At 59.9% G+C, this 57,671-nt stretch carries 51 protein-coding genes and 3 tRNA genes; 39 read left to right on the top strand and 15 right to left on the bottom strand.

What is annotated here, in order from left to right; all coding sequences use genetic code 11:
* Positions 1-124 precede the first annotated feature (124 nt).
* Positions 125-769, top strand: coding sequence for a TetR/AcrR family transcriptional regulator (locus QP995_RS09585; protein WP_069359324.1), 645 nt, complete (start codon positions 125-127; stop codon positions 767-769).
* 146 nt (positions 770-915) lie between these two features.
* Here QP995_RS09585 and QP995_RS09580 read toward each other — a convergent pair whose 3' ends face one another.
* From QP995_RS09580 to QP995_RS09560, 5 genes are all read right to left on the bottom strand, one after another.
* Positions 916-1,503: a site-specific integrase gene (locus tag QP995_RS09580; RefSeq protein WP_284853153.1), complete on the bottom strand. Its 588-nt coding sequence runs from the start codon at positions 1,501-1,503 to the stop codon at positions 916-918.
* Complete coding sequence (locus QP995_RS09575) at positions 1,494-1,724, bottom strand: site-specific integrase (RefSeq protein ID WP_284807255.1); 231 nt, start codon at positions 1,722-1,724, stop codon at positions 1,494-1,496. Before QP995_RS09575 ends, QP995_RS09580 begins: the two co-directional genes overlap by 10 nt.
* A gap of 74 nt (positions 1,725-1,798) precedes the next feature.
* Positions 1,799-2,887 carry a type I restriction enzyme HsdR N-terminal domain-containing protein gene (locus QP995_RS09570; protein WP_069359323.1) on the bottom strand — a complete coding sequence of 363 codons (1,089 nt, stop codon included), beginning with the start codon at positions 2,885-2,887 and terminating at the stop codon, positions 1,799-1,801.
* A 78-nt stretch (positions 2,888-2,965) separates the two neighbouring features.
* A complete protein-coding gene (locus QP995_RS09565; RefSeq protein ID WP_049189877.1) occupies positions 2,966-3,583 on the bottom strand; it encodes a DUF4352 domain-containing protein in 618 nt (205 codons plus the stop codon).
* Between the two features lie 14 nt (positions 3,584-3,597).
* Entirely contained in the window at positions 3,598-3,894 is a 297-nt protein-coding gene (locus tag QP995_RS09560) for a hypothetical protein (RefSeq protein WP_240593300.1), read from the bottom strand.
* Positions 3,895-3,985: 91 nt separating this feature from the next.
* Between QP995_RS09560 and QP995_RS09555 the strand changes: the two genes are divergently transcribed.
* Entirely contained in the window at positions 3,986-4,225 is a 240-nt protein-coding gene (locus tag QP995_RS09555) for a hypothetical protein (RefSeq protein ID WP_070653404.1), read from the top strand.
* A gap of 651 nt (positions 4,226-4,876) precedes the next feature.
* Here the strand turns inward: QP995_RS09555 and QP995_RS09550 are convergent.
* A tRNA-Arg gene (locus QP995_RS09550) sits at positions 4,877-4,949 on the bottom strand.
* Between the two features lie 86 nt (positions 4,950-5,035).
* Between QP995_RS09550 and QP995_RS09545 the strand changes: the two genes are divergently transcribed.
* From QP995_RS09545 to QP995_RS09525, 5 genes are all read left to right on the top strand, one after another.
* A complete protein-coding gene (locus QP995_RS09545) occupies positions 5,036-7,183 on the top strand; it encodes a bifunctional copper resistance protein CopD/cytochrome c oxidase assembly protein (protein WP_069359320.1) in 2,148 nt (715 codons plus the stop codon).
* Between the two features lie 232 nt (positions 7,184-7,415).
* Positions 7,416-7,976, top strand: a complete 561-nt coding sequence (locus QP995_RS09540; RefSeq protein ID WP_049170979.1) for a single-stranded DNA-binding protein — start codon at positions 7,416-7,418, stop codon at positions 7,974-7,976.
* Positions 7,977-8,261: 285 nt separating this feature from the next.
* The gene (ettA, locus tag QP995_RS09535; protein WP_016422285.1) at positions 8,262-9,932 is read left to right on the top strand and encodes an energy-dependent translational throttle protein EttA; all 1,671 of its coding nucleotides are present in this window, start codon (positions 8,262-8,264) and stop codon (positions 9,930-9,932) included.
* A gap of 135 nt (positions 9,933-10,067) precedes the next feature.
* Positions 10,068-10,511, top strand: a complete 444-nt coding sequence (locus QP995_RS09530; RefSeq protein ID WP_016422286.1) for an acyl-CoA thioesterase — start codon at positions 10,068-10,070, stop codon at positions 10,509-10,511.
* Positions 10,512-10,517: 6 nt separating this feature from the next.
* Entirely contained in the window at positions 10,518-11,321 is an 804-nt protein-coding gene (locus tag QP995_RS09525; RefSeq protein ID WP_070607783.1) for a DUF8185 domain-containing protein, read from the top strand.
* Positions 11,322-11,339: 18 nt separating this feature from the next.
* Here QP995_RS09525 and QP995_RS09520 read toward each other — a convergent pair whose 3' ends face one another.
* Both QP995_RS09520 and pepN read right to left on the bottom strand, forming a co-directional pair.
* Entirely contained in the window at positions 11,340-11,738 is a 399-nt protein-coding gene (locus QP995_RS09520) for a globin (protein ID WP_016422288.1), read from the bottom strand.
* Positions 11,739-11,805: 67 nt separating this feature from the next.
* Positions 11,806-14,508, bottom strand: coding sequence for an aminopeptidase N (pepN, locus tag QP995_RS09515; protein ID WP_284807261.1), 2,703 nt, complete (start codon positions 14,506-14,508; stop codon positions 11,806-11,808).
* Positions 14,509-14,695: 187 nt separating this feature from the next.
* On the opposite strand from pepN, the gene QP995_RS09510 reads away from it, so the two are divergent.
* Together QP995_RS09510 and QP995_RS09505 are read left to right on the top strand one after the other, a co-directional pair.
* Positions 14,696-15,226, top strand: coding sequence for an SMI1/KNR4 family protein (locus QP995_RS09510; RefSeq protein ID WP_284807263.1), 531 nt, complete (start codon positions 14,696-14,698; stop codon positions 15,224-15,226).
* A gap of 148 nt (positions 15,227-15,374) precedes the next feature.
* Positions 15,375-16,019, top strand: coding sequence for a mycothiol-dependent nitroreductase Rv2466c family protein (locus tag QP995_RS09505; RefSeq protein ID WP_284807265.1), 645 nt, complete (start codon positions 15,375-15,377; stop codon positions 16,017-16,019).
* 7 nt (positions 16,020-16,026) lie between these two features.
* Here the strand turns inward: QP995_RS09505 and QP995_RS09500 are convergent, their stop codons facing one another.
* Positions 16,027-16,908 carry an excalibur calcium-binding domain-containing protein gene (locus tag QP995_RS09500; protein WP_284807267.1) on the bottom strand — a complete coding sequence of 294 codons (882 nt, stop codon included), beginning with the start codon at positions 16,906-16,908 and terminating at the stop codon, positions 16,027-16,029.
* A gap of 27 nt (positions 16,909-16,935) precedes the next feature.
* The gene (locus tag QP995_RS09495; protein ID WP_284807333.1) at positions 16,936-18,150 is read right to left on the bottom strand and encodes a TIGR04053 family radical SAM/SPASM domain-containing protein; all 1,215 of its coding nucleotides are present in this window, start codon (positions 18,148-18,150) and stop codon (positions 16,936-16,938) included.
* A gap of 228 nt (positions 18,151-18,378) precedes the next feature.
* Between QP995_RS09495 and QP995_RS09490 the strand changes: the two genes are divergently transcribed.
* Together QP995_RS09490 and QP995_RS09485 are read left to right on the top strand one after the other, a co-directional pair.
* Positions 18,379-18,852 (top strand): ribose-5-phosphate isomerase, encoded by a 474-nt coding sequence (locus tag QP995_RS09490; protein ID WP_005511109.1) that lies wholly within the window; start codon positions 18,379-18,381, stop codon positions 18,850-18,852.
* A gap of 107 nt (positions 18,853-18,959) precedes the next feature.
* Positions 18,960-19,577 carry a DJ-1/PfpI family protein gene (locus QP995_RS09485; protein ID WP_016422294.1) on the top strand — a complete coding sequence of 206 codons (618 nt, stop codon included), beginning with the start codon at positions 18,960-18,962 and terminating at the stop codon, positions 19,575-19,577.
* A gap of 16 nt (positions 19,578-19,593) precedes the next feature.
* On the opposite strand, the gene QP995_RS09480 is transcribed toward QP995_RS09485, so the two are convergent.
* Positions 19,594-20,475, bottom strand: a complete 882-nt coding sequence (locus QP995_RS09480; protein WP_016422295.1) for a hypothetical protein — start codon at positions 20,473-20,475, stop codon at positions 19,594-19,596.
* A 146-nt stretch (positions 20,476-20,621) separates the two neighbouring features.
* Positions 20,622-20,855, bottom strand: coding sequence for a hypothetical protein (locus QP995_RS09475; RefSeq protein WP_048734899.1), 234 nt, complete (start codon positions 20,853-20,855; stop codon positions 20,622-20,624).
* A 375-nt stretch (positions 20,856-21,230) separates the two neighbouring features.
* On the opposite strand from QP995_RS09475, the gene QP995_RS09470 reads away from it, so the two are divergent.
* From QP995_RS09470 to QP995_RS09460, 3 genes are all read left to right on the top strand, one after another.
* Complete coding sequence (locus tag QP995_RS09470) at positions 21,231-22,754, top strand: glycoside hydrolase family 1 protein (RefSeq protein WP_049170990.1); 1,524 nt, start codon at positions 21,231-21,233, stop codon at positions 22,752-22,754.
* Positions 22,751-24,058 (top strand): MFS transporter, encoded by a 1,308-nt coding sequence (locus QP995_RS09465; protein ID WP_016422298.1) that lies wholly within the window; start codon positions 22,751-22,753, stop codon positions 24,056-24,058. Before QP995_RS09470 ends, QP995_RS09465 begins: the two co-directional genes overlap by 4 nt.
* A gap of 260 nt (positions 24,059-24,318) precedes the next feature.
* Positions 24,319-25,839, top strand: a complete 1,521-nt coding sequence (locus QP995_RS09460; protein WP_126107929.1) for an alpha/beta fold hydrolase — start codon at positions 24,319-24,321, stop codon at positions 25,837-25,839.
* 38 nt (positions 25,840-25,877) lie between these two features.
* Here QP995_RS09460 and QP995_RS09455 read toward each other — a convergent pair whose 3' ends face one another.
* Together QP995_RS09455 and QP995_RS09450 are read right to left on the bottom strand one after the other, a co-directional pair.
* A complete protein-coding gene (locus QP995_RS09455) occupies positions 25,878-26,090 on the bottom strand; it encodes a hypothetical protein (protein ID WP_048735147.1) in 213 nt (70 codons plus the stop codon).
* Between the two features lie 186 nt (positions 26,091-26,276).
* Positions 26,277-26,351, bottom strand: a tRNA-Gly gene (locus QP995_RS09450).
* A 563-nt stretch (positions 26,352-26,914) separates the two neighbouring features.
* Here QP995_RS09450 and QP995_RS09445 point away from each other — a divergent pair.
* From QP995_RS09445 to clpX, 5 genes are all read left to right on the top strand, one after another.
* A tRNA-Pro gene (locus QP995_RS09445) sits at positions 26,915-26,991 on the top strand.
* Entirely contained in the window at positions 26,964-28,427 is a 1,464-nt protein-coding gene (tig, locus tag QP995_RS09440; protein WP_141762827.1) for a trigger factor, read from the top strand. The genes QP995_RS09445 and tig overlap by 28 nt, the downstream gene beginning before the upstream one ends.
* Before the next feature lie 141 nt (positions 28,428-28,568).
* Entirely contained in the window at positions 28,569-29,141 is a 573-nt protein-coding gene (locus QP995_RS09435; RefSeq protein WP_016422302.1) for an ATP-dependent Clp protease proteolytic subunit, read from the top strand.
* 46 nt (positions 29,142-29,187) lie between these two features.
* Complete coding sequence (locus QP995_RS09430) at positions 29,188-29,811, top strand: ATP-dependent Clp protease proteolytic subunit (protein WP_369707172.1); 624 nt, start codon at positions 29,188-29,190, stop codon at positions 29,809-29,811.
* Positions 29,812-29,983: 172 nt separating this feature from the next.
* Positions 29,984-31,246, top strand: a complete 1,263-nt coding sequence (clpX, locus tag QP995_RS09425; protein ID WP_042388518.1) for an ATP-dependent Clp protease ATP-binding subunit ClpX — start codon at positions 29,984-29,986, stop codon at positions 31,244-31,246.
* 63 nt (positions 31,247-31,309) lie between these two features.
* On the opposite strand, the gene QP995_RS09420 is transcribed toward clpX, so the two are convergent.
* Positions 31,310-32,095 carry a TetR/AcrR family transcriptional regulator gene (locus QP995_RS09420; protein ID WP_016422305.1) on the bottom strand — a complete coding sequence of 262 codons (786 nt, stop codon included), beginning with the start codon at positions 32,093-32,095 and terminating at the stop codon, positions 31,310-31,312.
* 231 nt (positions 32,096-32,326) lie between these two features.
* On the opposite strand from QP995_RS09420, the gene QP995_RS09415 reads away from it, so the two are divergent.
* The 20 genes from QP995_RS09415 (at position 32,327) to holA (ending at position 57,532) form a co-directional block, all read left to right on the top strand.
* Positions 32,327-33,310 (top strand): malate dehydrogenase, encoded by a 984-nt coding sequence (locus QP995_RS09415; protein WP_016422306.1) that lies wholly within the window; start codon positions 32,327-32,329, stop codon positions 33,308-33,310.
* 213 nt (positions 33,311-33,523) lie between these two features.
* On the top strand, positions 33,524-36,259 hold the full coding sequence (locus tag QP995_RS09410; protein ID WP_049170997.1) for a valine--tRNA ligase: 2,736 nt from the start codon (positions 33,524-33,526) through the stop codon (positions 36,257-36,259).
* 224 nt (positions 36,260-36,483) lie between these two features.
* On the top strand, positions 36,484-37,989 hold the full coding sequence (gene folC, locus QP995_RS09405) for a bifunctional tetrahydrofolate synthase/dihydrofolate synthase (RefSeq protein ID WP_224784299.1): 1,506 nt from the start codon (positions 36,484-36,486) through the stop codon (positions 37,987-37,989).
* On the top strand, positions 37,986-38,501 hold the full coding sequence (locus QP995_RS09400; protein WP_049190860.1) for a DUF4233 domain-containing protein: 516 nt from the start codon (positions 37,986-37,988) through the stop codon (positions 38,499-38,501). The genes folC and QP995_RS09400 overlap by 4 nt, the downstream gene beginning before the upstream one ends.
* 84 nt (positions 38,502-38,585) lie before the next feature.
* A complete protein-coding gene (gene ndk, locus QP995_RS09395; protein ID WP_038629458.1) occupies positions 38,586-38,996 on the top strand; it encodes a nucleoside-diphosphate kinase in 411 nt (136 codons plus the stop codon).
* Positions 38,997-39,567: 571 nt separating this feature from the next.
* Positions 39,568-43,632, top strand: coding sequence for a translation initiation factor IF-2 N-terminal domain-containing protein (locus tag QP995_RS09390; RefSeq protein WP_284853152.1), 4,065 nt, complete (start codon positions 39,568-39,570; stop codon positions 43,630-43,632).
* 383 nt (positions 43,633-44,015) lie between these two features.
* The gene (gene rplU, locus QP995_RS09385) at positions 44,016-44,324 is read left to right on the top strand and encodes a 50S ribosomal protein L21 (protein ID WP_005511541.1); all 309 of its coding nucleotides are present in this window, start codon (positions 44,016-44,018) and stop codon (positions 44,322-44,324) included.
* A 40-nt stretch (positions 44,325-44,364) separates the two neighbouring features.
* Complete coding sequence (gene rpmA / locus QP995_RS09380) at positions 44,365-44,622, top strand: 50S ribosomal protein L27 (RefSeq protein ID WP_016422312.1); 258 nt, start codon at positions 44,365-44,367, stop codon at positions 44,620-44,622.
* A 256-nt stretch (positions 44,623-44,878) separates the two neighbouring features.
* Positions 44,879-46,393, top strand: coding sequence for a GTPase ObgE (gene obgE / locus QP995_RS09375; RefSeq protein ID WP_284853151.1), 1,515 nt, complete (start codon positions 44,879-44,881; stop codon positions 46,391-46,393).
* Between the two features lie 98 nt (positions 46,394-46,491).
* Complete coding sequence (gene proB / locus QP995_RS09370) at positions 46,492-47,838, top strand: glutamate 5-kinase (protein ID WP_049171008.1); 1,347 nt, start codon at positions 46,492-46,494, stop codon at positions 47,836-47,838.
* Positions 47,839-48,013: 175 nt separating this feature from the next.
* Positions 48,014-48,727, top strand: a complete 714-nt coding sequence (locus QP995_RS09365; protein ID WP_049171011.1) for a class E sortase — start codon at positions 48,014-48,016, stop codon at positions 48,725-48,727.
* On the top strand, positions 48,728-48,880 hold the full coding sequence (locus QP995_RS09360) for a hypothetical protein (protein WP_016422316.1): 153 nt from the start codon (positions 48,728-48,730) through the stop codon (positions 48,878-48,880).
* A gap of 14 nt (positions 48,881-48,894) precedes the next feature.
* On the top strand, positions 48,895-50,238 hold the full coding sequence (locus tag QP995_RS09355; RefSeq protein WP_256884888.1) for a glutamate-5-semialdehyde dehydrogenase: 1,344 nt from the start codon (positions 48,895-48,897) through the stop codon (positions 50,236-50,238).
* A gap of 21 nt (positions 50,239-50,259) precedes the next feature.
* Complete coding sequence (gene nadD, locus QP995_RS09350) at positions 50,260-51,030, top strand: nicotinate-nucleotide adenylyltransferase (RefSeq protein ID WP_284853150.1); 771 nt, start codon at positions 50,260-50,262, stop codon at positions 51,028-51,030.
* A gap of 88 nt (positions 51,031-51,118) precedes the next feature.
* Positions 51,119-51,577 carry a ribosome silencing factor gene (gene rsfS / locus QP995_RS09345; protein WP_005511538.1) on the top strand — a complete coding sequence of 153 codons (459 nt, stop codon included), beginning with the start codon at positions 51,119-51,121 and terminating at the stop codon, positions 51,575-51,577.
* Between the two features lie 2 nt (positions 51,578-51,579).
* Entirely contained in the window at positions 51,580-52,287 is a 708-nt protein-coding gene (locus QP995_RS09340) for a histidine phosphatase family protein (protein ID WP_070603359.1), read from the top strand.
* Positions 52,277-53,620, top strand: coding sequence for a DegV family protein (locus QP995_RS09335; protein ID WP_284853149.1), 1,344 nt, complete (start codon positions 52,277-52,279; stop codon positions 53,618-53,620). Before QP995_RS09340 ends, QP995_RS09335 begins: the two co-directional genes overlap by 11 nt.
* A gap of 126 nt (positions 53,621-53,746) precedes the next feature.
* The gene (locus QP995_RS09330) at positions 53,747-54,517 is read left to right on the top strand and encodes a ComEA family DNA-binding protein (protein WP_284853148.1); all 771 of its coding nucleotides are present in this window, start codon (positions 53,747-53,749) and stop codon (positions 54,515-54,517) included.
* Positions 54,501-56,477, top strand: coding sequence for a ComEC/Rec2 family competence protein (locus QP995_RS09325; RefSeq protein ID WP_070546423.1), 1,977 nt, complete (start codon positions 54,501-54,503; stop codon positions 56,475-56,477). Before QP995_RS09330 ends, QP995_RS09325 begins: the two co-directional genes overlap by 17 nt.
* Positions 56,474-57,532: a DNA polymerase III subunit delta gene (gene holA / locus QP995_RS09320; RefSeq protein WP_005511539.1), complete on the top strand. Its 1,059-nt coding sequence runs from the start codon at positions 56,474-56,476 to the stop codon at positions 57,530-57,532. Before QP995_RS09325 ends, holA begins: the two co-directional genes overlap by 4 nt.
* The last annotated feature ends 139 nt before the right edge of the window (positions 57,533-57,671 follow it).

Raw genomic sequence — 57,671 nt, 5'->3', positions numbered from 1 at the left:
TGGGGGAAACGAAATTAACTGGAACGAAAGATCTTAGAATTGGGCAACGGGGCATGAACTAAATCGACCTATTTGCCTGATAAAATTACTTCTGAGTTCGGATTCCAACGGGAGAAATAGTTACATGGATGAGACGAGGCGTGTTGGCGACGCTGCTCAAAGCACCACCGCGGCACAGAAACCATCCGTCGATGATGTCATCATTGCCGCTGCGCGCGAAAGCGTAATGACTGTGGGCTTGCGTAGGACTTCGATTGCAGAAATTGCTCGTAAGGCAGGGGTTTCGCGTCCGACCGTATATCGTCGATACGCCGATATCGGTGAGCTTCTCGCGGAAGTGACCAACCGCGAAATCCTGCACCTGCTTGAGGGCCTCCGTTATGTCCCTGGCGATTCGCGCGCTCGTATGTTGCTGCGTATTCGAATCGTCGTCCAACGCATCATCGAAGGTGACTTTTTCCCTGGCCTAGTCAAGACAGACCCTGACCGCGTATTAGAAGTGCTCACTGGAGAGATGAGCGAAACGCAGATGGAAATTGTGGAGAGGTTCATTCTCCCCGGTGTCCGTCACGGGCAGGAAGACGGCACTATTCGCGAGCACGATCCATATCTGCTTGCGCGCAACATTTACCGTCTGATTCAGACGATGGTGCTGGTGTGGCGCCCGGATGGCAAAGACGCGGCGCTAGACAAGAAATCTGTCGAAGAGGTCGTCGACATGGTCGACCGTTACTTGCGCCCGGATCCTGCGGATAACAAGAAGAACTAAGAAGTAAAAACCCGCCTGATGCTGGTATAAAACCAGTTCAGGCGGGTTATTTTTGCGCCCCCAGAAGGATTCGAACCCACCCATGAAGACGCTATGAACAGCAGAAACGCATGCAAAAACCGGGAAACCGCTGCATTTCCGCTGCATTAAATCACGCCACGCAGCTGCTCATCCATCACGTCCGCCACCGCATCCAAATCGCCGTCAAACAGATCTGCATACGTGTCTAGCGTCATAGCCGCGCTCGCGTGCCCCAGCTGAGACTGCACTACTTTCACTGACGCGCCAGACCCCACCATTAGTCCAGCGGCCACATGCCGCAGGCCATGCGGAGTCACATACGGGAACTTCTTGTCAGCCTTCATGACCCGCTCTAGGTTCCCGTAGTACCAATCCGGCTTACTCGGTGTCGGCAGCGGCCCGCCATTGCCTGCCGGCCGCAGCAGCGCGTCCGGCAGTTTGTCTTTCAGCAGTGGCTTCAGCATGGCCATGACCTTTTTCGGCACTGCCACCGTGCGCTGCTCGTGTGTCTTCGGCGTGCCGATAATAACTTTGCTACCAACGGTGACGGCATTGCGCTCTACGTGTATACGGCCGCGTAGAACATTGACGTCACGGACTCGTAGCGCTGCGGCCTCGCCCCACCGCAGCCCGGTAGTAGCCAAAAGCCAGATGAGCTCAGGACGCTTAGAACCCTTGGCTAGGGTCTTGACCTGCTCGGCGGTCAGGTACACCTTTTCGCCTTCGGTTTGCGCGGCAGACGCACACCACGGGCTGGATTAGAGGCCAGCACCCCGTCACCAACAGCGACATCGAGAACCTGCGCGAGACAAGCGTGCGCCTTCCTTACTGTCGACGCGCCAGCGCTAAACTCGGCCAGCCAGGTTTGCACGTCAGAGCGTTTAATCCGGCCAATCTGCCACCCACCCCAGTACGGATCCACATGCAGCGGCATCCTGGGGCGTTCCCTGAATTGGTGTCGGGTCGAGCGCCCCTATCATTATTTTTATGTCTGCTGCGCCATTGGCGTTACTGATCGCGAAGCGCTATACAGCGCTCGCGAAGAAGCTGCGCATGCTCGTAAATCTCATCAACCGCACCGAGGTCAAATACTTGTTCAGTGCGCGACGCATCGAAGATACCGATACGTGGAACGCGCCGGTCGAAGTACAAACGAGCAATCGGATTCCGGTTGTTATCGCGGTACAAAATTGCGCAATATGATTTCGCGTCACGCATGGTCACATCAGAAACAGAGACTTCGCTGCAGCAAATTGCGCGGATAATTCCAAATGCCTGCAACTCTTCTTCCGTTGTCACGATTCCGGAATCATCAGTTTCCTCCGGTTCGGCAGGGGAGGCGGTAGCAGCCGACGGTGCCGGTGTCGCACCTGGGACTTCATCAAAATCCTGGGCCGAACGCAACCGACGATTCGCCTCATCTTTAAGAAACTGAGATTGAGCTGTCGAGACAAGTTTGGTGAAAATCTCAAGGTTTTGCGCTGTCATGCGGCGCGATGTCACTCGAGATGCGATGAGCCTAACCCAATCAGCATCTGGTTCCTTGAACTGTGATGCCAGAACCTTGCGAATTTCAGAAATGTATTTGAGTTGCTCAGCGCTTGCCGCAATCGTTTCAGAATCGAAGCGAGTCTTTGTGCACATCTCGAGGTGCGGGAAGACACGCGCATCGATGTTAGCGAGGTCGATTGTCATGAATGGCTTTTCGTCCATTCGATTCGCTGCGTCTAGCTGTGCATAGAATTCGTACACTTCACCGTTGGTAAGAATCGCAAACTCGGTATCTGTGACATTGAAGTATCGGACAAGCTGATTCGCGTGATCTAGTCGGAGCGGTTCTCCGATTTTCTTGCATTCGATAAGGAATCGGAAGTCATCACCTGATTTGATGGCGAAGTCTACTTTTTCTCCCTTTTTTACGCCCACGTCCGCGGTATATTCCGGGATAACCTCACGGGGGTCTGTGACGTCGTAGCCGAGGACGGTGCTTATGAAGGGGATGATAAAGGCCGTTTTTGTGGCTTCTTCCGTTTCGATAATTGGCTTTAGTTCTCGAACCTTGGCGGCGAGACTCTGGACTGCTTGGTCAATGCTCATGGTTATTGCCTTTCTTTGGTGGCTCGGCAGACGGTGAAGAAAATGAGTCGGCGTGAATGCCCTATTTTCCGAGTTCGCTTACTCCGATTCTCGAATATCGACGAACTCGAGATCGTCATAGCTAACATCTGGGTTTGTGAATCCAAATACTCCAAGCTCGGTGTCCGATGGAATCTGGTACACCCAAGTCATTTGTGTCTCGAACCCCGGGTTTAGGCTGTCATTGCATTCCGGGTTATCGATAATGCGGTAGAGACTGTCGATGGGGTCGTAAACCTGATTTTCGGTGTTGATTAGTAGTGCTCGAACGGCAAATCCGCATGTGAGATCCATTGGGGACTGTCCGGTGTTCTTCACGTCAGTTTTGACGATGGCGTATTCACCTTTGTCAGCGTTGAGAGTTTCATTTGGCATGTAGCCGCGTTTGTATCCGTCAGCGTAGAGCTCGATACTGTCTGAACGTGTGACTGATTCGACAGTGAGGGTGACTCCAGGTGCTTCGATTGGTTCTCCAATTGGGTGCAGGGTGATCTCTTCAGCAACGTCACCTGAGTCTGTCGGAGCACTTTCTTGAGCTGGGGTGAAGATTAGTAATGCTAAGAAGAGTACAAGCAGAAAAGACGCGGCGATGAACCACCAGCGCTTATAGAACGGCTTCCTTGCGGCGGCTTGCGTAGTGCGGTCTTCGAAAGTCATTGCGTTTCCTTTGTTTATTGAGAGCGCCAGCGGGCTTGGCCGTCCGGGCCGGCGGAGCAGGTCATAGGTGTGCCGTTCTTACTGACTCCTGTTCCTCCTCCTGAACAGTAAGCGCCTGGGGTTACGTAGGATTCCTGCTGTTCAGGGGCCGGCGCGGCGGGAGCTGGAGCTGGTTCTGGTGTCGCCGCCGGCTGCTGCGCCATCATCCGGGAGGCGCACTGCTGCGTCCAGCCGCTTGAACCGTCGGTGAAGAATGTTGTCCCGGTCTCATGCAAAGCGGGGTCGCCGCAGGATGCCACGGTTTTGTTCATTTCAGATGGTTCTGCCTGGCCTGGGGCTTCGGTATACCCTGTTGTGCGTGCGGACGTGGACTCACCTCCACGGGGTGAAGAGGTAGGTTCGGTGGTGTGCTCTAGGGTGGGGTTGGGGCTGTTCTTTGGGCTTGATGATTCAGACGGAGAATCAGTGGTGGATTCAGTGGACGTGGTGCTTGACGGCGAGGACGTTGATGTCGAGCTGGTCGACATGTTGCTGCTTGATAGGGAGGGGGCGTTGTTTGATCCGCAGGCAGCGGCGAACGGAATTGCAACACAGGCTGCGATGATGAGGACTCGTTTGGCGGTGTGGGCGGCCATCGCATGATTCCTTTCTTGGCATTCTTTATGACTGCCCTTATTCTGCGTTAAGGTGAATGGTTTTCAATCTTTGACCACTCGACGGGGGTAAATTTGACCTCAAAACCTACTGTAAAACACCCCCGATACATCGCCCGCCGCATGTCCGTGTCCTCTCGAGCAATTCCCGCCACACTGGCAGTAGCTGAGTGGCGAAATCAAATTCCCGGGCTATGGCCCCAGTGGCTGGTTCGTAGATTGCTTCCGCTGCAGCGTACTTGGTATGAGAGATGAGTAGCCCGGCAGTTGTCTGGGCTGCGGAATGTTCTGCTCTGGTGTCGAAATGCGGATTACCAGAGTGGGGTGCGTGAGCCAGTTCACGGGCTCGGCTGTAGAGCCGGTTTGCGGCGCCAAGTGTGGGGGATTTTGCATGCGTTGCCGAATGCCTGGAATCCACCGACCGAGAACTAACCAAGAGCCGTTGCTTCGTTGGTTTGAGTTGTTCGGGATTTCCGAACAGCTGACCGGCGGGGCGTTTTTTCATGCCCAAAATCCGCTGCATTTCCGCTGCATTTAAACCAACAAGAGCCAATCTGAGCCTACATTAGCGGGGTAGTCAGATAGGGTAAACCCCCGCCTGAACTCGAAAAACACCAGTTCATGACGGGGATAGAAAACGCGCCCCCAGAAGGATTCGAACCCTCGACCAATCGGGTAGAAGCCGACTGCTCTGTCCACTGAGCTATGGAGGCTAGCTAAGAAAAGCATTGTAGCGTCTCTAATGTAGCCAATCACAACCGGTTCTGTTCTAGGGACTTTGGTCGCTAAGCTTAGGGCTATGACTGCCACGACCAAGGCCGAGACCTCTCCGCCTGTTAGCAAGGATAAGAAAGTCCGTAAATCTGCTGGTTGGTACGTTGTTTTTGTGCTTATCGGCGGCGTTCTAGCTGGTTTGCTCTCGATGGCGTTCAACATGGATTCGCGCGCCACGTTGGGTATTCCCGATCCCGGCACAATCACCACCTTCGGGTTCCCGTTCGCGAAGGCGGCCGGTGAGCTGCTCGCCTGCCTCGGCGTAGGTTCGTTTATGCTCGCCGCTTTCGGTACGAAGCAGCGTGCCGACGGCACTTTAGGCCTTGATGGCTACACGGCATCCCGCACGGGTATGTGGGCCATGCTCGGCTGGGGCCTCATGGCCTTGATGGAGATTCCGCTGGTGCTCTCCGATGTGTCGGGCCAGCCGCTATCGACGACGATTCAGCTGAGTAACTGGGCTGTGTCGTTGGAGCAGACCAAGGAGGGCTTGGCGTGGCTGTGGGTAGCTATTTTTGCGGGCATTGTGGCGCTTGGTTCATCGCTGACTCGTAAGTGGATTTGGCAGCCGGTGTTCTTCGCCATCAGCTTGGTGTCGATGATGCCGCTGGCGGTTGTAAGCCACAACGCCTCCGGTGGTGCCCATGACTACGGCACTAACTCCTACATCTGGCACTTGACCTTCACTGTGTTTTGGGTTGGCGGTTTGATGGCGCTGGTTGGCCACGCGCGTCGTCGTGGTGAATGGATGCCAGAAGTAGTGAAGCGCTATTCTTTCGTGGCGTTGGTGGCTTTCATCGCCATGTCTGCCTCCGGCTTCATTAACGCAGCCATCAACATTGACTGGTCTGACCTGGTCAGCAACAATTACGGCATCATGGTGCTGGTCAAGGCTGTGCTCACCATCTTCCTGGGTCTATGTGGCTATGTGCACCGCAAGATCACCATTCCGGAGATCGAGCGCGCTCAGTCGAATCGCCCATTCTGGCGCCTGGCCATTGTCGAGGTCATCATCATGGCGCTGACAATCGGCGTTGCCGTAGCTCTGGGCCGTACTCCGCCGCCACCGAATTTCTCTGAGCAGGCCGGTGGTGAAGGCCTGCCGTCGATTACGCAGATGCAGGTCAAGCTCGGTTACAACCTGGAAATCCCATTCGGTTGGGAAGCCATGTTCACGCAGTGGCGCTTTGACATCTTCTTCGGCTCTGCCGCCATCATTGCCGCGTGGATTTACCTGTACTGGCTCTACCTGCTGAAGAAGCGCGGCGGTACCTGGCCACTGTCCAACACCCTGTGGTGGCTCGCTGGTTGTGCCACGTTGCTGTTTACTTCGTGCAGTGCGCTGGGCGTGTACATGCCGGCTCTGTTCTCGGTTCACATGATCGCCCACATGCTTTACTCCATGGGTATTCCGGTCATGCTGGTGCTGGGTGGTCCGGTTACGCTTGCGCTGCGTGCGCTGAAGCCGGCCGGCCGCGATGGTCTGCCGGGTATTCGTGAGTGGCTGGTGGTCTTCATCAACAACCCGGTGTCGCGTTTCCTCACGCACCCGGTCGTGGCAACGGTGCAGTTCGTTGCGGGCTTTTACCTGCTTTACATGACACCGATTTATGACTTCTTGGCTGATGAGCACGCGGGCCACGTGTTCATGAACATCCACTTCTTGATCTCCGGTTACATCTTCTACTGGGTCATTATTGGTGTCGATGCTGCACCACAGCAGATTGAGCCGTCGGTCAAGCTGGTCACGCTGATGGGTTCGTTGCCGTTCCACGCTTGGTTCGGTATTTCGCTGATGCAGTCGCAGAAGGTGCTTGCCGAGACCTACTACGCCAGCCTGGATCTCCCTTGGGCAGTGAATCTCCTGGAAGATCAGAACGTTGGTGGTGCCGTCGCGTGGGCTGCCGGTGAGGTTCCGCTCTACATCGTTACCGTTGCGCTGTTTGTACAGTGGCGGCGTTCCGATGAGAGGGATGCAGCCCGCTACGACCGCGTCGCAGACCGCAACAATGATGAGGAGTTGGCCGCTTACAACGAAATGCTCGCTCGCATGAGCCAGCAGGTCGGTGTTGGTGGCGAGGACGAGCGCGACTACTACACCTCGGAGGTTGACGCGCAGCATCCGGTGCACATGGATAATCCGATTGATGCCTCGAAGAGGCGCGGAAGGTAGCGTCGTTAAGCTGATTTTGCATGCTTGACGACGAGGATTGCCGCGACTTCGCCCCTCAACTTCATACGTAGCCTGTGGATAGTTGTCTTTTCGACAAACTTATCCACAGGCTTTTTATGTACCTCTTTCATTTGTTTCTCGAAGCCGGAAAAGTAATTGGCACGGCACGAATGAGACACCTTCGAATTATTCGGCCGACGTAGGTAAACGCTTTCTTTGGGGGAGGAGCCCGATGTCTGAGGCAGTTATTACCGTGGTGGGCAATGTGGTCCATCATGTGGAAAATCGAAATACCAATTCTGGGGCAAAGGTCTGCAAGTTTTCTGTGGCATCCAGCAAGTCATGGAAGGGGGAGAATGGTTGGGAGCAGTCGGAGACGTCATATTTTGATGTTGAATGTTGGGGCAAGCTCGCCGAGAACGTGAATAACACGGTGTGGAAGGGCCAAGCCGTCATTGTCCACGGTCACGTTCGTACGGATCGCTGGGAGGGCGATGATGGTACGAAGCATCAGCGCCAGAAGATCATTGCTAAGGCGGTAGGTCCGAATCTGCGCCGTCACCTGGCAACGGTGAAGACTATGACTGAGAAGCCGCATGAGTCGCCGACTGGTCTTGGTGAGTCATCGACTGGGGATTCGGAAGCTTCGGTTACTGAGACAGTTGCGTCTCAGGCCGGGGCCGTGCGCACCTTCACTGCTAGTACGGGCGGCGCTGGTGAGGCGGGGAACACAGGTGCAGCTAGTTCGGAGCAGCGAGAAATGGCTGATGCAGGAGTCAGTGCGCCGTTCTAACCCAGGAGCCAGTACATCGTTGTAGAGCGGAATGAGGGGGAGCCGCTGAAAGAGCGGAAAGAGGGGAGGGGTAATTACTGCACGTGAGGTGACGCTGCTGAGAAAGGGGAGGGATCGCATACGATTCGGCAGCGTTATCTCGCAGCTAGTTTTGCTAGGAGCCTGGCAGAGATTTTGGTGGGAAAGGATTGCGGGTACGCCCATGTAGATTGTGCCTTTTGGTTCCTATGCGTAACCTCTACAGGGATTGCTTATTTCCTTTCTACGAGGGGACGAAATTCCACCATGGGTGAGTTCATCTACCAGATGAAAAACGTGCGCAAGGCGCACGGCGATAAGGTTATTCTCGACAACGTCACCATGGCGTTTTACCCGGGCGCAAAGATCGGCGTGGTCGGTCCGAACGGCGCAGGTAAGTCGTCGATTCTGAAGATTATGGCTGGCCTTGATCAGCCGAGTAACGGTGAAGCTTTCCTGGAGCCGGGCGCCACTGTCGGCATCCTGCTGCAGGAGCCTCCGCTGAATGAGGAGAAGACCGTTCGCGGCAACGTCGAGGAGGGCCTCGGCGACATCTTCGAGAAGAAGGCTCGTTTTGAAGCCATCGCCGAGGAGATGGCCACCAATTACACCGACGAGCTCATGGAAGAAATGGGCAAGCTCCAGGAGGAGCTCGACGCCGCTGATGCTTGGGAGCTGGATTCCAAGATTGAGCAGGCAATGGATGCGCTTCGCTGCCCGCCGGCGGACGAGCCGGTTACTCACCTCTCCGGTGGTGAGCGTCGTCGTGTAGCACTGGCAAAGCTGCTGCTCTCCGAGCCGGACCTGCTGCTTCTCGACGAGCCGACTAACCACCTGGACGCCGAGTCTGTGCTGTGGCTCGAGCAGCACCTGGCTAAGTACCCGGGTGCCGTCCTGGCCGTGACCCACGACCGTTACTTCCTGGATCACGTCGCTGGCTGGATCTGTGAGGTCGACCGCGGCAAGCTCTACCCGTACGAGGGCAATTACTCGACTTACCTGGAGAAGAAGGCTGAGCGCCTCGAGGTTGCAGGTAAGAAGGACGCCAAGCTGCAGAAGCGCCTGAAGGACGAGCTGGCGTGGGTCCGCTCGGGTCAGAAGGCTCGCCAGGCCAAGAACAAGGCCCGTCTGGAGCGCTACGAGCAGATGGTGGAGGAAGCCGAGCAGTACAAGAAGCTCGACTTCGAAGAGATCCAGATTCCGACCCCGCCGCGCCTGGGTAACCAGGTTGTTGAGGTCAAGGACCTGGAGAAGGGCTTCGATGGCCGCGTCCTGATTAAGGACCTGTCGTTCACCCTGCCGCGTAACGGCATCGTCGGTGTGATTGGCCCGAACGGTGTGGGTAAGTCCACCCTGTTCAAGACCATCGTGGGTCTGGAGCAGCCGGATTCCGGTGAGGTCAAGGTCGGTCAGACTGTTCAGCTCAGCTACGTTGACCAGGGTCGTGAAAACATCGATCCGGAAAAGACCGTCTGGGAGGTTGTCTCTGATGGTCTCGACTACATCGTGGTCGGCCAGAACGAGATGCCGTCTCGTGCGTACCTGTCTGCATTCGGTTTCAAGGGTGCGGACCAGCAGAAGCCGTCGAAGGTTCTCTCCGGTGGTGAGCGCAACCGTCTGAACCTCGCGCTGACCCTGAAGCAGGGCGGTAACCTGATCCTCCTGGATGAGCCGACTAACGACCTTGACGTCGAAACCCTGTCTTCGCTGGAAAACGCACTGCAGAACTTCCCGGGCTGTGCCGTGGTCATTTCCCACGACCGTTGGTTCCTGGACCGCACCTGTACCCACATCCTCGCATGGGAAGGCAACTTCGAAGAGGGCAAGTGGTTCTGGTTCGAGGGCAACTTCGAGGGCTACGAGAAGAACAAGATTGAGCGTTACGGCGAGGAGGCTGCACGCCCGTCGCGCGTCACGCACCGTCGCCTGACCCGATAATCTGTTTCGCGCGAATCTGATTTTTGCCAACGGCAAAGTCCGGAACCTTGTGGACTGGCTCGCACCAGTGCACAGGTCCCGGGCTTTCGCGTATTCGCAGGCTCGTAGCTCCAGAAAACGCCTATAGTTCTGGGTATGACTGAATCAGCACCATTTCGTACCAACGTCGCTATCCGCTGGTCTGATTTCGATCAGTATGGCCACGCCAACAACACCGCTTTCCTGGAATACGCCCAGCAGGCTCGTCTGGACTTTGTGATGCGCGGTCTCGGCGGCGGGGCAGGGATGCCTGCGGCAGTGGTGCGTCGCCTGGAGATTGACTACGTCCGCGCTATTTTGCCGGACACCCAGGAAGTTGTGGTTGAGACCGAGATCATCAACTTCGGTCGCACCTCTTTCACACTTCGCCAGACAATCTCCGACCAGCATGATCACATCGTTGCTGTGCTCGAAACCGTGATGGTGATGTTTGATCTCAAGACTGCGAAGGCAGTCGAGCTCTCCCCGTCTGCCCGCCGTGAACTGGAGCGTTTTGCAGCTCCCGCAATCGAAGACAACAAGGAAGACCAGGACAAGTAATTCGCCGTGACCACTTCTCATCCCGCTGCCGAGCTGACCTTTGGCACTCCCGATGCCCTGAAGAATCTGGGTGTCCTGGCCCATAAGGCCTACGCCCTCGACGAGAGCACGTTGCTACGCATCCGAGCACGTAAGACCGCCGCCGCTGGTATCAGTTCCTCGTCGGCACCTAACGCTGCGCCCGCAATGTCGCAGGTATGGGTGAAGACCCCAATCGGCCCGCTCGCCATGCGCACGATTGCGCTGCACGCGCTTCCCGACGACATCATCGTCACCGCCGCGGAGATTAAAGACATCGCAGTGCGTGCCTTTGCGCAGGCAAAAACTGCTGAGGACGAAGAGGAGAAAGAAGCTTCGCTCACCGCGATGCCATACCGCGTGCATGCGCAGTCGGCGTCCTCCTGGCCGGGATTCCTGCCAGTGCCGGAAGGATGGCAGGTTGTCGACTATGTTCCAGCGACTGCTTTCCGGACTCTCGAGAAGCAGGGGCGCGCGGTCGCCGTCGAATCTTCCGGCCCGATGGGCATGCCACCGTCTCTGCTGGACCAAAAGGTTCTCACTGTCAGCGGCGGTACCGGTGAAGCCACTGTTGATACAGGGGAGGGGCAGTCGCAGGCGACGTCGAAAAGCGTCGTGGACGTGACCATGCGGGACGTGTTTGCGCTGTGCACGATGGGCTTCATCCCGGAGCAACCGGATGAAAAAGAGCCGGTGCGCGTGTCCGCAAAGGGACGGTGGCACCGGCTGGATGGGCGGTTTGGCTCGATCTTTACGCTCGAGTCCTTTGGCGTACTGCCGCTGCTGAACTAGCGGCGCAGGGCCTAATTCCTACTGCGCGTCGAAGCGGTTGATGAGCATGTCAGCAACCTGCACCATGTGGTTCCACATGGCTTCGCGCTGGGGGCGGGGGAGCTCGTCATCGGAAATGTCTGCGAGTGAGGCGCTCATGATTTCCAGCCAGCGGTCGCGTTCGGCCTCGCCGATGGAAAACGGCATGTGGCGCATGCGCAGGCGCGGATGACCACGCTGTTCGCTGTAGGTGTGCGGCCCGCCCCAGTACTGGACGAGAAACATACGTAGTCGATCCTCGGCGCCCTCCCAGTCATCGCTGGGGTACATCGGGCCGATGAGGTCATCGGAACGCATGCGCGTGTAAAAACCATGGACGATGCGATTGAAGACATCCTCGCCGCCGACGGAGTCAAAGAGCGTCTGAGAAGTTGTCATGGCACCAAGTCTATCGACTTGATGCCACGAAAACGATAACGGCCAAAGTGCCGGCCGAAATCACTTGTTACTTCGCGTCGAACTCGCGGGCGCGGAGAGCGAGCTTCACCAGGAACTGCTGCTCAGAAATGATGCGCTTGACCGGCGACGCAGTCTCCTCGCTGTCGAGCAGGCGCTGAGCGGCCGCGATTGCCGACTCGCTGATCTCCCAAGTGGGGTAGAAGCCCTCGAGGAGAGTCTGGGCCGTCTCGGAGGAGAACTGCTTCCACCAGCTGTTGGCAACAGCGAAGAAGTGCTCCGACAGCGAGGTTGCCGACTGCTCCGCGCTGATGGTGGCACGGGAGTCGTCGTCAAGCGCCTGCGCGAGCACTGCACCCGAGCCCGGCGCGTTGAAGCCGGCCAGCAGGTGGCGAATGACAAGGTTCGATGGGGCGTCGTCGCCGGAGACAGTCGCCTCAGCCCAGACGCGGGACTTGTTGGCGAGCGTCGGCACGGAGGCGCGGCAGGCGATGGCGGCCTGTGCGCCGAGTGCTGAATTGTCGGTCTTTTCAAGCTCTGCGATGGCCTCCTCGCCTTCGAGACCAGCGGAAACCAGAGCCTTCAAGGCGCGCCACTGCATGTCGGTGTCGACAGTGACAGCGGGGAAGCCAGCCTTGTCGGCGTCGCCGGCGTAGATGGCGCGCAGTGCGTCGGCGACGTCGCTATTCGACGAGCCCACGGTAGCCAGAGCGTTAACGAAAACCAGGGCGCGGTCGGCGTCGGTTTCCTTCTTCGCGTAGTCCAACAGACCCTGAGCCAGCAGATCGCGGCCGGTGGACTCGGCCCACTGAGGATCGGCGTAGACGTTGACGGCGCTGACCGCCTGAGCGATGACGCGCTCCAAGACGGAGAGCTTATCCTCGCCCGGGATGCCGCGAAGCACCAGGTTGACGAAGTCGCGAGCGCGCATCTGGCCTGCGCGAACCATCTGCCAGGTGGCGGACCAGCACAGTGTGCGCGCCATCGAATCGGTGAAAGCGCCGATGTTGTCGATGACGGTGGCAAGCGAGCCTTCGTCCATGCGAATCATGCTGTAGGTGAGGTCGTCGTCGTTAACCAGCACGACGTCGCCAACTGGTGTGTCGACCAGATCTGGGACATCGGTGCGGGCACCGCGGACGTCGATTTCCACGCGCTTGGTGCGCTCAAGTACAGCGTCCGCGCCGGTGCCGCGCAGGTTGTAGATGCCCACTGCGATTCGGTGATCACGGAGTTCACCGGCACCCGGCTCGGCGCCTTCCTGCGTGACTGCGAAGGAGGTGTACTTGCCGTCCTCTTGATGGAACTCTGGCGCCAGGGTGGTGATGCCGGTGGTGGTCAGCCACTGATCGGCCCAGCCAGACAGATCGCGACCGGAGGCCTCGGAGAGCGCCTCCAACAGATCCGCGAAGGTGGCGTTGCCAAAGCGGTGGCGGGAAAAGTGAAGACGAGCACCGGCGAGGAAGGCGTCCTGACCAACGTAGGCGGCCAGCTGCTTGAGGGTGGACGCGCCCTTGGCGTAGGTGATGCCGTCGAAGTTCTGCTCGACGGTGTCAATGTCGCTGGCATCGGCGGCAATCGGGTGCGTCGACGGCAGCTGATCCTGCTTGTAGGCCCAGGCCTTCTCTACGTTGGCGAAGGTGGTCCAGGCGTGGCTGTAATCGGAAACCTCAACCTGTGCGGCGGCAGCCGACCAGGTAGCGAAGGACTCGTTGAGCCAGAGATCATCCCACCACTGCATGGTGACCAAATCGCCGAACCACATGTGAGCCATCTCGTGCAGGATGGTGTCGTTGCGGCGCTCGTAGAGGTAATGGGTGGGCTTGGAACGAAAGACGTACTCGTCGCGGATGGTCACGCAGCCGGCGTTTTCCATCGCACCCATGTTGTATTCCGGGCAGAAGATCTGGTCGTACTTGCCGAACGGGTAGGGCTCGCCGAAGTGCTTGGCGTAGAAGTCGAAGCCTTCCTTGGTCTCCTTGAACAGAGTGTCGGCATCGAGGTACTCGGCGATGGACTGGCGGCAGTAGATTCCTAGCGGAATGGTCAGCTCGCCGTCCGGCTGGTGCTCGGCAGGGGTTTCCGGGTGCGGTGCGACAGTGCCGGTCCACGAGTCAGTGACCTCGTGCCACGGGCCCGCACAGACTGCGACGAGGTACGTCGACAGCGGAACATCCACTGAGAAGTCGAAGGTGTCGGCCTCATTGCCGTGGACATCGGTGGTGGTGCCGGTCTTGGCTACCGAGTTGGAAATAACCTTCCAGCCCTTCGGCGCCACGACGTGGATGGAGTACGTCGCCTTCAAATCCGGCTGGTCAAAGCAGGCGAACACGCGCTTGGCATCGGCAGTTTCAAACTGCGAGTACAGGTAGGTTTCGCCATCGGCGGGATCCTGGAAGCGGTGAATGCCCTGGCCGTTATTGGTGTAACGACAGTCCGCATCGATAACGACGGTGTGGTCACCTTCGGTCAGGTCTACGTTAATGCCGGTCTCGCTGTCATAGCGAGCGGCCTCCGTGGCATCGACGCCGTCGATGGTCACACTCTTGACAACCGCATCACGCAGGTCAATAAAGGTGGAACCAGCGCGCTTCGCTTTCAGAGAAATTGTGGTCTTGGAAGCGAATGTTGGTGCGCTGTGCTGCCCACCGACCGGTGCGGTCGTAAGGTCGAGGGAGATGTCGTAGTGGGACACCTCGAGCATGGCCGCACGGTCGGCGGCCTCGGTCCTGGTTAGGTTCGTGGAAGTCATGCGACAAGTGTAACCACGACCCCGGATTGGGAATCGGGCAGTAGCGTGGTGGGCGGGGTGACCTCGACTTCCTCGCTCATTGCGTGTCGATTCGGGCGGTCGATTGGCGGTCGATTGGCGGTCGATTGAGCGAGATTTTGGCTTCTTTGGCATGCGAGCAAAGCCGAACGTGAATACACTTCGTTTCATGTACGAACTCAGTGATGATGCAAGCAAGGTTGAACGGGTCAACGCGGCGTGGGATCGCATTGAAGCAAAGCTTGGCGACGATGCTTTGGGGGCCCCGGCGACAGAAGCGGAACTGGATCAGCTTGAGGCTGACCTCGGAGTAAAGCTGCCAGACTACGTGCGAGCTTCGTGGCTGCGGCACGCGTCTGTGGACGGTGAGCCGTGGGACGGTGGCTGGATTGCACCGCCTAAGTCGATTCTGAATGACTACAAGCTGTGGACTCAGCTGCAGGCCGACGGCGAGTTCGATGACTTTGAAGCCGAAAGCATGGACAGCGCCGACTCGGATGGCAAGTGGTATCACGAGGCATGGATTCCACTGGTCATGGACTTCGGCGGAAACAACTACTGTCTGGACATGCGCTCGGGGAAGATGGTCTCCATGGACCACGAGGTGGGCTCGGAGTTCCTGGACTACGCCGATTGGCCTGCCTACCTGGAGGCTGCCGCTGATTCCCTGGAGGCTACGGGCTTGCCCTGGAACGGTTAGGTAGGCGATTTAGACGGCGCCCGATGGGGGAGCCAGTTAACACCAGGTCCGGTAGAACTTCGGACCCATCCGAATTCATGAATGCGAGCCGAAAAAATCCGCCCTATAGTCGTTGATAAGTCAATCAATGCTTTAGGAGGACTTTCACATGAGCAATCGAGAAAAGGTCACTTTCTACTTCGACGTTTCCTGCCCGTTTTGCTGGGTGACGTCGCGCTGGATTAAGGAAGTCGAAAAGGTCCGCGATATCGAGGTCGAGTGGAGGCCGATGAGCCTGTCGGTACTCAACGAAGGTCGCGATGAGCTGCCGGAAGACTACAAGTTCATGATGCAGTGCAACTGGACCCCGGCACGCCTGTTCAACGCAGTGTTCTCCCAGGATGGTCAGGAGGCCGTCGACAAACTCTACACCGCGCTGGGCACGAAGATTCACAACGAAAGCCGCATCGATCGCCACGCGCATGTCGACGAGCCGGAGCACGCATTCGACGAACTGATTAAGGAATCCCTCGCAGAGGTTGGCCTGCCGGAAGAGCGTCTGGCCCAGGCCCTGACTACAGAGTTTGATGAGCTCATGCGTGAAAACCACGCGGAGGCCATGAAGGAGGTCGGCAACGACGTCGGCACTCCGGTGGTCAAGCTCAACGACGTTGCCTTCTTTGGCCCGGTGCTTACCCGTATCCCACGCGGCGAAGAAGCGGGCAAGATCTTCGACGGCTCGGTCGCCCTTGCCAGCTACCCGTACTTCTTCGAGATAAAGCGCTCCCGCACTGAGAGCCCGCGCTTCGACTAGGGGGAAACTACTCGCAGGCAATACCGTCGCCGTCGCGGTCAAGGCCAGAACGGTATCCGGCTTCGCCCACGTAAAGTGGAGCGGCACCTGCAGCTCGAGCTTCCGAACAATTGGCGTAATAAGAAGTTCCACCAGAACTAGGTGCTGATGCCGGCTCTTGAACAGGCGCCGGTACAACAGCTGGTGCCGGTGCTGGTTCAAATGTTGTCTCCTCGAAGGTCGAGGATGGAACTGGCGATTCGTACGCTGGCATCCGCTCTGTTACGTATGTTTCTTCTTGTGGGGCGTACAACGAACTGATTCCAGCCTCATTCGAGGGATGGTCTACTGGCACGTTGGCTTGTGAGCTAGTGCTTTCAGAACTGGCCGTTGTCGTCTTGTGGATTGTCTTTGTGACCGTTGTTGCTTCAGAGTTGCCGGTGGGCTTGCTGTCTGCATTCGCAGCAGGATGTTCGTTGTTCGTTTCCTCATCGGGAAGAAGAGTTCCACCAAATGAAAAAGTCAACAACGCCAAAAATGCGACTATTCCCCATCGGCGTTTGACGAGTTTTGGTTTAGTGCTTGGGTCTACCCCAAGGAGGGCTCGGTCTTCAGGGGTGAGGAATTGATAAGTACGAGCATTTTCGGCAGCCTCTTCGTAGGCTTTCGCGTCGAGTTTTTCGTAACGGAACCAGAGAAGTGCAGGAACAATCAGAGCCGCTGCACCAAGGCAAGTTCCAATTACTTCTTTTGTGCTCTGTGCCTCAGTAACAACATTTGTTAGAGCTATAATTCCAAAAGCAATGCCTGCCCAGGCGAGGAATTTCCATAGTCCTGATTTCCTAGGCTTCTCAACTACTGGTTCGGATGTGTCTGTTGGGTCTAATGAATCCCAAGGGGAGTCGTTCATGCTCTGGCTCCATCGAAGAATGCGAAACTAGTCTGTTGCACCATTCCTCTGTGGCAGTTTCGTGCCAGTATTCCCGGTAGAGGCCTGCCGTTCTTCTTCGCTCATGGCAGCCCACCGTGGCGGGATGTAGATGCATGTCGGATCGGATGCCGTGTAATCCCCGGTCAACGCGTACGCAGTCGAGCGGGACCCACCGCATACGCTGTGGTATTCACAGACGCTGCACTTGCCGTGCCAATTATCAGGATCGCGGAGAGCCTTAAAAGCCGGCGAGTTGGAATAAATCTCTTGGAAGGGTGTTGCCTTTACATTACCGCAGTGAAGCGGCAGGAAACCATTGGGGTAGACGTCGCCGATGTGGTCAATGAAGGCAAAACCTGACCCAGAATTGACGGCCATGGGGGAGCGCGGCCGGCGTGGTTTTTCCGGCACAGCGCCGAGAAGCTTTGTCGTTTCCTCGGTCAAGTAGCGGTAGAGCTCGCCGCCCTCATAGGGTGGCAGCCCCTTTTCCTTCGCTTCCTCCTGCTGCATGACGACGCGCCGATACTGCGGCGCCTCCGTCGTTTTAATGGCAATTCGGTTGGACACATCCGATAGCCAGTGCAGAACGTCCTCGCGTTCCTCCGGCGACAAAGCGCCCAAATCCGCACCACGACCAGTGGGAACGAGGAAAAAGACGTACCACATCTTGGCCTGCATCTCCATGACGGTCTTCAGCAGCGCTGGCGCCTCATGAATATTTCCCTTGGTCAGGGTCGAGTTAATCTGCAGCCGGTAACCGGCCTCGTTGATGTGCGGAGCCATTTCGAGCGTCTTTTCAAAAGTGCCCGAAAATCCACGGAACTTGTCATGGGTCTGGGCAGTCGCGCCATCGAGCGACATCGACATCGCCTTGCCACCGGCCTCACGCAGTGACTGAATCCGCTCTGGCGTGAGCCGCGGCGTCACCGATGGAGATAGCGACATATTCAGGCCCTGCTCCGTGCCGAATCGCACCAATTCTTCCAGGTCATCACGCTCAAAAGGGTCGCCGCCGGTGAGCACCACAAGTGGCTTCGGCTTGCTATACGACGCCAAGGTCTCCAGCAGCATCTTGCCCTCGGTGGTCGAAAGCTGGTGAGGATGCGGCTCGTGCTGTGCATCTGCACGGCAGTGCTTGCAGACTAAGCCACAAGCCCGAGTGACCTCCCAAATGACAATAAATGGTTTCTTATTGATGTCATGCCGAACCGTTCGCACCACCGGTGCGTGATGATTCCCATGGGAGCCATGGGAATCCGGATCGACTTGGAAGTGAGCTTGCGGCGCAGGAGACACGGTAAAAGCACCCAATTTCCGGTTTCGAAGACGTGCTGAAACGCAAATACAGTCACTTTTCACCCTATTCGGCTGCGCAGGAGACGTCGTCAAGCAATACCTAAAACGGGTGCAGGCGCCGTGGAATCCGTGGGAACCGCTAAACTTGCTGCCATGCGTATTTACCTTGGTGCAGACCACGCCGGTTTTGAGATGAAGAACCTGATTAAGGCCCACCTGGAGAAGGCTGGCCACGACGTCGTTGATTGCGGCGCTCACACCTACGACCCTGCAGATGATTACCCAGCATTCTGCATTGAGGCGGCTTCCCGTACCGTCGCTGATCCGGGCAGCCTGGGCATCGTGCTCGGCGGTTCCGGCAACGGCGAGCAGATTGCTGCTAACAAGGTCAAGGGCGCTCGTTGTGCGCTGGCTTGGTCGGTGGAGACCGCAAAGCTCGCCCGCGAGCACAACAATGCTCAGCTGATCGGCCTCGGCGGTCGTATGCACTCTGAGGAAGAGGCCCTGGCTATCGTCGATGCTTTCGTCTCCCAGCCGTGGAGCGAGGAGGAGCGTCACCAGCGCCGCATCGACATTCTGGCAGAGTACGAAAAGACTGGCGTTGCCCCGGAGCTGCCAGAAGCTTAAAGGGATTGCTGTTCGCTATCTGTTGATAGGAATAAAAAAGGGGTCTGGTTCCAGAAAACTCTGGGACCAGACCTTTTTTCATGTGTAGACGGAGTAGGAATTGTCGTATGACAAATCAAGAAGCGCATCGCCGAGTAACTGTTGTGCTATTCCCCGGGTTCGAGCTCTTGGACGTATTTGGACCGGTTGGCCTTTTTGGCCATGTCCCAGAGATTGAGGTCGAATATGTCGCCAACATTGCTGGTCCGATAACCAGCGCTCAGGGGGCGCAGGTTATCGCCACACGTTGTGCCACTGACCTCGAAACGGTCGATATTCTTCTAGTTCCTGGTGGAGCCGGGAGTAGAACACTAGTTGACGATGCAGAGTTTTTGGACTGGCTCAACAACCTCGGATCCCGGGCGCGGTTAGTGGCATCGGTTTGCACAGGTTCCGCACTGCTTGCTGCGGCTGGGCTTCTTGAAGGAAAGCGGGCAACTAGTAATAAGTTGGCTTTTGATTGGGCTACCTCGTTCGGAAACGAAGTGACGTGGGTGAAAGCGGCTCGATGGGTTGAAGACGGAGATCGCTGGAGCTCATCAGGAGTCGCAGCAGGTATGGATATGGCTGTTGCTTTAATTAGCAGCATCCTTGGCAAGGAAGCTGGTCGATTCGCCGCCAGAAAAATTGAGTATCGGCCTCAGACAGACGGCACTGTCGATCCTTTTGCGGATTTAGCGAAATAGCGGCGCCGGGCTTTTTCTAAATATCGAAACCGTCGAATCCGCCGTCGAAAAATCCGCCGCCGTCGCCGCCGCCGTCGCCGCCACCGAAGAGGCCGTCGAAGAAGCCTCCGCCGTCGCCTGCGTCACCGGCATCTGCACCGCCGCCACCGAAGTCGCCGCCAAGGTCATCTCCACCGAAATCGTCGCCACCGAAGTCTTCGGCTCCAAAGTCCTCGGTGCCGCCGAAGTCGTCAGCGCCGGTGCCCATGCCGCTGGCGAACTCATCAGCGCCGTAGGCAACACCGGCCATACCGTGGAAGAGGGTAGAGAACAGCAGCATCGAGCCTGCGGTCCAGACACCGGTGCGGAGCGCGGACTTCCACCATGGCTCGGAGTACCAACCGGCCGGAACCGGACGGCCAGCGACACGACCACCGGGGTAGTAGTTCGGAGTTTCCGGGGTGGCGTATGGAGAGGCGGTAACCGAGTGGCCTTCGTGCTCAATGGTGCGAGTTTCGGTCACAGAACCAGCGGCCTTCTGCCCCTCCAGCGGTGGCAGTGTCGGCCCCGCCGGCAGGCCCATAATTTCGCGAGCCGCATTGATGTAGTGCAGGCCCTCCAGCGCCGATTCGCGGGCCATTCGCGCCTGTGCCGGGGTGCGCGCAGTAGAAATCTGCGAGGAAGCGGCATTGTAGCGCTCGGATGCGTCAGCAAGAGCCTGCGTGGAAGCCGAATCGGTGCCAGCCAGGTTCAATACCTGTGAGCCCAGTCGCTCAATCCATCGGCGGGCGTCTGCGACGGCGTCTTCCAATTGATTGTTCTGGCGAGCATCAAAGGCCCTGTTAGAGCGGTTTTGAGCCATCGACGCGATGATAATTGCGCCGCCGACGGTGATCGCGATCAGGATTAAAGCCCCCATGGGCTAGGCCTCCAAAAAGGAAATTGCGGGTACTGCTTGTAATTACTTGAGATAACGCATGTAGAGCGAAAAAAGTTCCCGAGCTTACATATCTGTCCGACAGATGTAGCTCGGGAACCAGGAAATGATTGGGTATGGGTAGGTATCTATGATTCGGCGGAGTCGGTGCTCTTGGTGCGGCTCTTCCGATTGGCGTGCCATGCGCGAACTTCTTCGGAATCCCACAGGGTCAACCCATGAAGCTTCGCGACGGGTTCAGGAGCCTTCTTGCGGCCAGCGTAGCTGGTGAAAGTGCCACGTGCGGTGCCGGAAAAAGCAGCGCATTCGACCGCGGTCCATAGTTCGTGTCCAGTATCGGCATCGATAATGGTGGGCTTCATGGTGCCCAGAGTACCCGTAGCACTGGATCCTGAACAGAGGTCAGAAGAATTTCTGGTCCCCGGACGTCGGCTCAGAAAGTAAAAACCGGGAGCAATGCGCCCGGTTGCGTGGAGGGGATGACGGGAATCGAACCCGCGTCTTCAGCTTAGAAGGCTGACAAGTGGGGTTCCTAACGTGATTTTTGATTTTTTTTGGGGGGGGACATCGTCAACAACGGGCCGGGGCTCCGATTCGTTCCAGGGGGAGCGGATTTTTCGCGAACGATCCGGTTGCTCTACTCGGTTGCTTTACGACGACCCCGTCGACGCGCGAAACCCATAATATTTTGTTTGAAAACCAAAAACTAGGCGTGATGTGTGACATAGGATGTCGGCATGTCAACCAATGTGCCTGCCAATGACCGAACTCTCCATCCTCAGCCGCGCACGTCGCCGCTCGCGAAGCCGTTGCATCACGACGTCGATCTGCGGGGTCTGCTGATCGGCACGGCGTCGGCCGCCGGGCAGATCGAGGGCGGTGACGAGAACAACGACTGGTTCGATTGGGCCCGCGAGCCCGGCAACATCGCCGATGGTTCGACCCCGCTGCGCGCCACCGACCACTGGAACCGGTGGCGGGAGGACAACGAGCTCATGGCGTCGCTGGGTCTGCCCATCGCTCGCATCGGCGTGGAGTGGGCGCGTATCGAACCGCGGCCGGGGGAGTTCGACCATGCGGTGCTGGATCGCTACCGTGAGGAGATTGCCGACCTGCGGGACAAGGGGATTCGTCCGCTGGTGACGCTCCATCACTTCGTCAATCCGCTCTGGTTCGCTCGGCGCGGCGGCTTCACCTCCGATGAATCGCCGGCGGCTTTCCTGCGCTATGCGGAGACGACCGTGCGGGCGCTCGACGACCTCGTCGACGAGTGGATCACCGTCAACGAGCCGAACGTGTACGCCACCCAGGCGCACATGTTCCGCTCGGGCCCGCCGGGCAACCGCTCGTGGGGCGACACGATGGCCGTGCTGCGCAACATGGCGGTGTCCCACATCCGCGGTTACGAGGTCATCCACGGCATCCAGGGGGATCGGGCGAAGGTCGGCATCGCCCACCACGCACGGGCGTTCGCGCCGCGCAATCCGCGCAACCCCATCCACCGCGGCCTGGCGCGGATCAATCGGCATCTGTTCCAGGACATCGTCGCCGACGCGCATCTGGCGGGGAAGTTCCATCCGCTGCTGGGCGGGGCGAAGGTCGGCCGCGGGTTGCCGTCGGGCCGCCACCACGACTTCCTGGGCCTGAACTACTACTCGCGCACGGCCGTCGACAAGTTCGACGACGGCACCTTCGTCGGGGCTCCGGTCAACGACCTCGGGTGGGAAATCCACCCCGAGGGCCTGGTCGAATGCGCCCGCGACCTGAACGAGCGTTTCGGCGGACCGGTCTGGATCACCGAAAACGGCACCTGCGATCTCGGCGATCTGGAGCTGTCGGTCGGTGGCGTGGACGCGGGCGTCGAAAAGCCGAATCCGGCCGGGGACTACGCCAACCCGGACGCCGGGGCTGCCGACCGCAGGCTGGAGTCGTTCCGGCCGCGGTTCATCCTGGAGCACCTGCGGGCCATCGCCGAGTCGGACGTGCCCATCGAGCGCTGGTACCACTGGTGCTTCGTGGACAACTGGGAATGGGCCGACGGCGAAGAGCCGCGATTCGGCATCGTCCACCTGGACTACGAGACGCAGGAACGGACGATGAAGCCGTCGGGCCACCTGCTGGCCGAGCTGGCCCGCACCGGGCGGATCACCCCGGAGCTGCACCGGCGCTACACCGCAGGCCGTCGTTACCCCGTCGCGGACGAACACACCGACCCCAACGTGCGGGCGCAGCCGCCGGAGCCGGATGGGGTGCAGGGATGAGCTCCTCCGAACACGCCGGCTCCTCCGAACGCGCCATCTCCGACGTCGGGCGTTTCACCGCCGACCCCGCCCAGCGCACGCCGGTGACCACCGGCTGGATCGTGCGGTACGGCCTGCTGTACCTGGGGCAGAACATCTCGTGGGCAGCGCCGACGCAGCTGTTGTTGGCGCAGCAGATCCTCATCTGGCATCCGGGGGAGAAGGAGGAGAAGTTCGCGCTCCTCATGGCGGTCGGCGGGTTCTTCTCCATCATCGGGCATCCGCTGGCCGGGTGGTTGTCGGACCGCACGGACACGCGCTGGGGCCGCCGCGCCCCGTGGATCCTCTTCGGCGGGCTGGCGGCGGCCGGGTCGCTGGTGTTCCTGGGCGCCGCGCCGGGCTTCATGGCGTTGACCATCGGGTGGGCGGTGTTCCAGCTGGCCATCGCGGCGTCAATCAACGCGGCCCAGGCGGTGGCGCCGGATACGGTGCCGGACAATCAGTACGGCGTGGTCTCGGGTGTGCTGGGGCTGACGTACACCCTCGGCGTGGTGCTGGGCACCGTCGTGGCCACGGTGTTCGACCTGGGGCTGGCGTACATCGTCACCGCGGCGCTGCTGCTGGTGCTCATCGGCCAGTTCCTGCCGGGCTTCCGCGACGTGTCCCGGGTGCGGTCGCAGGCGGCCGCATCTCCGGTGCTTGACGACGCCGGCGGGGACGCTGACGCCGTGGTGCCCGCCGTCGCCGAGGTGCCCGGAGGGCTCTACCGCGACTTCACGTGGGTGTTCATCGCCCGGTTCCTGGTGACCACGGGCAACTCGGTCGCGTTGTTCTACCTGTTCTATTACCTGCGCGATCACATCGGCCACCCCGATCCGGATGCCGGCGTACTCGTCCTCACCGGCGCGTATGCCCTGTGCGTCATCGTCACCGCGATCCTGTCGGGCAAAGTGTCCGACAAGATGGGCAAGCGCCGGGTGTTCGTGGCGTTGTCGTCGATGGGCGTCGCCGGGGCCTGCGCGATCATGGCGTTCGCCGGGAGCTTCGCCATGGTCGTCGGCGCGGCGGTGCTGTTGGGTCTGTCGTGGGGCGTGTTCATGGCCGTCGATCAGGCCCTGATCAACCAGGTGCTGCCCAAGGCCGATGAGCGCGGGCGTGACGTGGGCGTCATGAACCTCGCCGTCGCCGGCCCGAACATGGCCGCCCCGGTGCTCGCCGCCTTCGCGTTGGCGAACCTCGGCGGGTACCCCGGCCTGTACGTTTTCGCGGGCGCGCTCACCGCCGTCGGTGCGGTGCTGGTGTACCGGGTGCGGTCCGTGCCCTGATCTCCGTGCGTTGAACAGCGTGCGGCCGGTGCCTTAATCTTCGTGCCTTGAACGGCGTGCGGTCGGCGTTACGGTTTGATACCGTTCGTTGCAGTCGATGAAAGGTGTTTATCCCCGTGCGCCCCACGAAGAAGTTGTCCCCCGCCGCATTCGGCGCAGCGTCCCCCGCCGTCTCCTCTGTGGAGACCGGTGCCGAGGCCCGGTCCGCGAGCCGAGTCTCAGCGGCCCCGTCGTCCCGGACGTCCTTCGTCCGCAGGGCGTTGGCCCCGGTCACGGCGCTCGCGCTGGCGGGCACGTTGCTGTCGGTGCCGCAGGCGTCGGCCGGCGGCTCCGCCGGTCCGGCCGATCTCGGCGGGTTGGACTGGGGCGCGTGCCCGACCGCGGCGATGACCGCGCCGGGCACCGTGTGCGCGGACATCGACGTGCCACGTGATTATTCCGACCCGGAGGGCGCGACGATTTCCCTCACTGTCAGCCGGGTTCCGGCGACGGGGGAGCGCCGTGGCGTCATCGCAGGCAATCCGGGCGGCCCCGGCGGCGACGCGTTGGGAATGTTCTCCGACGAGGCCGTGAGGATGCCGACCGCCGTCCGGGAGCACTTCGACCTCATCGCCGTCGAGCCGCGCGGCCTGGCCTGGGGCACCCCGCTGAACTGCAACGTGGCGGACATCCCGATGACGGGTCTGCTCTCCGGGCAGGTCGGCGCGATGTACGCCTCCTGCGAAGCCAATGAACCGGGATACGCGGCGACCATCACCACGGAGAACACCGCTCGCGATCTCAACCATGTCCGCGACGTGCTCGGCCAGGACGTCATGCACCTCTACGGCCTGTCCTACGGCACGGATCTGATGAGCACGTACGCGACCCTGTTCCCGGACAAGACGGGCCGGATGGTGCTGGATTCCTCGGTCGATCCTGCCGACCGTTACTTTCGGCTCGGAGACTCGCGCGAGCCGTGGCGCCGCGAGGCTCTCAACGCGATGTTCCAGTGGATCGCCGACCGTGACGACGAGTACGGCCTGGGCACCACCGCCCTGCAGGTGTACGCGCGCTGGTCGCAGCGCATCAACGAGGAGGTTGGCGCGCCGGGTCAGGTCTACCCGCCGCCGACGCAGGTGGGCGACGTGCCCGCCGCCTTCGCCGACGACCCGGAGGCGTTCATGCAGCTGGCCGACGGCGTTCTGCCCGTCGCGTGGCGCAGCCATTCCTTCGCGGCGAACCTGATGCGCCCCGGCGCCGGCAATCAGTCGGTGCTGCTGCAGCAGACCTTCGCGGCGACGTACTCGGAGAGCATGTGGCCCGACATCGCCGACGCCGTGGTCACCGGCGAGGTGGAGACCCCCGAACTACCCGAGGGCGTGACCCCGGAAGACATGATGGCGCAGACCGAGGCGATGGGAACCATCGAGCGGGCGATCATCTGCAACGACAACGTCACCGCCGCCGACCCGTCCCGCATTCCCCGCACGTACCTCGACCAGTTCACCGGCGGCGACATCTTCCGCCTCAACGCCGATGCGCTGTCGTCGGGGCAGCTATGCCTCGGCTGGCCGGGGCAGGGCGCTGCCGTGGAACTCAGCGGCGACGCCCTCGAGTCGAAGCCGCTGCTGCTCCACTACGACCGCGATGCGGCGGTGACCGGCACGGGCGGCCGCGCGATGCAGGCGGTCATGGGCGGCGAGCTCATCGAGCTGCCGGGCCACGGCCACGGCGTGCTCGTCGCCCACAACGACGCCGACGAGATCGCCAACGTCGTCGCCGCCCACTACTTGGGCTGACCGGTCATGCCGGGCTGACCGGTCCGAGATTGGGCCGGCTACTTGCCCTTCGCCTCGTGGCCTTTCTGCCACTCGCGCACGTCGTCGGAGTTCCGCGGGTTCAGCCCGTGGAGCTTCGCCGCCGGCACCGGCGCTTTGCCACGGCCCGCATAGCTGGTGAACGTGCCGCGCGCGGTACCGGTGAACTCCGCGCATTCGGCGACGGTCCACAGCTCGACGCCGGTGTCCTTGTCGATGATGCGAGGATTCATGCCGCCGGGACTAGTTGTGCGTGACGACGGCAAAAGACCCGACATGACAGTGCCACCGACTTGTTACCGACGCTGTATGAAACCGTGACGCGCGCACGCGGTCGTGACATGCCTGTGACGGATTTCGGGACGGATCCCGTCAAAAAGAAGAACACCCTCCGACGCTGGCCGGAGGGTGCTTTCACATGGAGGGGATGACGGGAATCGAACCCGCGTCTTCAGCTTGGAAGGCTGAGGTATTAGCCACTATACGACATCCCCATAGACAGAAATCCGGTTTAGATGCGCACTCGCCTCAACCAGACCGTGTCTTGGTACAAGGCATATTAACTCGTTAAAGCGCACATACAAAAATCGATGCCAGGTTTTTCTCGAAGGATTTAAAGAAAAGTGGCTGTGGCCGGGAAAAACAGAAAATGAAACTAAAGCAATATGGGGTATATGAAACAGGCGTATAGCCGTTGATTACACTGTCACACGACTCAACAAAGGGGCAGTCGTTTTAGGCGGCTTCTTTGGGGAGTCGGCCGACGAATGGAGTGTTTGCAGTAAACGAGGCCGCCAAAAGCAGTGCCGAGGTGATGCAAACGCCCTGTGATATGCATGGTTTTCATGAAACCGGTAGTAGTTGGCAGGTTGGCTCTCGATGGCGTCGTAAAGCGTTTTCAGACAGAGCATTAGCCTGGTTGAACGCGTGGTTTTGTGATTTCATTAATCGTCAGGTAAATCTATACGGGTCCGTTGTGGAAACGCGATTTCGCGACTATGAGGGCCCCGGTGCAGATGCTCCAAAGGGGTTTCTGCTAGGTTTCGAATGACGCATACGGGGTATGGCGCAGCTTGGTAGCGCGTCCGCTTTGGGAGCGGAAGGCCGTGGGTTCAAATCCCGCTACCCCGACCAGTATCACGGGCACTCCCGTGGTCTATGAATTAATCATCGAGTTGCAGGAGAGTGCACCAGTGAAGTCTTCCGTTGAGAAGCTCAATGAGACCCGAGTGAAGATTACCGTCGAGGTCCCGTTTGACGAGCTGAAGCCAGAGTTCGACAATGCCTACAAGGCACTGGCTCAGCAGGTCCAGATTCCGGGCTTCCGTAAGGGCAAGGCACCGGCAAAGCTGATTGAGGCCCGCTTCGGCCGCGGCCCAATCCTGGAGCAGGTGCTCAACGACATGGTTCCGTCCCGCTACGACGAGGTCGTTCGCGAGGAGGAGCTGAAGGTTATCGGTCAGCCTGAGGTTGACATCACCAAGCTGGAAGACGGCGAGCTCGTCGAGTTCACCGCTGAGGTCGACGTCCGTCCGGAGATTGGGCTGCCGAAGTTCGAGGACATCGCAGTTGAGGTTGACCCGCTGGTCGCCGACGAGGAAGCTGTTGAGGCTGAGCTGCAGAACCTGCTCGCTCGCTTCGGCACCCTGACCGGCGTTGAGCGCGCAGTTGAGAAGGATGACTTCGTCTCCATCGACCTGTCCGCCACTATCGACGGTGAAGAGCTGGAAGAGGCTTCCACCGAGGGACTGTCCTACCAGGTTGGCTCCGACGATCTGATTGACGGCCTGGATGAGGCTGTTGTTGGCCTGTCCCAGGGCGAGTCCAAGGAATTCACCACCAAGCTGGTTGCTGGCGAGCACGAGGGCGAGGACGCTCAGGTCACCGTTACCGTTCAGTCCGTCAAGGTCCGCGAGCTGCCGGAAGCTGACGACGACTTCGCTCAGATGGCTTCCGAGTTCGACACCATCGAGGAGCTGAAGGAAGACCTGGCACGCCAGGTCGAGAACACCAAGAAGGGCGAACAGGCTCAGCAGGTCCGCGACAAGGTCCTGGCTGCCGCAATGGAGCAGACCACAATCGCTCTTCCGGAGGGTGTTGTCAAGGAGCAGGTCGAGGGCCAGCTGCAGCAGCTGCTGGGTCAGTTCGGCGGCGACGAGAAGGTTCTGAACTCCATGCTGGAGGCCCAGGGCACCACTCGTGAGCAGTTCGACGAGGACTCCAAGAAGTCCGCTGAGGAAGCTGTTCGCACCCAGCTGTTCCTGGATGCACTGGCTGAGGAGATCCAGCCGGACGTTTCCCAGCAGGAGCTCACCGACCACATCCTGTTCACTGCTCAGTCCTACGGCATGGACCCGAACCAGTTCATCCAGCAGATTCAGCAGTCCGGCCAGCTCGGCAACCTGTTTGCAGACGTTCGCCGCGGCAAGGCTCTGGCCACCTCGATCCTGAAGGCTTCCGCCAAGGACACTGAGGGCAACGAAATCGATCTGAACGAGTACTTCGGTGAGGTCGAAGCTGAGGCTGAGAAGGCTGAGTCCGACAAGGCTGAGGACACTTCCGCTGAGTAAGCCCCGCAATTAGCGCGGCGCGTTCCTCATGCCGCAACGCTTATAGCGAACAAGGGCCGTTCCCGAAACAAAGGGGCGGCCCTTTTCGTTACCCTCTAATGAACGACAAAACTCGCACACGTACGAAAAAGGAGTACACAGATGAGCGATAACGCCCAGATGTCGACGAACACGGTTTTCGACAAGCTGCTCAAGGAGCGCATTATTTGGCTGGGTGAGCAGGTCGACGACGAGATTGCCAACAAGCTCTGCGGTCAGATGCTGCTCCTGGCAGCCGAGGACCCGGAGGCGGATATCTCGCTGTACATCAACTCCCCGGGCGGCTCCGTCACCGCCGGCATGGCCATTTACGACACCATGCAGTTCGTTCCGTGCGACGTGGCTACCTACGGCATGGGCTTGGCAGCTTCCATGGGCCAGTTCCTGCTCGCCGCAGGTGCTAAGGGCAAGCGTTACGCGCTGCCGCACGCCCGCATTATGATGCACCAGCCATCTGCAGGTATTGGCGGTACCGCATCCGACATCACCATTCAGGCTGAGCAGTTCGCTGCCACCAAGAAGGAGATGGCTCGCCTGATTGCGCAGCACACCGGTCAGCCGGTCGAGCGCATTGAGGAAGACTCAGACCGCGACCGCTGGTTCACCGCGGCTGAGGCTAAGGAATACGGCCTGGTTGACCACGTCGTAACCGCCCTCAAGGACACCGCACGCTAAAAGCGGACAGTAGCGAATAATTAGAGGCGATTTAATCAACATGGAGATGAACAATATGCAGATGCCGCAGTCGCGCTACGTGCTTCCTTCTTTCGTGGAGCACTCCAGCTTTGGTGCTAAGGAATCCAACCCATACAACAAGCTCTTCGAAGAGCGCATTATCTTCCTCGGCTCCCAGGTCGACGACACCGCCGCTAACGACATCATGGCGCAGCTGCTGGTGCTCGAGGGGCTGGACCCGGATCGTGACATCACGATGTACATCAACTCCCCAGGTGGCTCCTTCACGTCGCTGATGGCCATCTACGACACGATGCAGTACGTGCGTCCCGACGTGCAGACGGTGTGCCTGGGCCAGGCTGCTTCCGCGGCAGCCGTCCTGCTCGCTGCGGGTGCACCGGGTAAGCGTGCAGCTCTGCCGAATGCGCGCGTGCTCATTCACCAGCCGGCCACCCAGGGTATCCAGGGCCAGGTTTCCGACCTGGAGATTCAGGCGAACGAGATCGAGCGCATGCGCAAGCTGATGGAGGAGACTCTGGCTCGCCACTCCGGTCGCACTGCAGAGCAGATCCGCAAGGACACCGATCGTGACAAGATCCTGACCGCCGAAGAGGCCGTCGAGTACGGCATCATCGACCAGGTCTTCGAGTACCGCAAGCACAACGCTTAAAAGGGGACATAGTCTCTCTGGAGTGCTGCGCACTGGCCGTCGTAAAGCGCTAAGCGAGATTGCGTGAAATTCGCCTCGCCCTGGCGTGGAAGCCGGTAATTGCGCACACTCACGGTAGGCTGGTCTGAAGCAATTATTGGCAACGAAGCGGAAAGGCGGCGGCGGGAGCCTCATGGCGCGTATGCAAGAAAGTGCGGATTTGCTGAAGTGCTCTTTCTGTGGAAAGAGTCAGAAGCAGGTCAAGAAGCTGATTGCCGGACCTGGTGTGTACATCTGTAATGAGTGCATCGAGCTCTGCAACGAGATCATTGAAGAGGAGCTCAACACCGGCGGCGAGGCAACTGGCAACGACGACCGCCTGCCGCGTCCGATGGAAATTCGAGACTTCCTCGATGAGTACGTCATCGGCCAGGACATGGCTAAGCGCACCCTAGCGGTAGCGGTCTACAACCACTACAAGCGCCTTCGTGCTGCGGAGACCAAGTCGGACAACGACGTCGAGCTGCAGAAGTCGAACATCCTGCTGCTGGGGCCGACTGGCTGCGGCAAGACCTACCTCGCGCAGACACTGGCCCGCAAGCTGGATGTGCCGTTCGCGATCGCTGACGCCACCAGCCTGACCGAGGCCGGCTATGTCGGTGAGGACGTGGAGAACATCCTGCTGAAGCTGCTGCAGGCTACTGATTTCGACGTCGAGAAGGCACAGCGCGGCATCATTTACGTCGATGAGATTGACAAGATTTCGCGCAAGTCCGAGAACACTTCCATCACTCGCGATGTCTCCGGTGAAGGTGTGCAGCAGGCGCTGCTGAAGATTCTCGAGGGAACCGTAGCCGCCGTGCCGCCGCAGGGTGGGCGCAAGCTGCCGAACCAGGAGTTCATTCAGTTCGACACTTCCAACGTCCTGTTCATCGTCGCTGGTGCGTTTGCCGGTCTGGAAAAGGTCGTTCAGGAGCGAGTCGGCAAGAAGGGCCTGGGCTTCGGAGCAGATGTCACCTCGGCTAACGACGAGGACATGAAGGATCCATTCCGCGACGTACTGCCGGAGGATCTCGTTCGATTCGGCCTGATTCCTGAGTTCATTGGCCGCCTTCCCGTTATCGCATCGGTCACCAACCTCGATGAGGACGCGCTGGTTCGTGTACTCACCGAGCCGAAGAACTCCCTGGTTCGCCAGTACCAGCACCTGTTCGACATGGACGGTGTGCGCCTTACCATCGACGATGAGGCACTGCGCGCCATTGCTGCCAAGGCGATTAGCCGCAATACCGGCGCCCGTGGTTTGCGCGGCATCATGGAAGAGATCCTGGTTCCCGTGATGTTCGAGGTACCAGAGCGTGACGACGTCGCGGAGGTCATTGTCCACAAGGAATGCATCACGGACGGTGCAGCGCCGGAACTCGTTGAACGCAGCGAGGATAAGAAGACTGCGTAAAGGTAGCTAAAAACCCGGTTAGAGTAGCCGCTCTAACCGGGTTTTTGATGTCTGTATGGAGCCCTAGTCGTCCATGCCGTAGATGTCGCGGTAATCCGGGGCATCGTCAGTAGTCAAGTCTTGAGTCTCTGGGTTGGGCTGATCGCCGTAGACCTCTGCGCCAAGCGCGGACGAGTTGGCGCCATGGGAGGCCAGCAGGGAAGTGTACGAGCTGCCCGGTTCGTTGCGAGGCGAGGACGTCAACAGGCTGGTCACAGTGTCCTGAGCGAACTCACGCAGCTTGTCCGACAACACTGTCGACTGCATTTCAATGCCGTAGAGGTTTTCAAAAGTCCGCTGGTGCAGGGTGGGGAAGGTGGCCAGCGACAGCACGAGAATATAAAGATCAAGTGCGGAAATATCAGTGCGGAATGCACCGTAATCGCGGCCGAGCAACAAGATGCGGTCAAACTCCAAAACAATTGGGCTCTGACCACCAAGCCCAGTCACGCCTTCTAGCGGCAGGACCGGATGTAGGTTTTCCTGGATGATGAACCGCACGGCGAGCGGGTTCGCCGAGAAGTAGTCATAGATAACACCGACCACATGCTGCAGGGCTTCCACCGGCACATTGGAGTGCGGGCGCAGGTCGTCGTCGTCAGGCCTTACGGTCTCCAGCACATGTGCCCACGTCGCCCTGTAGAGTCCCAACTTGTCACCACAGTGGTAGTGAAGCATGCGCTTGGAGACACCAGAGGCGGCAGCAATGGCATCCAAACGGGCATCTGCATACCCCTTTGCGGTGAATTCTTGAAGTGCTGCCACCAAGACTGCATGGGGGATTGCATCAGAGGAGCCTGGAGACTTCATGAAAATCCTTTGCTTGGACTAGAGAGAGACTAAGGGGTTTTGGCTATCTAACGGGGGTGAAATTGGTCAGTCGCGGACTTCTTTCTAGTGAAATGAGTACACGACCGTAAGTCATGCCTAATGCTATCCGTTTTTTCAGAAATGGCCTGAGCGCATCGCCCCCGTCTGCGCCAATTCTGTAGTCGCATTAGAGTGGGCAGCGAATTGATTCTCTCTCGAGAAAGGCCTGAAGTGAACAAGACTCCCGTAAAGGTTGCAGTTACCGGCGCCGCCGGACAGATCGCTTACTCCCTGCTCTTCCGCATTGCCAGCGGTTCGGTTTTCGGCCCTGAGACCCCGGTTGAGTTGAACCTGCTGGAGATCACTCCGGCGCTGCACGCCACCGAAGGCGTCGCCATGGAGCTGTTTGACTCCGCCTTCCCGCTTCTGACTGGCATCAACATCACCGATGATCCGGCAAAGGCATTCGACGGTGCCAACGCCGCCTTCCTGGTCGGTGCAAAGCCGCGCGGCAAGGGCGAGGAGCGCTCCGCACTGCTGGGCGCCAACGGCAAGATCTTCGGCCCGCAGGGTGCTGCACTGAATGATCACGCAGCAGACGACATCAAGGTTCTGGTTGTCGGCAACCCGGCCAACACCAACACCATGATTGCCGCATCCCACGCTAAGGACATCCCGGCAGAGCGCTTCACCGCCATGATGCGCCTGGACCACAACCGTTCCCTGTCTCAGCTGTCGGAAAAGATTGGTGTTCCGACCACTGAGATCAAGAACATGATTGTCTGGGGTAACCACTCCGCAGACCAGTTCCCGGACATCACCTACGCCACCATTGCAGGCGAGAAGGTCTCCGACAAGGTGGACGCTGCGTGGGTCGAGCAGGACTTCATTCCGCGTGTCGCCAAGCGTGGCGCAGAAATCATCGAGGTCCGTGGTTCCTCCTCCGCAGCTTCCGCTGCCGCAGCCGCAGTTGACCACATGCGTGACTGGGTCACGGGTACCCCAGAGGGCGAGTGGGTCTCTGTCGCCCTTCCGTCCGATGGCTCCTACGGCATCGACGAGGGCCTGGTCGCTGGTGTTCCGTGCTACGCCAAGGACGGCGAGTGGGTTCGCGTTGAGGGCCTGGATCTCTCCGAGGTTCAGCGCGCTGGCATCGAGCGCAACGTCAAGGCACTGCGCGAAGAGCGCGAGGCTGTTAAGGACCTGCTGGTCTAAGAGCTGTTCAACGGCCGTTTAGAGGCGCTCTCTTGTGATGATTTCACAAGAGAGCGTTTTTATTTTGCGCGGTAATCGCGGTTTGGCTCGGAGCGGGAGAAAGGCTTGAATTAGGCGGTGTATAAGTCGCTGATGGCAGATATGGGTGGGGCGCAAGGGCCGTCGTAAAGCCCCTGGAAAACCAAATCCGGGCAAGGCGCTAAGATGTGACGCGTGACTGAGAACAACGTGGACCTAAACAGAGCAGATAAGTTGCCCAAGTCGTGGAACCCGGCTGACGTGGAGTCGGACCTGTACCAGGGCTGGGTAGACGCTGGCTATTTCGAGGCTGATCCGTCTAGCTCCAAGCCGGCTTACTCTATTGTGCTGCCCCCGCCGAATGTGACGGGTCAGCTGCACATGGGCCACGCACTGGACCACACTTTGATGGATGCGCTGGTGCGCCGTAAGCGCATGCAGGGCTACGAGGTGCTGTGGCTGCCGGGTATGGACCACGCGGGTATCGCAACGCAGACCAAGGTCGAGGCGATGCTGAAGGAGTCCGAAGGTAAGGACCGCTTCGATTACGGCCGCGAGGAATTCGTGGAGAAGGTCTGGGAGTGGAAGCACGATTACGGCGGACGTATCGGCAACCAGATGCGCCAGATTGGTGACTCCCTGGATTGGTCACGTGAGCGCTTCACTCTGGACGAGGGCCTGTCCCGTGCGGTTCAGACGATTTTTAAGGAACTGTTTGACCGCGGCCTGATTTACCGCGCCAAGCGCATGGTCAACTGGTCGCCAGTGCTGCAGACTGCAATCTCGGATATTGAGGTCAAGTACGAGGACGCTGAAGGCGAGCTCGTGTCTTTCCGCTACGGCGATGGGGAGGACTCCATTGTTGTGGCGACGACTCGTGTGGAGACGATGCTGGGTGACGTGGCAATTGCCGTGCACCCGGAGGATGAGCGCTACACGCACCTGGTGGGCAAGGTTCTGGACCACCCGTTCCGCGAGGACCTGAAGATTCAGGTCATCGCCGATGACTACGTGGACCGCGAGTTCGGTACCGGCGCGGTGAAGATCACGCCGGCGCACGATCCGAATGACTTCGCTATGGGCCAGCGCCACGACCTGGATATGCCGGAGGTCATCGACACCACTGGCCGTATCTTCAACACTGGCACGCGTTTCGACGGCATGGATCGTGCAGAGGCCCGTACTGCGCTGACGGAGGCGCTGCGTGAGCAGGGACGCATTGTCAAGGAGATTCGCCCGTATGTTCACTCGGTTGGTCACTCGGAGCGCTCGGGTGAGCCGATTGAGCCGCTGCTGAGCTTGCAGTGGTTCGTTAAGGTCGATGAGCTGGCCAAGATGTCCGGCGATGCTGTTCGCGAGGGCGACACGGTTATTCACCCGGCTTCGCAGGAGCCGCGCTGGTTCGACTGGGTCGATGACATGCACGACTGGTGTATTTCCCGTCAGCTGTGGTGGGGCCACCGCATCCCGATCTGGTACGGCCCGAATGGCGAGGTCGTCTGTGTCGGCCCGGATGATGAGGTCCCGACGGGCGACGGCTGGACGCAGGATCCGGATGTGCTGGATACCTGGTTCTCCTCTGCGCTGTGGCCGTTTTCCACGATGGGTTGGCCGGACGCCACCCCAGAGCTGGAGAAGTTCTACCCGACATCCGTGCTGGTCACCGGCTACGACATTCTGTTCTTCTGGGTCGCGCGCATGATGATGTTCTCGACCTTTGCTGCCACCCTGCCTGATTCACCGCTGGGCAAGGGTCGCGACGGTCGTCCGCAGGTGCCGTTCAAGGATGTCTTCCTGCACGGTCTGGTCCGCGATGAGCAGGGTCGCAAGATGTCGAAGTCTCTCGGCAACGGCATTGACCCGCTGGACTGGGTGCGTGATTACGGTGCGGACGCACTTCGCTTCACGCTGGCTCGTGGCGCTAACCCGGGCTCTGACCTGCCGGTCGGTAACGACGCCGCACAGAGCTCCCGTAACTTCGCTACCAAGCTGTTCAACGCCACCCGCTTTGCACTGATGAACGGTGCCCACGTGGGCGAGCTGCCGGACCGTGACCAGCTCACCGACACCGACCGCTGGATCTTGGACCGCCTGGAACAGGTCCGCGCCGAAGTCGACTCTGCGCTGGATAAGTACGAGTTCTCCAAGGCCAACGAGGCCCTCTACCACTTCGCATGGGACGAGGTCTGTGACTGGTACCTGGAGATGACCAAGGTTGACTTCCCACGCCTGAATGACGGCGAGACCATGACCGAGGAGCAGGCCGCCCGAGCCGCCTCCACTCGTCTGGTTCTAGGCCGCGTGCTGGATACGCTACTGCGTCTGCTACACCCGTCCATGCCGTTCGTCACGGAGACGCTGTGGAAGGCGCTTACCGACGGCGCGGAGGGCTTCGAGGACTCTCTGGTTATTTCCGCCTGGCCGGATGCAACCATGACCACCGACGGCGCTGCTGTTGATGAGGTTGCCGCACGTCGTATTGCCGATGCCCAGAAGTTGGTCACCGAGCTGCGTCGTTTCCGCAATGACCAGGGTGTGAAGCCGTCGCAGCGCGTGCCGGCACGCATGAACCTGGCGGATGCTGATCTGACTGCTCAGGAAGAGATGATTCGTTCGCTGGCTCGTGCTGAGGCACCGGAGGACGGCTTCACCGCTACCGCTTCCATTGAGGTGCGCCTGTCTCAGGCCACGGTCCTGATCGAGCTGGATACCTCCGGCACCGTCGACGTGGCCGCTGAACGCAAGCGCCTGGAAAAAGACCTGGCCAAGGCCGAGAAGGAACTGGCCGGCACCGAAAAGAAGCTCGGCAACGAGGCCTTCTTGTCCAAGGCTCCGGAGCAGGTCGTGGAGAAGATCAAGACTCGCCACCAGTTCGCACTGGAGGAAATTGACCGCATTAAGGCTCGTTTGGAGGGACTTCCGCAGGCATGACCGAACCACGGGATATCGAACCTCGGGGTGCTGAATCACACGATGAGATTGCAGGCGAGATTCGTTTGAATCTTGGCGGCGGCGACGATTCGGTGACGCAGGAAGAGTCTGCGGTGCGAGAGGAGTCCACTGCAGCGCCTGAGTTTGAATTCGATCCGGCTGACTCTCAGATCGTCGAGGACCTTGAACCTCGCGAAATCGCCGGTGTGATGGCCGATGGCCGCATGCCCGATGACATGCGCCTCGGTGAGGTCTCCGTGTCCGAGGAGGGCCTGAGCCTGCCCGTCGATGTGGATCGCCCAGTCAACGAGCCGGCTCCGCTGGAGGCCACCGCAGAGGAACTGCGCGAGCTCGCAGAGGTGGAAGCCGAGCTGGATCAGCGCTGGCCGGAGACCAAGATTGACCCGTCGCTCGAGCGGATCGAGATGCTGATGGACATCCTTGGCCATCCTGAGCGTGCCACTCCGGTCATTCACGTTGCCGGCACGAATGGCAAGACTTCCACTGTGCGCATGATTGAGTCGCTGGTGCGCGCTCTCGGTCGTCGCACCGGCCGCACCACCAGTCCGCATCTGCAGCTGGTTACCGAGCGCATCGCCATCGATGGCCAGCCCATTCATCCACGCGATTACGTGCGCATCTGGCGCGAGATTCAGCCCTACGTGGAAATGGTTGACGCCAAGTCCGCCGAAAAGGGCGGCCCGCAGATGAGTAAGTTCGAGGTCCTCACGGCCATGGCCTACGCTGCCTTCGCCGACGCTCCTGTCGATGTCGCCGTGGTGGAAGTCGGCATGGGTGGCACATGGGATGCGACCAACGTGGTGGAGGCCGACGTGGCAGTCATCTGCCCAATTGGTCTCGATCACACGGAGTACCTCGGCGATACCCTGGTTGAAATCGCTGCTGAGAAGGCCGGCATCATCAAGTCGCGGTGGAATAAGGACGACTTGCTCACGCCACCGGACAATGTCGCCATTGTCGGCGAGCAAGAGCCGGAAGCAATGGACGTCGTTTTGCGACGTGCCGTGGAAATGGACGCCTCCGTCGCCCGCGCCGGAGTTGAGTACGGCGTCGTCAGTCATCAGCTGGCGGTCGGCGGGCAGAACCTGACGCTCAAGGGCCTGGCCGGCGAGTATGACGATATCCATCTGCCGCTGCACGGTCCGCATCAGGCGCGTAACGCAGCCACAGCACTGGCTGCGGTGGAGGCGTTCTTCGGCGCAGGTCCGGGGCGTCCGCTCAACATTGATGCGGTTCGCGAAGGCTTTGCGACGGTCGCATCGCCCGGCCGTCTGGAGCGCGTGCGCTCGACCCCGACGGTGTTTATCGATGCCGCCCACAATCCGCACGGTGCCCGTGCGCTACGCACGGCCCTCTCCGCTGAGTTCGACTTCCGCCGTGTGATTGGTGTGCTGTCGGTGCTGGGGGAGAAGGATGCTCGTGGGCTGCTGGTGGAGCTGGAGCCTTACTTCGAAGAAGTGGTTATTACCCAGAACACATCGCCGCGTGCGCTGCACTACGACGACCTGGCTGACCTCGCGGAGGAGATTTTCGGCGAGGAGCGCGTGCATCGCGTACCGACTCTGCCGTCCGCCGTTGAGCTAGCTGTAGCGCTGGCTGAGGAAACCGACACCGGAGACGGTATTGTCTCTGGTTCCGGTGTGATTGTCACTGGATCTGTTGTCACTGCGGGCGAAGCCCGGACACTATTTGGAAAGGACCCGCAATGAGCGAATCTCAGGCGAGCCAGCCACAGGGCAATGGCGCGGAGGATTACACCGCTGCCGACCGCGAGGCCCTGCGCGCCTACCGCGAGGGGCGTGACCTGAGTGAGGGCGGCAAGTATGGCCCGCTCGGTGCGGGACACGATCCGGCTAAGGACCCGCTGAAGGGTCTGCGCGGTGTTATGTCCGGCACGCTGATTATGCAGGCTATTTCGGTGCTGCTTGGTCTGACTGTGGTCACGCGCATTCCCGACGGCCAGATTAACCAGACCTTCTCGGTTACGTACATCACCATCCTGGGCTTGGCTCTGATTGCGATGGCCTTCCTGCAGAAGCAGCCTTGGGCACTGAAGGCGAACATTGTGCTGCAGGTCTTTGGTGTGCTGGCTATCTTCACGCACGTGTCTATGGGCGTGGTGGGTATTTTCTTCGCCCTGGTGTGGGCCTACATTCTGCATCTGCGGAAGAACCTCCTCCAGCGTATGGAGCGCGGTCTGTTGACCACCCAGCACTCGTAAGTCTCCCGCGCTCGTAGTCGCGACTTTCACCCCGCTGCACCACCACTCCGGTGCAGCGGGGTTTGTCATAGTATGATGCTCACCATGACTGAACGTACTCTTATTCTGATCAAGCCGGACGGCGTTTCCCGCGGTCTGGTCGGCGAAGTTATCTCCCGCATCGAGCGCAAGGGCCTGAAGCTGGTCGCGCTTGACCTCCGTGTTGCTGACGAGGCAACTGCGAAGGAGCACTACGCAGAGCACGTCGATAAGCCGTTCTTTGGTGAGCTGGTTGATTTCATCACCTCTGCACCGCTGGTCGCTGGTGTTATCGAGGGCCCGAACGCAATCGCTGCGTGGCGTCAGCTCGCTGGCGGCACCAACCCGGTTGAGGCCGCAACTCCGGGCTCCATCCGCGGTGACTTCGCACTTGAGGTTGCTAACAACGTTGTTCACGGTTCCGATTCCCCGGAGTCCGCTGAGCGCGAGATTGGTATTTGGTTCCCGAACCTCTAAACGTTGACGGTTCAGCATTGACCCGTGAGCGTTGAACTGGCGCCGAACTGAGCAAGCAATTGTTTGCCGGTTCGGCGCTTTTTGCTTGTCGACGACCGTGGGGCGGCCCTTCAGCGGGCTGCACGTGTGAATGCGGGCACGGGCTGCAAATGTGAAACTGTAGGAGTTTATGACACTTTCCGGCAATTTTTCAGGCCATTTCTGTCATAAACGCAGTCAGTAACTCGGATTGGCCCGCCGCCACCAATGTCGGTGCGCGCCACCTGCTCGATATGTGCGACAATGGACAGCAGCAGTAGTGCCCGGGAGTTCGCTCCGGCGGATGAAATATGCCGCATGTGATCGCTGAATCCCCGAGTCAGCCGGTAGGCCTGCCAATAAGACTTTCATAATTGTTCATCGTTTTCGGCCCTCTATCTGCGCATTTGGCGCAAATGAAGTGGCTGTCGCAACATCGTTGCTCCGCCTGGTTTCCAAGGCCACAACGGATGTAGGCGCACATGGAATGACAAAGAGTGTGCTTCCTGTTGTCGGGTTTTGCGTGGTGGGGTGTCAAGGAGAAACAAATACAGTGGCAAATTTCAGCCAGGATGTTGTCGCTAAGGCACGCGAATTTGATCGTGAGTCAGCGGCTCTGAAAACCCGAGTCCACCACCTGGCCAAGAGCTTGGGGTTGACCTCGAAGGAAACCATCGAAGCACTGGGGCACGCGGGGATCGTCGTAAAGTCCGCTGCGTCCACCATTAATCAAAATCAGCTCGACGCAGTGCTGAATTTCATCGGTGATCATCCAGAGGATGCCTCGCTTGACGACGGATCCGCTGCGACCAAGCCAACCGGCGAAAAGCCAGCCGCGAAGGAAAAACAGTCGGCAGGTAAGCCGAACGCGGCAGATGAGAAGTCGGACGAGCAAACTGCAGCTAAGTCCGAGAAGAAGCCAGCTGCGAAGAAGAGCGGCAAGAAGTCGACTGCGAAGAAGGCCACAAAGAAGGCTGCGCCGAAGGCAGCCAAGAGCGAAGCGGAGTCGGACGCAGCGCCTGCCGAGGAAGTGACCGAGAAGAAGGACACCAAGAAGGCCTCGGCTAGAAAATCCTCGGCAAAGCAGAGCGCAGAGAAGCAGGCTGAAGAGAAGCAGAGCGCAGAGAAGAAGAGCACGACTAAGAAGCGGGCAACACGTAAGCGGGCTGTGAAGAAGACCGCTGGCGCTCCGGAAGAAACCGCAGCGAAGGACGAGCCGAAGGACTCGAACTCGGTCGTCGAGGAAGCTGTTGAGGCTGTCGTTCAGTCGTCGTCGAAGAAGGCGTCCGATAAGAAGGCTGCCGACAAAAAGGCTTCCGACACCGTAGCCGAGACCGCTGAGAAAACCTCCGCTGAGGAAGCTTCCGCCGAAGCACCTGCTGCAAAGAGCGCTGCAGTGACCACACGTCGTGGCCGCCGAGTTCGCCGTGCGGTCCGCACGACCAGCGCTCCAGTGGCAGAGGAAGCTCAGGAAGCGCAAGAGCCGCAGAAAACGCAAGAGCCGCAGGATACGCAGGCAACTCAGAGCGAAGCCCTGCAAGACATCGAGCCGCCGGTAGTCCCGGAGCCGCCGGTTGCGGAAGAGCAGACCGCGTTTGCGCCTATCTTCCTGGCGCCGCAGGCTGTCCCGGCTACGGCCAAGAATTCGGCCACCGAGGATGCAGCTTCAGCTGACAACGGGGCCTCCAACCAGGGCACCGATGACAACGCGGGGGAGGGGCAGGACGGCTCGTCGTCAAGCGAAACGGAGCGTCAGCCGCGCCCGCGTCGTCGCCGTCGTGGACGTGGGCGTCGTAATGATGACGCGCAACAAGCGGAGAAGACCACCGAAAACACAGAGCGCGAGGAAGAGGAAACCCGCGAAGAGGTCGAGGAACCGCAGGCGATTAAGGGATCGACTCGCCTGGAGGCGCAGCGACGTCGCCGTATCGAGCGTCGTGAGGAATCGCGCAAGCGCCACGTAATCTCGGAGGCGGAATTCCTGGCTCGTCGTGAGTCGGTGGAGCGCACGATGGTGGTGCGTGAGCGCAAGCGCCATGACCACGCGGGCATTGTCACTGAGGTGGGTGTGCTGGAAGATGACCTGCTGGTCGAGCACTTCGTTACCTCTGACACGCAGACCACGCAGATCGGCAATATCTACCTCGGTCGCGTGCAGAACGTCCTGCCCAGCATGGAAGCGGCGTTCATCGATATCGGAACCGACCGCAACGGTGTCATTTACGTAGGTGACCTGAACTGGAAGCTGCTGGGCACGAAGTCGCGTTCGCGCAAGATTGAACATGCGCTGAAGGCCGGCGACCAGATTCTCGTCCAGGTGTCCAAGGACCCGATTGGTCACAAGGGTGCGCGTCTGACCACCCACATTTCGATGGCTGGTCGATTCCTGGTGTACGTGCCGGGCGGCCGGAGCGCGGGTATTTCCCGCAAGCTGCCGGAGCCGGAGCGCAAGCGCCTGAAGTCGATTCTGAGCGAGGTTACGCCGGAGGGCTCGGGCACGATTATCCGTACCGCAGCCGAGGGTGTGTCCAAGGAGGCCATCGAGGCCGACATCAAGCGCTTGGAGTCGCAGTGGCAGGAGATCTGGGAAGCCTCCGAGGCAGCGAAGGCGAAGCGTGGAGCAAAGCCGATTGCGCTGTACGAAGAGCCAGACATGCTGGTCAAGGTCGTCCGCGACGTCTTCAACGAGGACTTCTCGCGTCTCGTGGTGGAGGGCGATCGCCCGTGGAACACAGTGACGGACTACATCGGCGACCTGGCACCAGAGCTGGAGCCGCGACTGCAGCGCTACTTCGCCAAGGAGCACGGCGGCGCTGATGTCTTCGAGCACTTCCGCATCGATGAGCAGCTGGCCAAGGCACTCGACCGCAAGGTCTGGCTGCCTTCGGGCGGCACGCTGGTCATCGACCGCACCGAGGCCATGACGGTCATCGACGTCAACACCGGTAAGTTCACCGGCGCTGGCGGAAACCTGGAAGAGACGGTCACTCGCAACAACCTGGAGGCCGCTGAGGAAATCGTCCGCCAGATGCGTCTGCGCGATCTGGGCGGCATGATTGTCGTCGATTTTATCGACATGGTGCTGCCGGAAAACCAGGACTTGGTGCTGCGCCGTCTGAAGGAGGCCCTGGGCCGCGACCGCTCGCGTCACGAGGTCTCCGAGGTCACCTCGCTCGGCCTCGTCCAGATGACTCGCAAGCGTCTGGGCACAGGCCTGCTGGAGACCTTCTCCACGCCGTGTAGCTGCTGCAATGGCCGCGGTCTGATTATCCACATCGATCCGGTTGAGCAGGACAATCAGGGCCGTGGCCACAAGAATGGCCGTCGCAACGACGAGCAGGACAAGTCCAAGCGCCGCAACAAGTCGCGCTCGGAGCACAATCCGGCCAACCACCCGGCCGCGCTGGCCATGCACCGCGATCAGAGCGACCAGGCAGGCTCTTCCAAGGCAACGCGTGACGACGACACGGAGACCAACCAGCGCGATAAGGACGCAGCCGACAAGCGTGTCGCAGCTGCTGTCGAAGCTGTCATCGTCTCTTCTGAGAACGATGAGCCGAAGCCGCCGCGTCGTCGCCGGGTTCGTAAGAGCCAGGGCCGAAACGATGAGCAGCGACAGAACGGCCGTGGCCGTCAGGAGCGCCGCGAGCGTACTGAGCAATCGGAGAACTCCAATGACCTGGCTGCTCTGGCTGCCGCAGCTGTTGCGGAAGCCCGTGAGAAGGACCCAGAGGAGCCGTCGGATGACCGTTACATGCCGCAGGAGGGGCAGCGCCGCCGCCGTCGGGCTACGCGTCGCCGTGTAGCGGAGCATGTTGCCGTTGATTCGGCTGCACGCGACGCTGATGACCGCGACGAAGAATATGGTGATCGTCGCAAGCGTTCGGAGCGCCCGACCCGTGCTGAGCGTGCCGAGCGCACCGATAACGGTGGAGGCCGTGGCGACGCTGAACGCTCCAGCAGCGCTAGCGCTCGACATCGCCGTCGTCGCGCTGTGCGTCGTACTGCTGTGGATGAAACCACTGCGCCTCAGGCTGGGTCTCAGGCAGCTTCCACCACAGATGTGAGGGAGCCAGCCAGGAATGGCAAGGGCGGCAACGCTAACAAGACCGGTAAGGCTGTGGCCGAGGAGTCCCAGACCTATGAGGAGGCGAAGGAGGCGTTCGAGCGTTCTCCACGCCGTCGTCGTCCGACGCGCGGTAACTCTCGCTCGGATCGCGCACCGCGCCGCGAGGACTTCGAGTCCACTAAGCCAAAGGCGGACGCTGAAGGCAGCAAGGGCGGAGATCGTGCGAAAGACAACCGCGATGACAGCAACCGCAGCACCAACCGCAGCGCCAACCGCAGTGGCGGTGGACGCCGCTCGGGCAAGTCACGGGCTGAGGTCGTAGCGGTCCAGGGCACGGGAGCTCGCCGTAATCGCCGTCGGGCGGTGCGCAGGGTCTCGTCGCAAAGCGATGCCGGAGCGACTGCGCCGAAGCAGCGACAGGGCGCTTCAAACCGCGCTACTAAGCCAGAGCAGAAGCAGGCTAATCGCGGTGCTGCGGCGCCGGAGACGAAACCGGCCAATCGTCGTCGCCGCGTGCGTCGTGCGGTGCGCCGAAGTGGCCAGAACTAGGTATTGGAAACCTGGAGTAAGACCAGATAGAAGGCTGTTTTCCGTTCCCTAAAGCAGGGGGTGGAAAGTGGCTTCGGAAACTGCCCGGGAAGACCGTGAAAACCAATGGGGGACAGGGTCTTACTCGGGCAGTTTGTAATTTAGGGGGATTTTTCGCTACTCTTGACCAGTCGCTGATTAGTAGGCGTATCTGGTCATGCCCACTGGTGCTTGAGGCGCTGGTGGTAAGGAAACGGCCAGAGCGGGGAAATCTACTCGGATTTGGCTTTCGGGTATGTCCCTGAAGTGTTCTGCACACGCAACTAATCGCAATTCCATTGTCCAGTCAAGGAATTACAAAGATTCCTTGAGTCGAGTTTCTCAGATAAAGGGGTAGCCCTCCTATGTACGCGATCGTCAAGACCGGCGGCAAGCAGTACAAGGTTGCCGAAGGTGACCTCGTCAAGGTCGAGAAGATCGAGGGTGAGCCGGGTTCGTCCGTGGCTCTCACCCCGGTTCTGCTCGTCGATGGCGCAGATGTCATTGCGGATGCCGACAAGCTTGCCAACGTTACCGTTAACGCAGAGATCGTCGAGGCCGCTAAGGGCCCGAAGATCCGCGGCATGCACTACAAGAACAAGACTGGCTACAAGCGCCGCTACGGCCACCGTCAGCCGCTCACTGTTCTGAAGATTACCGGCGTCTCCAAGTAAACCGCCGAAATTCCAATTAGCTTTTCCCTAGGAGAAAATCATGGCTACTAAGAAGGGTGCATCCAGCACCAGCAACGGCCGCGACTCCGAAGCTAAGCGCCTCGGCGTGAAGCGCTTCGGCGGCCAGCAGGTTAAGGCAGGCGAGATTCTCGTTCGTCAGCGCGGTACCTCGTTCCACCCGGGTGAGAACGTTGGCCGTGGCGGCGACGACACTCTCTTCGCTCTGAAGGCAGGCGCAGTCGAGTTCGGTACCCGCCGTAACCGCCGCATTGTCAGCATCGTTGAGAATAACTCCTAAGAACAACCCTCGGTTGTCCACATAGGATTACTGCAACGTTGAATTTGAGGCAGGTTTAACTGCCTTGCAGAAGAGCCGATTCCTTTCCCACTGCGAAAGGTAATCGGCTCTTTTGTTGTTTATTACTGTTTCGCGCTTTTAGGTTGCGAGGCAGCGTTTTGTTACCGCCTAGACTTCTGCCCGTCGGCTCGCTTAAATTAGGGCATTACTCCAGGCACTAGATGATGGCTCTCCGCTCGGAAGTGTGTGTGATTTTATGTCTCGTTTTGTAGATCGTGTCGTACTGCATTTGCAGGCCGGCGACGGTGGTCACGGCTGTAACTCGGTGCTGCGTGAAAAGTTCAAGCCACTCGGCGGGCCCGATGGCGGTAACGGCGGCCACGGTGGCGACATTGTGCTGGTCGTCGACCCGCAGATTCACACTCTGATGGACTTCCACTTCCACCCCCATATCAAGGCTGCCAACGGTAAGCCCGGCGCGGGTGATCACCGCAATGGTGCTCGTGGTGAGGACCTGGTTCTCGGAGTGCCGGAGGGCACGGTTGTGATGACCGAGGATGGGGAAGTGCTGGCGGACATGACAGGTAAGGGTGCCCGCTTCATTGCCGCTGAGGGCGGTTACGGTGGCCTGGGCAACGCAGCGCTGGCGAACAAGAACCGCCGTGCGCCGGGCTTCGCTCTCCTCGGTGAGCCTGGCGAGGCCAAGGATCTTGTCTTGGAGCTCAAATCCATGGCAGACGTTGGACTGGTGGGCTTCCCGTCAGCCGGAAAGTCCTCGCTGGTCAGCACCTTGAGCGCTGCTAAGCCGAAGATTGGTGACTACCCATTTACCACGCTGCAGCCGAACCTGGGTGTGGTCAACGTTGGCTACGAGTCCTTCACCATCGCAGATGTGCCGGGCCTTATCCCGGGGGCGTCTGAAGGCCGTGGTCTTGGGTTGGATTTCCTGCGTCACATTGAGCGCTGTGCTGTGCTGGTGCATGTGGTGGACGCTGCTGCGCTGGAGGGCGACCGCGATCCGGTCTCTGACATCAAGGCGTTGGAGGCGGAACTCGCCAACTACCAGTCGGTGCTGAAGGCCGACGTGGGGCTTGGGGACCTCGCAGAGCGTCCGCGCGTCATCGTGCTGAACAAGATTGACCTGCCCGATGCTCGCGAGATGATTGACATGCAGCGCGAGGAGTTGGAGAAGTTCGGCTGGCCGATTTATGAGATCTCTACGGTGACGCACGAGGGGCTCAAGGAGCTGACCTACGGTCTGAAGGATCAGATTGCCGCCTACCGCAAGGCGCATCCGTTGCCAACAGAGCAGGAGCCCCGTGCGGTCATCCGTCCGGAAGGTGTGCGTGGCAAGAAGCGCGAAGGCGCGGACTTCACCATCGAGCGCGATCCGAATACCCCAGATGGGTTCATTGTGCGTGGCCGTAAGCCGGAACGCTGGATTAACCAGACGGACTTCGAAAACGACGAGGCAGTCGGCTACTTGGCTGACCGCCTGGCCAAGCTTGGTGTAGAAGATGCCCTGGCAAAGGCTGGGGCAACGGTTGGCTGCCCGGTGACGATTTCCTATCTCACCTTCGAGTGGTACCCGCAGCAGGTCGCGGGCACCGATGACTTCGTGCCGAGTGGCCGTGGTACCGACGATCGTCTCTACGTCAACGAGCGCACTAGCGCTGAGCAGCGTAAGCGTGCATCGCAGGCCCGCCGTGGTCTGATTGACGAGTACGATTTCGGAGATGGCGAAGAGGCTATTCGCGACCGGTACTCATAGTCGCGGGCGCCAGCGTCGTCGGCAAGCGAAGACTTCAAACTTGCATTTTGCCATTAATTGTTTAAACAATTATATAGTCAGAATTACATTAGACCGTCATGTTTTCCATTAGTGAAATGAGTGAGTCAGTTATCCCTTCCGACACCGTTGCCAACGATGTTGACGTCACTGGAGCAGATGCATTAGATGCCCCGGTAGCTACCCCGAAGTCTGAATCGGACGCGCCGATTTCCCGTGAGGAGGTCGACGAGCTGCTTCACAACAATCCTGAGTCCACCGTCGCTGAGATTGAAAAGGCGACTGAGAATTTATCTCCGGGAACCAAAGGCGGTTTCGATTCCGAGACTCGTGAGGCAATTCGGACCGCGAAGCGTGTCGTGGTGAAGATTGGTTCTTCCTCGTTGACCGGATCTGACGGTCGTACCGATCCCGAACGCATCGACTTCATTGCCGATGCCCTGGAAAAGCGGATGGGCTTTAGCGATGTCATTGTCGTGTCCTCCGGCGCGGTGGCATCCGGAATGGGGCCGCTGGGGCTGACTTCGCGTCCCACTGATTTGGCGACCAAGCAGGCGGCTGCAGCGGTGGGGCAGGTGCGCCTGGCACAGGAGTGGGGACGCTCCTTCCTGCGCTATGGCCGCACTTCTGCGCAGGTGCTTTTGACCTCGGACGATGCAGGTGTGCGTTCGCGTGCCCGCAACGCTCAGCGCACTATCGACCGCCTGCGCCAGCTGGGTGCAGTGCCAATTGTCAACGAAAATGACACGGTCGCGACCTCGGAGTTCCGCTTCGGCGACAACGACCGCCTGGCCGCCCTGGTCAGTCACCTGGCGTACTGCGATGCACTGATTCTGCTTTCCGACGTCGACGGCCTCTACGACCGCAACCCGGCCGATCCAGGTGCAACCTTTGTGCCAGAGGTGCGCAGCGGTAACGACTTGCGTGGTGTTATCGCCGGTGACGGTGGGGCATTGGGCACCGGTGGAATGGCCTCGAAGGTGTCTGCCGCACGCCTGGCTTCGCGTGCTGGGGTGCCGGTGCTGCTGACTTCGGCGTCCAACATTGAGCGAGCACTGGACCAGGCAGATGTGGGAACCGCTTTCGCCGCGAAGGACAACCGCTTGAGCGCCTGGAAGTTCTGGATGCTCTACGCAGCGGATAGCTCGGGCCTGCTTCGCCTGGATGCCGGCGCGGTCGACGCTGTGACCCGCATGCGCAAGTCGCTGCTCCCGGTCGGTATCACCTCGGTTGACGGTGAGTTCTCCGCTGGTGACATCGTCGACCTGATTGGCCCGAGCGGTGAGGTCATCGGACGCGGCGAGGTCAACTATGACTCTGAAGAATTGCTGGGCATGATCGGCTACCACACCGAGGAATTGCCGAATGACATGCAGAAGCCTGTCGTCCATGCCGACTACCTGTCGGATTTCGCCTCCCGCGCTTAGGAGAGCGTTGCGCTGAGAGCTGCAGCGCTTAAAGACGCGCACCTGGGCGCGCCCGGACAGAGGTGCCTCGGCAAAGACCGGCTGAGTGGGGACTAGCTGAGTGCGGACTGGCTGGGGGGAGGAGCGCCTGAGCGCGGACTGCCTGGATGAGGAACTTTCGGGCATAATCCTAAGTGTGTTATCGAAAATTATTGGCGTCATCGGCGAGTTGCTCTTGACAGCTGGAGTGCTGGTGGCGCTCTTCGCCTTTTATCTGCTGTACTGGTCTGGTCTTGAAACTGGGAAAGCTCAGCAGCAGGCTCGTGATGAGCTGCAGCAGGCATGGTCCGCACCGGCATCGGCCGCAGCTCAGGCGCCAGAAGGCACGGAGCCAGCTGTTGAGGGCTCCTGGGTGCCTGGCTCTGCGGTGGCGATGATTTCCGCTCCTAAGGCCGGTTTTAGCGATTTGGTCGTATTCGAAGGTGTCTCTCAGGAAGTTTTGCGCGGTGGCCCCGGCCATTATCCGAGCACAGCCCTTCCGGGGCAGGTGGGCAACAGCTCTTATGCCGCCCATCGTGACGGCCACGGAGCTCCCTTTGACAACATTGACCGCCTGCAGACGTGCGATGACATCACCGTAGAGACGCGTGATGCTATTTACCGCTACAAGGTATTGCCGGTCGACGGTATGGCTGGCGCAGGGGAAAGCTTCGACTGCGTGCCAGAAGGAACTAACGTCCCCGAGATTCCCGGCCAGCACATTGTCACTCCAGACCGCGCCGATGTCCTCAATCCGGTCGGTGACGCGACTCTACTTACGCTGACTACCTGCCATCCGCAGTGGGACAACACTCATCGGCTCATTATTCACGCGGTTCTCGCCGGTGTTGAGACCAAGGAGGTCAACTAGATGTACGCAGCTTTTTGGCGATCCCTGCCGGGTCCGTGGTGGGTGAAAGCGATCATCACCATCGTGATTGCCGTCATCGTGTTCCTGCTGTTGATGAATTACATCTTTCCTTGGGTTGCTGAGCTAATTCCTTCAAATGATGTCTCACTCTAGTTATGCTGGTAGGCATGACTGCTCAAACGAACGAAACTGCTAACACCATTCAACAGGGCATTGCCGAGGATTCGGCTCTTAGCCCGGAGCGTGCTGCTGAGCGCGCCGAGGTTTTAGATAAGGCACAGCGTGCCAAGGCTGTCGCGGGAGAGCTGGCTCGCTTTACGTCGGCACGCAAGAACGAGCTCCTGCTGGCCGCAGCAGATGCGCTGGTCGCCCGTACTGAAGAGATTCTGGTAGCCAACGCCAAGGACATCGAGGCCGGTAAGGCCCGTGGTTTTAGTGACTCCCTGCTGGATCGCCTGCGTCTTGACGCCAATCGTGTTGAGGGTATTGCCGGTGGGCTGCGCCAGGTTGCGGCCCTGCCGGATCCGGTAGGCGAGGTGCTGCGGGGAAGCACTCTTCCTAACGGCATCAAGCTTTCCCAGGTCAGCGTTCCGCTGGGCGTGATGGGCATGGTCTACGAGGCTCGCCCGAACGTTACTGTCGATGCCTTTGGTCTGGCGCTGAAGTCGGGCAACGTGGCCTTGCTGCGTGGCTCCAAGTCCGCCGTCCACTCCAACACGCAGCTGGTCGCGGTTTTGCGTGAGGTGCTGGCCAACCACGATGCACCGGAGGACCTTGTTCAGCTGCTGCCGTGTGAGACCCACGATTCCGTGCAGGATCTCATAACTGCCCGCGGCCTGGTTGACGTGGTGATTCCGCGCGGCGGTGCCGGTCTGATTGAGGCCGTCGTGACAAAGGCAACGGTGCCGACCATTGAGACCGGTACCGGTAACTGCCACATCTACATCGATGCTTCCGCCGATATCGACGAAGCGATTGCGCTGATGATTAACGGCAAGACCCGCCGTCCGAGCGTCTGTAACGCCACTGAAACGGTTCTCATTGACTCGGCGCTGTCCGCGCAGGATCAGGTTCGCATTTTGGACGCGCTTGCCGACGCTGGCGTTGCGGTCCACGGCGATGTCGATAATCTGGCGGCCTCTGGGTGGACTGGTGAGGTCATTCCTGCGACGGCGGAAGACTGGTCGGATGAGTACCTCTCGCTAGACATTGCAGCGCGCATCGTCGACGGTGTGGTGGCCGCGACGGATCACATCACTGAGTACTCATCGGGCCACACGGAAGCTATCTCTGCACGTGACTGGGGCGTGTGCCAGGAGTTCGTCGACCGTGTTGATGCTGCTGCCGTCAGCGTCAATGCCTCGACTGCGTTCACCGATGGTGAGCAGTACGGTTTCGGCGCAGAGATTGGTATTTCCACTCAGAAACTGCACGCCCGTGGGCCCATGGGGCTGCCGGAGCTGACCAGCAGCAAGTGGGTTCTGGCTGGTCGTGGACAGACTCGTCCGTAGTGCCCAGGTAAAGTGCCAGTCATGATTAAGCGCAAGAAAAGTGTGCGGTCGCGAGTACACGCCGCGTTGACAGCGAAGTCGGCGGACGCGCCCCGGCAGCGCATTGGCGTAATGGGTGGCACTTTTGATCCCATCCACAATGGTCACCTGGTTGCCGCCAGCGAGGTGGCAGACCGTTTCGACCTTGACTTTGTGCTTTTCGTGCCTACGGGTGAACCGTGGCAAAAGCGCGGCCGGAAGGTCTCTCACAGCGAAGACCGCTACCTGATGACGGTCATTGCCACTGCGTCGAACCCGCAGTTTTCGGTCTCGCGGGTTGATATTGACCGGCCGGGTGCGACTTATACTGTCGATACGCTGCGGGATTTGAAGGTCATCTATCCCAACGCGGATTTGTTCTTCATTACCGGTGCCGATGCGCTGCAGAAGATTATGACGTGGCGGGACTGGGAGGAGATGTTCGACGCAGCAACGTTCGTCGGTGTCACTCGTCCAGGGGTTCACCTGCGGGCAGAGGACCTGGAAGGAATCGACGCTTCACGGTTGCACCTCATCGAGATTCCCGCGATGGCTATTTCTTCTACCGATTGTCGAAAGCGTGCGGAGGCAGGACGCCCTGTTTGGTACTTGGTGCCGGATGGCGTGGTGCAGTACATCGCTAAGCGTGGTCTGTACCAGTCTGCTGAGGGCACGGTTGGTTCTGTGGGCCCCGCATCGGTGAACTCGACCTCCGAGGATGCGGCGCCGGTGGCTGCGGCATCGGTGGATGCGAAGTCCGATACCGCGGACTGAAAGTTAGCAAAATCCCGCTGAGACGGTAAGTTACAAGTACAAACGCTGTTTTTCACGACTTTTAAATCACAAGGAGCTGAAGTCTTTCGTGACTGCACAACCACGCGCCATTGAGCTGGCGACCGCCGCGGCGAAGGCCGCCGATAGCAAAAAGGGTGAGGACGTCGTTGTTCTCGATGTCTCTGGCCCAGTGGTGATTACGGACGCATTCGTCCTGGTCAGTGCTGACAATGAGCGTCTGGTTGCCGCAATCGTCGACGAAATTGAGGACGATCTGCGTGACCTCGGCGCAAAGCCGGTTCGCCGCGAAGGTGTCCGTGAGGGACGTTGGGCGCTGCTGGATTACGGCGACATTGTCGTGCATGTCTTCCGCAGTGAAGAACGCGACTTCTACGGCCTGGATCGACTGTGGCGCGATTGCCCGCGCATCGAGGTCGAGGGCATCGAGCAGCCGAGCAACGAGGACGGCGAAGATTCCGCCCGCAATGCTCGTTCTATCGACGAGATTCCGCTGGCTGCCGAAAACCCGGACACGGACGAGTTTTAATTGTGGCGGGCTCACGCGAGGCACATGTTGCTGCTCGACGTCGCCTGATTATGCTGCGGCACGGGCAGACATCGTATAACGCTACCGGCCGCATTCAGGGACAGCTGGACACGCAGCTTTCCGACGTTGGTCGCGAGCAAGCCCGTACTGCGGCGCAGTACCTGGCGGAGGCTGAACCGCGAATCACAAAAATCGTGTCCTCTGACCTGACCCGGGCAGCCGACACCGCCCGCGCGCTAGCCGAGGCCACCGGTGCAGAGTTGAGTTTTGATAAGCGCCTGCGTGAGACCAACCTCGGTGAATGGCAAGAGCGCACCTACGACGAGATTGACTCCGCGTTTCCCGGTATGCGTGACCACTGGCGCCATAATCTTAACTGGGCGCCCAAGGGCGGCGAGACCCGTTTTGAGGTTTCCAACCGAATGCTGGCGGTCATTGCTGAGCTAGCGGCCAACCCCGATTGGGAGTCGGATACCTTTGTGCTCGTATCCCACGGTGGTGCCATTGCTGCCGCTACCGCAGCCCTGCTGCAGATGCCGCGCGACTACTTCAGCACGTTCAACGGACTGGGCAACACTGCGTGGGTCGAAATGGAGCAGCGCACGCGCGTCAATGGTGAGACCTCCTGGTACCTGAATGCTTTTAACGCGAAGGTCCGTCAGCGGGAGTTGCAGGTTTCTGATTCTTCAGGAGGCCGCCATGCCCGGTGACGGTCGCGTTCGCATTGTTGTCGATGACACCGCGTGCCTGATGCCCGAGGTTGCTCGCAAGCTCGACATCACCGTGGTTCCCATCGGCCATGACATCAATGAAGACGCCGTCACCACGTCGGCAGTCAGTCCACTGAAGCTGTGCGCCGCATATGCGCGTGCGCTGGAACGCTCCAACAAGGATGGTTCTGACGCTGGCGTTGTCGCCCTGCATCTTGGCAAGGGAATGTCCGCTACCTGGTCTAACGCTGTCACCGCTGCTGGTGCGCTGGACCGTGTGACCGTCATCGATACCGACACCGTCGGAGCTGGAGTCGGTGCCGCTGCCATCGCAGCGGCCAAGGCTGCGAGGGCCGGGGCCAGTCGTGATGAGGTTGCCGACGTCGCCCGTGATGTGCTGCAGCGCTATCGACTCTGGTTGTTCGTACCGAAGCTTGACTCGCTGCGCCGTGGCGGTCGCATCTCTGCAGGCCAAGCAATGCTCTCCACGGCTCTCGCTATCAAGCCCATCGTCGGTATTAAAGATGGCTCACTAGCGCTGGTCGCCAAGTGCCGGACAGAGGCGAAGGTCAAGCAGCGCATGGTGGATTTCGCCACGAAGATGGTGCGGTCCGCGTCATCGGCGAACCGTCCGCCTGCGGTATTGCTGCATCATTCCGATGCGCTTGACGACGTTCACGAGCTCCAGGCCATGCTTGCCGAAGAGCTACCCGACGATACCCGGTTTAGAATCCTGGATTTGCCGGAGTCTCTTACCGCTCATGTCGGGCAGGGAGCCTATGCAGTTGGCATGGTCTCCGGTGGCTCGATTGATTCGAATGCCATGGATTTTGAAACAGAGATGGGCGTGACAGCGCTGCTCCACAGTGTGGAGGAGAGTGACGCGCCTGCTGTTGATGCTGTGGCTGCAGACGCGGTAGACGACGATTCCGGGAACATAGACAATTCCGGTGACTCTGCTGACACGGACGGTTCGGCTGAAAACGCTGGCACCACAGACCCAGGTGAGCCGATCACCGATCAGGCTGCGGTGAAGGTAGTTGAGAATCCGGCTGCCAGTCGCAACCGCAATAAACGAATCCATCGCACAGTAGTGACTAATGAACAGGGAATTCCGCTTTTCACCACGGCGGTTTCTAAATTGCCAACGTGGAGTGAGAATCGCCAAGCAGCTCTGGATAAAGCTGAGCGTCTGGCGAAGGCTATCTCTGATTTGGCGCTGCGCGATAAGTCCGATCCCGAGGGAGCTGTATTTGGCACCGAAGGGGAGAAATCGCGGGAGTCGTCGTCAAGCGACAAGCGTGATGATGACGGCGACGAGAAGAAGAAGTAGTTGCTGAACTGCGAAGATGATGTGGCCTGTGGATAACCCCCACAGGCCAGTTTTTATCCACAGATGACGCCTCGATGAGTGCTTTCGTCAAGGTGGGGTGTGGTGCGGGGCGCTAGGGTGCGCATCGTGACGAATTTGCGGAATCGGCTGGCGGACTATCTGGAACCGATTGATCAAGACAAGCGCATGGCGGTGGACTTTTCCACGCGCCGGGCGGTGGTGACGCCGCGGGTGGCGATGGCCGCGTGCATTGTGATTGCGGTGTTGGCCTTGGGAGCAATCGCTGCGGTGGTGTGGCCGTCGACGCCACAGGTGGAGATGCCTGCGGTGCAGGACGCTGCTGTCGCGGGGACGACACCAGAGACGACCGAAACCCCAGCGGAGATGACGGGCGGTCCGGGGCAGGAGACTAACGCTCAGGTACAGGCGGGGCCGTTGATTGTGTCGGTGGTGGGGTTGGTCGTGAATCCTGGCGTGGTGGAGGTGCCAGCGGGCGCGCGGGTGGTGGAGGCAATTGAGCGTGCGGGTGGGCTTTTGCCGGAGGCTAATCCTGCCAGCGTGAACCTGGCAGCACCGTTGGTTGATGGTCAACAGATTGTGGTGGGGACAGAGGCGCTGCCAGCAGGAACGGCGGAGGGCGGTTCCGATGTTTCTGGCGGTTCTGGCGCCGGTGCTGCAGGCGGGGCTGGCCCGGGTGGCTCTGACGGAAAGATCAACATCAACACCGCCACCGCTACGCAGCTGGAGGAATTGCCCGGAATTGGACCCGCAACAGCGACCAAAATCATTGACTTTCGTGAAAAGAACGGGCCTTTTGCGAGTATCGACGCACTTGAGGAGGTACCGGGAATCGGCCCGGCGAAGGTAGAGGCTCTGCGCGATGCCACCACCGTCTGACCTGCGCGCTCGTGCTGGGCTCGATGTGCGGCTAGTGCCAGCAGCGGTGTTGGCGTGGGCGACTGCGGTGGCGGTGATCATGCGCCCAGAATGGGCGATAGTTGTGGTACCGAGCTCAATCGCGACTGCGGTGGCGTTGCCGTGGGCGTGGCAGCGTTGGTCGTGGCGATGGGGCAGAGGTGCGGTGACCTCCGGCTGGCGAGCAATCGCCACTATCGTGGTGCCAGCTGTGGCGGTGGCCAGCGTTGCGGTGGCCACGCGAATCCGCATAGCGCAAGCCCGAGCCCATGAGCTCTATGAGGACATTGGTGGGATGGCGAAAGTGCAATTGCGCCTCGTCACCGAGCCGAAAGCAACCGAGTTTGGGGCCAGTGCGAAGGCCCGCATCGAAGGTCTTCCGGGGCAGGTGACGGCTTTCGGCGACGAGTCACTGTTGGCTATCACGAGAGACACCGTAATTGAATCCACAGCCGGTATACGTGTGGCCAGCAAGCCCTGCATTAGTGGTATCCAGCTGAATCTGCGCGGTGATGTTGAGGTCATCGCGCCACCACAGGGGCTGGCAGCTGACGTGAGGCAGCAGCTCTTTGACTCGGCGCAGAATCTCCCCGTTGGTCCCGACCGCCTGATTCCCGCCATGGCCATCGGCGATGAGCGCGGCTTTAGCCTCACCGATGGCGATGTGATGACTGCTTCTGGGCTTTCACATCTATCAGCGGTCTCTGGAGCGAACGTTGCGCTTGTTGTCGGGGCTGTTGTAGCCGTGTTTTCGTGGGCTGGACCGCGGGTGCGCGTCGCAGTCGCCGCGCTTGCCCTGTATGGCTTTGTGGCAATTGTGGGTACAGAACCGTCAGTGCTACGCGCGGTGGTCACCGGCTGCATTGGGCTGTTGGCGATTCTTGTAGGACGAGCTGGCCAGGCCATCGCGGCGCTGTCGGCTGGCATTATTGGGTTGATTCTCCTGGCTCCAGACCTATCGGTATCAGTGGGCTTCGCCCTCTCGGTCGCAGCCACCGCCGGGTTAGTCCTTCTTGCCGAGCCCCTTGCCAGACGCCTGTCCGCCACCACCGTTATGGGTACCTGGCCCGCCCCAGTAGTCCGCGCCGTCGCCGTATCGATTGCCGCACACGTGGTCACCATGCCCGTGTTGGCGCTCCTTATCGGCGAAATTAGTCACGTCTCACTGCTCGCCAATCTCCTCGCCGCGCCCGCCGTCGCACCGGTTACTATCGCTGGTTCGCTCGCTGCCGTTGCCGCCGCACTGCATCTCAATTGGCTGGTCAGTGCGCTGCTCTGGTGCGCCGCGCCGTGCGCATGGTGGATTCATCAGGTCGCACGCCTCGCTGCGGGAATCGTCGCGCCCGCCACTGGGACGGTCACGTTGGTCATCTCCTGCACGCTCACGTTCGCATGCTTGACGGCGCTCTGGGCGTGGCCCCGTCTTGCGCTCCGCGCTGGTTGCTTCGCAGTGGTACTTGCCGTCTGTAGTTACGCGGTTATTTGGGTGTTCGGGCTGGACATTGCGCGTGCCCCACAGGGGTGGAAGGTTGCGGCCTGTGCGGAGAAGAACCAGGTTGTTCTCATTCACGCGGAGGCTGTCGGAGAACCCGCCAACCATGTGGCATCGGTTGGTTACCCTGCACCGACCTCGCTCAGCCGGCAGTGCCGAATTGCACTCGGACTCACCGAGGAAGAGGCGGGGTACGTCCAGGTGCTCGATGACACCACCAATAACCCCACGACAGAAACCGTGGCGGTGGAGTCCCCGTCGTACATCGCTGAATCCGTGAGCGGCCAACCGTCCCAATCAGGCCGCTCACCCCAGTGGTTTATCGCTCGCGAGTGTGGTCCGCGCGTGCGAGAAACCGTAATGACACCCGAGCAGATTCCTGTGGTGTGCCCGCAGCGAGATGGGCCGCAAGCCCTGTATTCCAATGGTGAAGTCTGGCGAGGAAGGTGAAATCCGGGCTGTCCCGTAGGCTAGAAACAACAGTCGCAGGAATTAACGCGGAAAAGAGGTCGGGATTGAGCGCCGTCGCACCCGTGAATTTGATTGTGGGCAAAGAGGAGCTGCTGAAAGACCGCGCCCGCCTCGCCATTGTCGCTGCCGTCCGCGCGCAGGCAGCAACGGAGTCCGATCCGGGTGGACGCTCGGTGCCTGTGACCACCATCCGCGCAGGGGACATGACCACTGTCGATGCCGTGGAGCTCTTCAGCCCTTCGTTGTTTGGAGATGACCGGATCGTGGTTGTCACCGACTGCCAAGACGCCGGCAAAGAGCCTGCCAAGCTGTTGATGGATTCGGTTAAGGATCCCGCGCCGGGCATCACGTTGATTCTCCTTCACAGCGGTGAGGGGCGTCAGAAAAAGATGGTCGCTGACCTGCGCAAGTTGGGGGTCCGCTTTTTCGAAGCTCAACCGCTCAAGCGAAACGACTTGCCCGGTTTTGTTGGCGAAGAGTTCGCCTCACACGGGGTTAAGGTGCGTCGCGACGTCATCGATACCGTCCTGGATGCGGTCGGTTCAGACCTCCGCGAACTGGCGACCGCCATTTCCCAGCTGTGTGCGGATACAGCGGGCAAGGTCACCTCGGAAGCAGTGCGCACCTACTACGGTGCTTCGGCGGAGGTCTCGGGCTTTGAGATTGCCGAGCTCGCACTGCGCGGTCGGGGCGGGGAAGCGTTGGCCAAGATGCGCCGTGCCTTGCAGCTGGGAATGGCACCGGCACTGCTGTCGGCTGCAATCACGGGAATGGTTGGTGATGTAGCTCGGCTCCACGGTGCACGTGGTGTCAATGCGCGTAGAGATGCCCACCGCTATGGCATGCCGCCGTGGAAGTTGGAGAAAACTCAGCGGTTGGCATCTGCCTGGTCAACCCCGGCGGTTGCTCGCGCTGTGGTTGTCGCGGCACAGCTGGATGCAGACACCAAGGGAGCCTCATCGACGCCGGAACTATCGCTGGAACAGTCGGTGCTTCGTATCGCGGAGCTGGCCCATTCGTCCCATCGGCGTTAAAATTTCCGGGCTGCAAATGTGAAACTGTGTGAGTTTATGACACTTTCAAGCCATTTTTCGGGCGGTAGGTTCAGGCGGTGAATGCATCACCACTTTCGACCAGGAGAAGTAGTGAAGCAAACCCGCCGAACGAAATACA

This window comes from Corynebacterium sp. MSK032 (assembly GCF_030232065.1).
Lineage (GTDB): Bacteria > Actinomycetota > Actinomycetes > Mycobacteriales > Mycobacteriaceae > Corynebacterium > Corynebacterium jeikeium_D.
Note: the sequence above shows the minus strand (reverse complement) of the source record. Positions and strands in the feature narration are given on the sequence as shown.

What these genes read in the sequence shown, in the direction of transcription:
- QP995_RS09480 (WP_016422295.1), bottom strand. Translation starts at nt 20,475, where the DNA reads ATGGGGGCTTTAATCCTGATCGCGATCACCGTCGGCGGCGCAATTATC.
- QP995_RS09455 (WP_048735147.1), bottom strand. Translation starts at nt 26,090, where the DNA reads ATGAATCCTCGCATCATCGACAAGGACACCGGCGTCGAGCTGTGGACC.
- QP995_RS09560 (WP_240593300.1), bottom strand. Translation starts at nt 3,894, where the DNA reads ATGAACAAAACCGTGGCATCCTGCGGCGACCCCGCTTTGCATGAGACC.
- QP995_RS09360 (WP_016422316.1), top strand. Translation starts at nt 48,728, where the DNA reads ATGTACGCAGCTTTTTGGCGATCCCTGCCGGGTCCGTGGTGGGTGAAA.
- QP995_RS09485 (WP_016422294.1), top strand. Translation starts at nt 18,960, where the DNA reads ATGACAAATCAAGAAGCGCATCGCCGAGTAACTGTTGTGCTATTCCCC.
- QP995_RS09325 (WP_070546423.1), top strand. Translation starts at nt 54,501, where the DNA reads ATGCCACCACCGTCTGACCTGCGCGCTCGTGCTGGGCTCGATGTGCGG.
- QP995_RS09500 (WP_284807267.1), bottom strand. Translation starts at nt 16,908, where the DNA reads ATGAACGACTCCCCTTGGGATTCATTAGACCCAACAGACACATCCGAA.
- QP995_RS09490 (WP_005511109.1), top strand. Translation starts at nt 18,379, where the DNA reads ATGCGTATTTACCTTGGTGCAGACCACGCCGGTTTTGAGATGAAGAAC.
- obgE (WP_284853151.1), top strand. Translation starts at nt 44,879, where the DNA reads ATGTCTCGTTTTGTAGATCGTGTCGTACTGCATTTGCAGGCCGGCGAC.
- QP995_RS09510 (WP_284807263.1), top strand. Translation starts at nt 14,696, where the DNA reads ATGTACGAACTCAGTGATGATGCAAGCAAGGTTGAACGGGTCAACGCG.
- proB (WP_049171008.1), top strand. Translation starts at nt 46,492, where the DNA reads ATGTTTTCCATTAGTGAAATGAGTGAGTCAGTTATCCCTTCCGACACC.
- QP995_RS09530 (WP_016422286.1), top strand. Translation starts at nt 10,068, where the DNA reads ATGACTGAATCAGCACCATTTCGTACCAACGTCGCTATCCGCTGGTCT.
- QP995_RS09520 (WP_016422288.1), bottom strand. Translation starts at nt 11,738, where the DNA reads ATGACAACTTCTCAGACGCTCTTTGACTCCGTCGGCGGCGAGGATGTC.
- QP995_RS09355 (WP_256884888.1), top strand. Translation starts at nt 48,895, where the DNA reads ATGACTGCTCAAACGAACGAAACTGCTAACACCATTCAACAGGGCATT.
- QP995_RS09465 (WP_016422298.1), top strand. Translation starts at nt 22,751, where the DNA reads ATGAGCTCCTCCGAACACGCCGGCTCCTCCGAACGCGCCATCTCCGAC.
- ettA (WP_016422285.1), top strand. Translation starts at nt 8,262, where the DNA reads ATGGGTGAGTTCATCTACCAGATGAAAAACGTGCGCAAGGCGCACGGC.
- clpX (WP_042388518.1), top strand. Translation starts at nt 29,984, where the DNA reads ATGGCGCGTATGCAAGAAAGTGCGGATTTGCTGAAGTGCTCTTTCTGT.
- QP995_RS09420 (WP_016422305.1), bottom strand. Translation starts at nt 32,095, where the DNA reads ATGAAGTCTCCAGGCTCCTCTGATGCAATCCCCCATGCAGTCTTGGTG.
- rplU (WP_005511541.1), top strand. Translation starts at nt 44,016, where the DNA reads ATGTACGCGATCGTCAAGACCGGCGGCAAGCAGTACAAGGTTGCCGAA.
- rpmA (WP_016422312.1), top strand. Translation starts at nt 44,365, where the DNA reads ATGGCTACTAAGAAGGGTGCATCCAGCACCAGCAACGGCCGCGACTCC.
- ndk (WP_038629458.1), top strand. Translation starts at nt 38,586, where the DNA reads ATGACTGAACGTACTCTTATTCTGATCAAGCCGGACGGCGTTTCCCGC.
- QP995_RS09575 (WP_284807255.1), bottom strand. Translation starts at nt 1,724, where the DNA reads ATGCCGCTGCATGTGGATCCGTACTGGGGTGGGTGGCAGATTGGCCGG.
- QP995_RS09430 (WP_369707172.1), top strand. Translation starts at nt 29,188, where the DNA reads ATGAACAATATGCAGATGCCGCAGTCGCGCTACGTGCTTCCTTCTTTC.
- nadD (WP_284853150.1), top strand. Translation starts at nt 50,260, where the DNA reads ATGATTAAGCGCAAGAAAAGTGTGCGGTCGCGAGTACACGCCGCGTTG.
- QP995_RS09400 (WP_049190860.1), top strand. Translation starts at nt 37,986, where the DNA reads ATGAGCGAATCTCAGGCGAGCCAGCCACAGGGCAATGGCGCGGAGGAT.
- QP995_RS09475 (WP_048734899.1), bottom strand. Translation starts at nt 20,855, where the DNA reads ATGAAGCCCACCATTATCGATGCCGATACTGGACACGAACTATGGACC.
- QP995_RS09470 (WP_049170990.1), top strand. Translation starts at nt 21,231, where the DNA reads ATGTCAACCAATGTGCCTGCCAATGACCGAACTCTCCATCCTCAGCCG.
- QP995_RS09545 (WP_069359320.1), top strand. Translation starts at nt 5,036, where the DNA reads ATGACTGCCACGACCAAGGCCGAGACCTCTCCGCCTGTTAGCAAGGAT.
- QP995_RS09505 (WP_284807265.1), top strand. Translation starts at nt 15,375, where the DNA reads ATGAGCAATCGAGAAAAGGTCACTTTCTACTTCGACGTTTCCTGCCCG.
- QP995_RS09570 (WP_069359323.1), bottom strand. Translation starts at nt 2,887, where the DNA reads ATGAGCATTGACCAAGCAGTCCAGAGTCTCGCCGCCAAGGTTCGAGAA.
- QP995_RS09435 (WP_016422302.1), top strand. Translation starts at nt 28,569, where the DNA reads ATGAGCGATAACGCCCAGATGTCGACGAACACGGTTTTCGACAAGCTG.
- QP995_RS09540 (WP_049170979.1), top strand. Translation starts at nt 7,416, where the DNA reads ATGTCTGAGGCAGTTATTACCGTGGTGGGCAATGTGGTCCATCATGTG.
- QP995_RS09565 (WP_049189877.1), bottom strand. Translation starts at nt 3,583, where the DNA reads ATGACTTTCGAAGACCGCACTACGCAAGCCGCCGCAAGGAAGCCGTTC.
- folC (WP_224784299.1), top strand. Translation starts at nt 36,484, where the DNA reads ATGCCCGATGACATGCGCCTCGGTGAGGTCTCCGTGTCCGAGGAGGGC.
- pepN (WP_284807261.1), bottom strand. Translation starts at nt 14,508, where the DNA reads ATGACTTCCACGAACCTAACCAGGACCGAGGCCGCCGACCGTGCGGCC.
- QP995_RS09585 (WP_069359324.1), top strand. Translation starts at nt 125, where the DNA reads ATGGATGAGACGAGGCGTGTTGGCGACGCTGCTCAAAGCACCACCGCG.
- QP995_RS09335 (WP_284853149.1), top strand. Translation starts at nt 52,277, where the DNA reads ATGCCCGGTGACGGTCGCGTTCGCATTGTTGTCGATGACACCGCGTGC.